The organism is Actinokineospora sp. UV203 (assembly GCF_056323665.1).
Genome location: NZ_CM150484.1, coordinates 5,255,079 through 5,310,491, shown reverse-complemented (window position 1 = coordinate 5,310,491; position 55,413 = coordinate 5,255,079). Strand labels below are relative to the sequence as shown.

Annotated in this window: 57 protein-coding genes (2 of these 57 running past the window's edge); 17 read left to right on the top strand and 40 right to left on the bottom strand. The window is 70.2% G+C overall.

The window, feature by feature from the left end:
• On the top strand, nt 1-95 hold the 3' portion of the coding sequence (locus ACUZ2Y_RS25540) for an NAD(P)/FAD-dependent oxidoreductase (RefSeq protein ID WP_476323445.1). Its footprint begins 1,234 nt before the window's first position; 95 of the gene's 1,329 nt are visible here — the last part of the coding sequence; its start codon lies off the left edge, out of view; its stop codon occupies nt 93-95.
• Between the two features lie 166 nt (nt 96-261).
• Here the strand turns inward: ACUZ2Y_RS25540 and ACUZ2Y_RS25535 are convergent, their stop codons facing one another.
• Both ACUZ2Y_RS25535 and ACUZ2Y_RS25530 read right to left on the bottom strand, forming a co-directional pair.
• Nucleotides 262-804: an EF-hand domain-containing protein gene (locus tag ACUZ2Y_RS25535; protein ID WP_476323442.1), complete on the bottom strand. Its 543-nt coding sequence runs from the start codon at nt 802-804 to the stop codon at nt 262-264.
• A gap of 230 nt (nt 805-1,034) precedes the next feature.
• The gene (locus tag ACUZ2Y_RS25530) at nt 1,035-1,829 is read right to left on the bottom strand and encodes a DUF3050 domain-containing protein (RefSeq protein ID WP_476323439.1); all 795 of its coding nucleotides are present in this window, start codon (nt 1,827-1,829) and stop codon (nt 1,035-1,037) included.
• A 167-nt stretch (nt 1,830-1,996) separates the two neighbouring features.
• Between ACUZ2Y_RS25530 and ACUZ2Y_RS25525 the strand changes: the two genes are divergently transcribed.
• On the top strand, nt 1,997-2,326 hold the full coding sequence (locus tag ACUZ2Y_RS25525) for a hypothetical protein (RefSeq protein ID WP_476323436.1): 330 nt from the start codon (nt 1,997-1,999) through the stop codon (nt 2,324-2,326).
• A gap of 27 nt (nt 2,327-2,353) precedes the next feature.
• The gene (locus ACUZ2Y_RS25520) at nt 2,354-3,610 is read left to right on the top strand and encodes a nucleotide sugar dehydrogenase (protein WP_476323433.1); all 1,257 of its coding nucleotides are present in this window, start codon (nt 2,354-2,356) and stop codon (nt 3,608-3,610) included.
• A gap of 1 nt (nt 3,611) precedes the next feature.
• Here ACUZ2Y_RS25520 and ACUZ2Y_RS25515 read toward each other — a convergent pair whose 3' ends face one another.
• Nucleotides 3,612-5,063, bottom strand: a complete 1,452-nt coding sequence (locus ACUZ2Y_RS25515) for a DNA-3-methyladenine glycosylase 2 family protein (RefSeq protein WP_476323430.1) — start codon at nt 5,061-5,063, stop codon at nt 3,612-3,614.
• 121 nt (nt 5,064-5,184) lie between these two features.
• Here ACUZ2Y_RS25515 and ACUZ2Y_RS25510 point away from each other — a divergent pair, with 121 nt between their 5' ends.
• Nucleotides 5,185-6,015: an isocitrate lyase/PEP mutase family protein gene (locus ACUZ2Y_RS25510; RefSeq protein WP_476323427.1), complete on the top strand. Its 831-nt coding sequence runs from the start codon at nt 5,185-5,187 to the stop codon at nt 6,013-6,015.
• Here the strand turns inward: ACUZ2Y_RS25510 and ACUZ2Y_RS25505 are convergent.
• Complete coding sequence (locus ACUZ2Y_RS25505; protein WP_476323424.1) at nt 5,996-6,718, bottom strand: TetR/AcrR family transcriptional regulator; 723 nt, start codon at nt 6,716-6,718, stop codon at nt 5,996-5,998. The two genes, ACUZ2Y_RS25510 and ACUZ2Y_RS25505, sit on opposite strands and share 20 nt — an antisense overlap.
• Nucleotides 6,719-6,811: 93 nt before the next feature.
• Between ACUZ2Y_RS25505 and ACUZ2Y_RS25500 the strand changes: the two genes are divergently transcribed.
• A complete protein-coding gene (locus tag ACUZ2Y_RS25500; protein WP_476323421.1) occupies nt 6,812-7,027 on the top strand; it encodes an antitoxin in 216 nt (71 codons plus the stop codon).
• Between the two features lie 46 nt (nt 7,028-7,073).
• Here ACUZ2Y_RS25500 and ACUZ2Y_RS25495 read toward each other — a convergent pair whose 3' ends face one another.
• The 3 genes from ACUZ2Y_RS25495 to ACUZ2Y_RS25485 all read right to left on the bottom strand — a co-directional run bounded on the left by ACUZ2Y_RS25495 (nt 7,074) and on the right by ACUZ2Y_RS25485 (nt 9,429).
• On the bottom strand, nt 7,074-8,714 hold the full coding sequence (locus tag ACUZ2Y_RS25495; RefSeq protein ID WP_476323418.1) for an ABC-F family ATP-binding cassette domain-containing protein: 1,641 nt from the start codon (nt 8,712-8,714) through the stop codon (nt 7,074-7,076).
• 32 nt (nt 8,715-8,746) lie between these two features.
• Nucleotides 8,747-8,977 (bottom strand): hypothetical protein, encoded by a 231-nt coding sequence (locus ACUZ2Y_RS25490; protein WP_476323415.1) that lies wholly within the window; start codon nt 8,975-8,977, stop codon nt 8,747-8,749.
• An 86-nt stretch (nt 8,978-9,063) separates the two neighbouring features.
• Complete coding sequence (locus tag ACUZ2Y_RS25485; RefSeq protein ID WP_476323413.1) at nt 9,064-9,429, bottom strand: MmcQ/YjbR family DNA-binding protein; 366 nt, start codon at nt 9,427-9,429, stop codon at nt 9,064-9,066.
• Nucleotides 9,430-9,452: 23 nt separating this feature from the next.
• Between ACUZ2Y_RS25485 and ACUZ2Y_RS25480 the strand changes: the two genes are divergently transcribed.
• Nucleotides 9,453-9,830: a DUF1707 SHOCT-like domain-containing protein gene (locus ACUZ2Y_RS25480; protein ID WP_476323410.1), complete on the top strand. Its 378-nt coding sequence runs from the start codon at nt 9,453-9,455 to the stop codon at nt 9,828-9,830.
• On the opposite strand, the gene ACUZ2Y_RS25475 is transcribed toward ACUZ2Y_RS25480, so the two are convergent.
• Entirely contained in the window at nt 9,827-12,214 is a 2,388-nt protein-coding gene (locus ACUZ2Y_RS25475; RefSeq protein ID WP_476323407.1) for a LuxR C-terminal-related transcriptional regulator, read from the bottom strand. The two genes, ACUZ2Y_RS25480 and ACUZ2Y_RS25475, sit on opposite strands and share 4 nt — an antisense overlap.
• Entirely contained in the window at nt 12,211-13,632 is a 1,422-nt protein-coding gene (locus ACUZ2Y_RS25470) for an Hsp70 family protein (protein WP_476323404.1), read from the bottom strand. The genes ACUZ2Y_RS25475 and ACUZ2Y_RS25470 overlap by 4 nt, the downstream gene beginning before the upstream one ends.
• 276 nt (nt 13,633-13,908) lie before the next feature.
• On the opposite strand from ACUZ2Y_RS25470, the gene ACUZ2Y_RS25465 reads away from it, so the two are divergent.
• From ACUZ2Y_RS25465 to ACUZ2Y_RS25455, 3 genes are all read left to right on the top strand, one after another.
• Nucleotides 13,909-15,801, top strand: coding sequence for an IniB N-terminal domain-containing protein (locus ACUZ2Y_RS25465; RefSeq protein WP_476323401.1), 1,893 nt, complete (start codon nt 13,909-13,911; stop codon nt 15,799-15,801).
• Nucleotides 15,802-15,891: 90 nt separating this feature from the next.
• Complete coding sequence (locus ACUZ2Y_RS25460) at nt 15,892-17,703, top strand: dynamin family protein (RefSeq protein ID WP_476332069.1); 1,812 nt, start codon at nt 15,892-15,894, stop codon at nt 17,701-17,703.
• Nucleotides 17,700-18,875, top strand: a complete 1,176-nt coding sequence (locus ACUZ2Y_RS25455) for a hypothetical protein (RefSeq protein WP_476323398.1) — start codon at nt 17,700-17,702, stop codon at nt 18,873-18,875. The genes ACUZ2Y_RS25460 and ACUZ2Y_RS25455 overlap by 4 nt, the downstream gene beginning before the upstream one ends.
• Here ACUZ2Y_RS25455 and ACUZ2Y_RS25450 read toward each other — a convergent pair.
• The 3 genes from ACUZ2Y_RS25450 to ACUZ2Y_RS25440 are packed head-to-tail and all read right to left on the bottom strand — an operon-like array spanning nt 18,856 to nt 21,472.
• A complete protein-coding gene (locus ACUZ2Y_RS25450; protein WP_476323395.1) occupies nt 18,856-19,716 on the bottom strand; it encodes a sucrase ferredoxin in 861 nt (286 codons plus the stop codon). The two genes, ACUZ2Y_RS25455 and ACUZ2Y_RS25450, sit on opposite strands and share 20 nt — an antisense overlap.
• Nucleotides 19,713-20,969: a cupin domain-containing protein gene (locus ACUZ2Y_RS25445; protein WP_476323392.1), complete on the bottom strand. Its 1,257-nt coding sequence runs from the start codon at nt 20,967-20,969 to the stop codon at nt 19,713-19,715. Before ACUZ2Y_RS25445 ends, ACUZ2Y_RS25450 begins: the two co-directional genes overlap by 4 nt.
• Nucleotides 20,966-21,472, bottom strand: coding sequence for a hypothetical protein (locus ACUZ2Y_RS25440; protein WP_476323389.1), 507 nt, complete (start codon nt 21,470-21,472; stop codon nt 20,966-20,968). The genes ACUZ2Y_RS25445 and ACUZ2Y_RS25440 overlap by 4 nt, the downstream gene beginning before the upstream one ends.
• 168 nt (nt 21,473-21,640) lie before the next feature.
• Between ACUZ2Y_RS25440 and ACUZ2Y_RS25435 the strand changes: the two genes are divergently transcribed.
• Nucleotides 21,641-22,795, top strand: a complete 1,155-nt coding sequence (locus ACUZ2Y_RS25435) for a serine/threonine-protein kinase (RefSeq protein WP_476323386.1) — start codon at nt 21,641-21,643, stop codon at nt 22,793-22,795.
• Here the strand turns inward: ACUZ2Y_RS25435 and ACUZ2Y_RS25430 are convergent, their stop codons facing one another.
• The 9 genes from ACUZ2Y_RS25430 to ACUZ2Y_RS25390 all read right to left on the bottom strand — a co-directional run bounded on the left by ACUZ2Y_RS25430 (nt 22,796) and on the right by ACUZ2Y_RS25390 (nt 29,158).
• Complete coding sequence (locus tag ACUZ2Y_RS25430) at nt 22,796-23,242, bottom strand: hypothetical protein (protein ID WP_476323383.1); 447 nt, start codon at nt 23,240-23,242, stop codon at nt 22,796-22,798.
• 41 nt (nt 23,243-23,283) lie between these two features.
• A complete protein-coding gene (locus ACUZ2Y_RS25425; RefSeq protein ID WP_476323380.1) occupies nt 23,284-23,721 on the bottom strand; it encodes an SRPBCC family protein in 438 nt (145 codons plus the stop codon).
• 9 nt (nt 23,722-23,730) lie between these two features.
• The gene (locus ACUZ2Y_RS25420) at nt 23,731-24,414 is read right to left on the bottom strand and encodes a histidine phosphatase family protein (protein ID WP_476323377.1); all 684 of its coding nucleotides are present in this window, start codon (nt 24,412-24,414) and stop codon (nt 23,731-23,733) included.
• A gap of 31 nt (nt 24,415-24,445) precedes the next feature.
• Entirely contained in the window at nt 24,446-24,967 is a 522-nt protein-coding gene (locus ACUZ2Y_RS25415; RefSeq protein WP_476323374.1) for a GNAT family N-acetyltransferase, read from the bottom strand.
• 9 nt (nt 24,968-24,976) lie between these two features.
• Entirely contained in the window at nt 24,977-26,062 is a 1,086-nt protein-coding gene (locus tag ACUZ2Y_RS25410; protein WP_476323371.1) for an MBL fold metallo-hydrolase, read from the bottom strand.
• 36 nt (nt 26,063-26,098) lie between these two features.
• Nucleotides 26,099-26,569: a hypothetical protein gene (locus tag ACUZ2Y_RS25405; RefSeq protein ID WP_476323368.1), complete on the bottom strand. Its 471-nt coding sequence runs from the start codon at nt 26,567-26,569 to the stop codon at nt 26,099-26,101.
• 169 nt (nt 26,570-26,738) lie between these two features.
• Nucleotides 26,739-27,215, bottom strand: coding sequence for an Lrp/AsnC family transcriptional regulator (locus ACUZ2Y_RS25400; protein ID WP_476323365.1), 477 nt, complete (start codon nt 27,213-27,215; stop codon nt 26,739-26,741).
• Between the two features lie 20 nt (nt 27,216-27,235).
• The gene (locus tag ACUZ2Y_RS25395) at nt 27,236-28,387 is read right to left on the bottom strand and encodes a trans-sulfuration enzyme family protein (protein WP_476323362.1); all 1,152 of its coding nucleotides are present in this window, start codon (nt 28,385-28,387) and stop codon (nt 27,236-27,238) included.
• A 153-nt stretch (nt 28,388-28,540) separates the two neighbouring features.
• Nucleotides 28,541-29,158, bottom strand: a complete 618-nt coding sequence (locus tag ACUZ2Y_RS25390) for a TetR/AcrR family transcriptional regulator (protein WP_476323359.1) — start codon at nt 29,156-29,158, stop codon at nt 28,541-28,543.
• A gap of 43 nt (nt 29,159-29,201) precedes the next feature.
• On the opposite strand from ACUZ2Y_RS25390, the gene ACUZ2Y_RS25385 reads away from it, so the two are divergent.
• Both ACUZ2Y_RS25385 and ACUZ2Y_RS25380 read left to right on the top strand, forming a co-directional pair.
• On the top strand, nt 29,202-29,618 hold the full coding sequence (locus ACUZ2Y_RS25385) for an HIT family protein (RefSeq protein ID WP_476323356.1): 417 nt from the start codon (nt 29,202-29,204) through the stop codon (nt 29,616-29,618).
• Nucleotides 29,619-29,721: 103 nt separating this feature from the next.
• Complete coding sequence (locus ACUZ2Y_RS25380) at nt 29,722-30,585, top strand: hypothetical protein (RefSeq protein WP_476323353.1); 864 nt, start codon at nt 29,722-29,724, stop codon at nt 30,583-30,585.
• A gap of 251 nt (nt 30,586-30,836) precedes the next feature.
• Here the strand turns inward: ACUZ2Y_RS25380 and ACUZ2Y_RS25375 are convergent, their stop codons facing one another.
• The 14 genes from ACUZ2Y_RS25375 to ACUZ2Y_RS25310 all read right to left on the bottom strand — a co-directional run bounded on the left by ACUZ2Y_RS25375 (nt 30,837) and on the right by ACUZ2Y_RS25310 (nt 45,287).
• Nucleotides 30,837-31,676: a glutaminase gene (locus ACUZ2Y_RS25375; RefSeq protein WP_476323350.1), complete on the bottom strand. Its 840-nt coding sequence runs from the start codon at nt 31,674-31,676 to the stop codon at nt 30,837-30,839.
• Nucleotides 31,677-31,791: 115 nt separating this feature from the next.
• Complete coding sequence (locus tag ACUZ2Y_RS25370; RefSeq protein ID WP_476323347.1) at nt 31,792-32,769, bottom strand: LysR family transcriptional regulator; 978 nt, start codon at nt 32,767-32,769, stop codon at nt 31,792-31,794.
• Between the two features lie 367 nt (nt 32,770-33,136).
• Nucleotides 33,137-34,381: an MCE family protein gene (locus ACUZ2Y_RS25365; RefSeq protein WP_476323344.1), complete on the bottom strand. Its 1,245-nt coding sequence runs from the start codon at nt 34,379-34,381 to the stop codon at nt 33,137-33,139.
• On the bottom strand, nt 34,381-35,535 hold the full coding sequence (locus ACUZ2Y_RS25360) for an MCE family protein (RefSeq protein ID WP_476323341.1): 1,155 nt from the start codon (nt 35,533-35,535) through the stop codon (nt 34,381-34,383). The genes ACUZ2Y_RS25365 and ACUZ2Y_RS25360 overlap by 1 nt, the downstream gene beginning before the upstream one ends.
• Nucleotides 35,532-36,731 carry an MCE family protein gene (locus tag ACUZ2Y_RS25355; RefSeq protein WP_476323338.1) on the bottom strand — a complete coding sequence of 400 codons (1,200 nt, stop codon included), beginning with the start codon at nt 36,729-36,731 and terminating at the stop codon, nt 35,532-35,534. The genes ACUZ2Y_RS25360 and ACUZ2Y_RS25355 overlap by 4 nt, the downstream gene beginning before the upstream one ends.
• Complete coding sequence (locus ACUZ2Y_RS25350) at nt 36,728-37,747, bottom strand: MCE family protein (protein WP_476323335.1); 1,020 nt, start codon at nt 37,745-37,747, stop codon at nt 36,728-36,730. The genes ACUZ2Y_RS25355 and ACUZ2Y_RS25350 overlap by 4 nt, the downstream gene beginning before the upstream one ends.
• Nucleotides 37,744-38,787, bottom strand: a complete 1,044-nt coding sequence (locus ACUZ2Y_RS25345; RefSeq protein ID WP_476323332.1) for an MCE family protein — start codon at nt 38,785-38,787, stop codon at nt 37,744-37,746. The genes ACUZ2Y_RS25350 and ACUZ2Y_RS25345 overlap by 4 nt, the downstream gene beginning before the upstream one ends.
• Nucleotides 38,784-40,106 (bottom strand): MCE family protein, encoded by a 1,323-nt coding sequence (locus ACUZ2Y_RS25340; protein ID WP_476323329.1) that lies wholly within the window; start codon nt 40,104-40,106, stop codon nt 38,784-38,786. Before ACUZ2Y_RS25340 ends, ACUZ2Y_RS25345 begins: the two co-directional genes overlap by 4 nt.
• Entirely contained in the window at nt 40,103-40,969 is an 867-nt protein-coding gene (locus ACUZ2Y_RS25335) for an MlaE family ABC transporter permease (protein ID WP_476323326.1), read from the bottom strand. Before ACUZ2Y_RS25335 ends, ACUZ2Y_RS25340 begins: the two co-directional genes overlap by 4 nt.
• Complete coding sequence (locus tag ACUZ2Y_RS25330; RefSeq protein WP_476332067.1) at nt 40,966-41,751, bottom strand: MlaE family ABC transporter permease; 786 nt, start codon at nt 41,749-41,751, stop codon at nt 40,966-40,968. The genes ACUZ2Y_RS25335 and ACUZ2Y_RS25330 overlap by 4 nt, the downstream gene beginning before the upstream one ends.
• A gap of 97 nt (nt 41,752-41,848) precedes the next feature.
• A complete protein-coding gene (locus ACUZ2Y_RS25325) occupies nt 41,849-42,610 on the bottom strand; it encodes a glucose 1-dehydrogenase (RefSeq protein WP_476323323.1) in 762 nt (253 codons plus the stop codon).
• An 11-nt stretch (nt 42,611-42,621) separates the two neighbouring features.
• The gene (locus ACUZ2Y_RS25320; protein ID WP_476323320.1) at nt 42,622-44,127 is read right to left on the bottom strand and encodes an aldehyde dehydrogenase family protein; all 1,506 of its coding nucleotides are present in this window, start codon (nt 44,125-44,127) and stop codon (nt 42,622-42,624) included.
• Complete coding sequence (locus ACUZ2Y_RS25315; protein ID WP_476332066.1) at nt 44,124-45,014, bottom strand: 3-oxoacyl-ACP reductase; 891 nt, start codon at nt 45,012-45,014, stop codon at nt 44,124-44,126. Before ACUZ2Y_RS25315 ends, ACUZ2Y_RS25320 begins: the two co-directional genes overlap by 4 nt.
• An 81-nt stretch (nt 45,015-45,095) precedes the next feature.
• The gene (locus tag ACUZ2Y_RS25310) at nt 45,096-45,287 is read right to left on the bottom strand and encodes a ferredoxin (RefSeq protein ID WP_476323317.1); all 192 of its coding nucleotides are present in this window, start codon (nt 45,285-45,287) and stop codon (nt 45,096-45,098) included.
• Nucleotides 45,288-45,372: 85 nt separating this feature from the next.
• Here ACUZ2Y_RS25310 and ACUZ2Y_RS25305 point away from each other — a divergent pair, with 85 nt between their 5' ends.
• The gene (locus ACUZ2Y_RS25305; protein WP_476323314.1) at nt 45,373-46,554 is read left to right on the top strand and encodes an acyl-CoA dehydrogenase family protein; all 1,182 of its coding nucleotides are present in this window, start codon (nt 45,373-45,375) and stop codon (nt 46,552-46,554) included.
• 15 nt (nt 46,555-46,569) lie between these two features.
• The gene (locus tag ACUZ2Y_RS25300) at nt 46,570-47,526 is read left to right on the top strand and encodes an acyl-CoA dehydrogenase family protein (RefSeq protein WP_476323311.1); all 957 of its coding nucleotides are present in this window, start codon (nt 46,570-46,572) and stop codon (nt 47,524-47,526) included.
• Between the two features lie 55 nt (nt 47,527-47,581).
• Here ACUZ2Y_RS25300 and ACUZ2Y_RS25295 read toward each other — a convergent pair whose 3' ends face one another.
• Nucleotides 47,582-48,106 (bottom strand): hypothetical protein, encoded by a 525-nt coding sequence (locus tag ACUZ2Y_RS25295; protein WP_476323308.1) that lies wholly within the window; start codon nt 48,104-48,106, stop codon nt 47,582-47,584.
• Nucleotides 48,107-48,195: 89 nt separating this feature from the next.
• On the opposite strand from ACUZ2Y_RS25295, the gene ACUZ2Y_RS25290 reads away from it, so the two are divergent.
• A complete protein-coding gene (locus ACUZ2Y_RS25290) occupies nt 48,196-48,633 on the top strand; it encodes an SRPBCC family protein (protein ID WP_476323305.1) in 438 nt (145 codons plus the stop codon).
• 111 nt (nt 48,634-48,744) lie between these two features.
• Nucleotides 48,745-48,945 (top strand): DUF5302 domain-containing protein, encoded by a 201-nt coding sequence (locus tag ACUZ2Y_RS25285; protein ID WP_091381859.1) that lies wholly within the window; start codon nt 48,745-48,747, stop codon nt 48,943-48,945.
• 213 nt (nt 48,946-49,158) lie between these two features.
• Here ACUZ2Y_RS25285 and ACUZ2Y_RS25280 read toward each other — a convergent pair whose 3' ends face one another.
• Nucleotides 49,159-50,268, bottom strand: coding sequence for an NAD(P)H-dependent flavin oxidoreductase (locus ACUZ2Y_RS25280; RefSeq protein ID WP_476323302.1), 1,110 nt, complete (start codon nt 50,266-50,268; stop codon nt 49,159-49,161).
• Nucleotides 50,269-50,279: 11 nt separating this feature from the next.
• Nucleotides 50,280-51,896: an acyl-CoA synthetase gene (locus ACUZ2Y_RS25275; protein ID WP_476323299.1), complete on the bottom strand. Its 1,617-nt coding sequence runs from the start codon at nt 51,894-51,896 to the stop codon at nt 50,280-50,282.
• 59 nt (nt 51,897-51,955) lie between these two features.
• Here ACUZ2Y_RS25275 and ACUZ2Y_RS25270 point away from each other — a divergent pair, with 59 nt between their 5' ends.
• Nucleotides 51,956-52,750, top strand: a complete 795-nt coding sequence (locus ACUZ2Y_RS25270) for a crotonase/enoyl-CoA hydratase family protein (RefSeq protein WP_476323296.1) — start codon at nt 51,956-51,958, stop codon at nt 52,748-52,750.
• A gap of 637 nt (nt 52,751-53,387) precedes the next feature.
• On the opposite strand, the gene ACUZ2Y_RS25265 is transcribed toward ACUZ2Y_RS25270, so the two are convergent.
• On the bottom strand, nt 53,388-54,977 hold the full coding sequence (locus ACUZ2Y_RS25265) for a proprotein convertase P-domain-containing protein (RefSeq protein WP_476323293.1): 1,590 nt from the start codon (nt 54,975-54,977) through the stop codon (nt 53,388-53,390).
• 101 nt (nt 54,978-55,078) lie between these two features.
• A protein-coding gene (locus ACUZ2Y_RS25260) for an acyl-CoA synthetase (protein ID WP_476323290.1) crosses the window boundary here: on the bottom strand, nt 55,079-55,413 show its end. Its footprint extends 1,216 nt past the window's final position; the window shows 335 of its 1,551 coding nt (coding positions 1,217-1,551); its start codon lies beyond the right edge, outside the window; its stop codon occupies nt 55,079-55,081.

The following is a 55,413-nucleotide window of genomic DNA, read 5'->3' as shown; positions in this document are numbered from 1 at the left end:
ACCTCCTACACCCCACCCTCCTAACCCGCGCCTTCCTAGCCCCAACCCCGCGAGTCGCCCCGTCCAGCAAACGAGTCGCCCCTTCCGGCAAGTGAGTTCAACATTCAGGCAGCGGTGGTACCGCACCTTGGCACCGTCGACTCTGGACTCGCCTGCCTGAATGTTGAACTCACTTGCCGGAAGGGGCGACTCGTTTGCTGGACGGGGCGACTCGCGAAAGCCCCCGGGGAGGTTGTCCCCGGGGGCTTTGAGCGGTCTGTGTCAGCGGCCCAGCAGCGGGACGTCGTTCACGCCCTGGTGATAGTCGCGGACAGCGGTGACCAGTTCCTCGACGTTCAACTGACCGTTGCCATTGACGTCGATCTGCCGGAACGCCGAGTCGGCCTGGCGCTCGTCGACGCCGACCGCCTTCATCCAGCGCTTGAACTCGGCCGGGTTGACCTCGTTGTCGCCGTCGGTGTCGCACATCTTGACGATGGCCTCGATGGTCGGGCGCAGGTTCTTGTCGAAGCCGGCGTCGCCGCCCTCGACCAGTTCCTGATGCGACACATCGGCGAACTGCTGCAAGGTCACCTTGCCCTGGCTGCCGACCTTGGCCTTGGCGGCGAGCTTCTCCCACATGCCGAGGTAGGCGGTGAGCAAAGCGCGTCCCTTGGGTGAGGTCTCCTGCTCACCGAAGGCCTTGAGGATTCGACGCGCTTCGGTCTCATAGTCCGACCTGTCGATCGAGCCGTCTCCGTTGCTGTCCCACAGCTCGAAACGACGCTTCAGGCGGGTGTCCTGGACGCTAGCGGTCACGACCATGCTCCTTTGAATTCTTGACGGATTCCGCGGTGGGAGCCCCGGCGTTGTTCGCGCCCATTCGGCGGCTCCGTGATTCGACATTAGCAAGCCCGCCGACTCGGCGCCGGTTCACGCCGACCCTTTTCGGGTGTACTTATTCGTCAACCATTCGAGATCACCGTGACGGGCAGCGGAGGGGTATGCTTTCCCACCGCTTCGAATGTTCATATCAATACTTGTTCACGCAATTGTCAGGCGCTCGCCAGCTGCTGGTCGAGCGCGGCCGAGATGCCGTCCCACAGCCGAACCCGGGCGCGCAGCACCCCGACGAGCGTGCGCGCGCACTCGCTCCACTTCGCGCTGTCCGGGCCGCACAGGTCGGCGACCATCTGCATCGCCATCGGGGTGTGCTGCTCGCCGTCGACCTCGATGTGGCGCACCAGGTACTCGCCGAACAGCTCCAGCCGACCACCCCCGGCGGCGACCACCTGGTCGAACATCTCGGGGATCAAGTCCTCCCGGCCGAAGGCGAACGCCGCCGCCTGGCAGTGCACCGGCGCCTCGGAGATCAGCTCCCAGGTCGACCGGACGAAGTCGGCCGCGGGCACCGGGACATTGGCTTTGACCAGCGCCGTCGCGACGTCGACACCGGCCCGCAGCTGGTCGAGGAAGGAGTCGATCGGCTCGGTGTCGGCGCCCGCCTGCGCCATGGCGTGCCGGTAGAGCTCGAAGTGGCTGACGTAGCCCTCGCCGAACTCGTCACTCTCCTCGACCAGCACGATGTCGTTGATGAGCCGCCTGCTGATCGGCTGCGTCGTCGGCACCCACGGCACCTCGACGCACGTGAGTTCACGCTGCAGGCTCTTGAGCAGCGACATGAAGTCCCACACCGCGAACACGTGGTGAGCCATGAACACCGCCGCGTCCCCCGTCGTGGACATCCGACGGTAAATCGGGTGACGGGTCACTTCGCTGCGTATCGGCTCGATCGTCGTGCGAATACGATCGATGCCCGGATGCGACAGTGCCCAGTCGTAACGACTCATCTGCGGTCCACCTTTTCCAACAGGAAGATGATGACGCGGACGTTAAGGAGAATGGGGCGACACGCGCCACCTATCAATAGGGTGAAAATACGTACCCGAATCGGCGACTGCGGTGGCGGCGGAATAGGTCGAGCATGGAGTCATCGGACTCGAACCAAGGAGGAACCATGCGGCTCGTCCAGTCGACCTTGATCGCTTTGGCGGTCGGAGCGCCGCTCGCGTCGCTCACCCCGGTCGCCACTGCGTCGACGGCGGAGTCCGCGACCCAACCCGGCCAAGTCGTCGCGTTCACCCACGAGTTCACCGAACTCAGGGTCTGGGACGACCCCAAGGGCTGCCAACCGCTGCCCGCGGGCACCCACCTGATCTTCAACCAGACCGACAAGGCGATCACGATCTACGCCGACCCGCTGTGCGTCGTCCCGATCGAGCCGTTCGCCCGGGTGAAACCCGGCTACGGGACGCACGTCAGCGCAGTCGGCAGCTTCAAGGCCTGAGTGCGATCCACCGGAGAAAGGATTTCCTTGTTCTCAGTGGATCTCGTGGTCGTGGGTCTGGGCTACGTAGGGCTGCCGCTCGCCCGTCGGGCCTGTGCGGCGGGGCTTCGCGTCACCGGCGTGGACACCGACACCGGCGTCGTCGACGGGCTGATGGCGGGCCGGTCACACGTGCAGGACGCGGCCGCCGCCGACATCGCCACCATGCTGCGCCAGGGTTTCACCGCGACAACCGACTTCACCACAGTGTCCACAGCCGACACCGTGGTGATCTGCGTGCCGACCGGTCTCGTCGACGGCGAGCCGGACCTGCGCGCGGTCATGGCCGCGGGCCACGAGGTCGCGGCCCGGCTGCGGCCGGGCACGCTCGTGGTGTTGGAGTCCACCAGCTACCCGGGCACCACCGAGGAGGTGCTGCTGCCCATTCTCGAGTGCACCGGCCTGGTCGCGGGCGTCGACTTCAACCTGGCCTACTCCCCGGAGCGCATCGACCCCGGCAACGGCGAACACGCGCTGGAGAACACCCCGAAAGTGGTGAGCGGCCTGACCCCGCTGTGCGCCAAGCGGTGCGAGGCGTTCTACGAGGAACTGGTCGACTCGGTCGTGGTCGCGGCGGGCCTGCGCGAGGCGGAGACGGCGAAGCTGCTGGAGAACAGCTACCGCCTGGTCAACATCGCTCTGGTCAACGAACTCGCCGTCCTGTGCGCCCGGCTCGACGTCGACGTGTGGGACGTCCTGCGCTGCGCGGCCACGAAACCGTTCGGGTACCAGGCTTTCTCACCCGGCCCCGGCGTCGGCGGGCACTGCATCCCCGTCGACCCGCGCTACCTGGCCAACCGGGCGCGCGCCGAGGGGCTGCCGTGCTCGATGATCACCGCCGCGCAAGAGGTGAACGCCGGCATGCCCGGCTACGTGGTCCGCCGGGCGCGGGACATCCTGGCCCGCGACGGCGGCACGGTGTATGGATCTCGGGTGCTTCTCCTTGGGGTCACGTACAAACCGGATGTCGGCGACATCCGGCAGACCCCCGCGACCGGCGTGGTGCGTCAACTGCGCACCCTCGGTGTCCGGGTCGGCTTCCACGACCCGTATGTGTCGGGATTCCTGGTGGACGGCGAACCGGTGTGCGTCGAGTCCGATGTGGACGCGGCGGTGCGGGCGGCGGATCTGGTGGTGCTGCTGCAGGATCACCGGTCACTGGACCTGGCGAGGATCGGCCGCCAGGCGCGGGCCGTCCTCGACACCCGCGGCCGCATGCACGGAGAACACGTGGAACGTCTCTAGCTCAGCGCGCGAGGCGGTCACTGATTCCCCAGAGATGTTGCATCGCGTAGGCCCGCCAGGGTCGCCACGACTCCGCCCGGACCGCCAAGCTGTTGGTGTTGCTGGTCAACCCGAGTTCCCGGGCCGCCGCGCGCAACCCAGGATCGCTGGGGATGAACGCGTCCGGGTCGCCCAGGGCACGCATGGCGATGGTCTCGACCGTCCACGGCCCGAAGCCGGGCAGCGCCGCGAGCCGGGCCCGGGCCCGGTCGCGGTCGGCGCCGACACCGACGTCGATCGTGCCCGACGCCAGTGCGGTCACCAGCCCGATCAGGGTGTCGCGGCGGGTCCGGGGCAGGGCGATGACGTCCGGGTCGAGGGCGGCGATGGTCTGTGGTGACGGGAATAGGTGGGTCAATCCGCCGATCGGGTCACGCACCGACTCGCCGTGTGCGGCGATCAGCCGGGTCGCGTGGGCGCGGGCGGCGGCGGTCGTGAGCTGTTGGCCCAGCACGGCCCGCATGGCGAATTCGGCGCCGTCGACGGTGCGGGGGACGCGGCGGCCGGGGTTCTTCCGGACCGATGGCGCCAGGATCGGGTCGGCGGCGAGGGTGTCGTCGACGGTGATCGGGTCGGCGTCGAGGTCGAGCAGCCGCCTGCACCGGCTGATCGCCCGGGACAGGTCACGCAGGTCGGTCAGGGTGAGCTGGCACATCACGTGGCCCGCGGCGGGGCGCAGGCCTGCGATGCCGTGTCCGTGCGGCAGGCGCAGGGTGCGGCGGTAGGTCCCGTCCCGCCACTCCTCCACGCCGGGTACCACGGTGGCGGCGAGCTGGGCGAAGAGCTGGTCGGCGGAGAGCGGTTCCCGGTAGGGCAACCGCACCGTCAGCACACCCGAGCCCGCCGCGGGTCTGCCCGCGCGCTGCCGCAGGGCGGTGGGCGGCAGCGCGAACACCTCCCGCACGGTGTCGTTGAACGTGCGGATGCTGCCGAACCCGGCGGCGGTGGCCACCTCGCTCATCGGGAGCTCGGTGGTCTCGATCAGCAGCCGGGCGGTCTGGGCCCGTTGAGCGCGGGCGAGCGCGAGCGGGCCCGCGCCGAACTCGGCGAGCAGTTGTCGCTCCACTTGGCGGACGCTGTAGCCCAGATGGGCGGCGAGACCGGGGACGCCGGAGCGGTCCACCACCCCGTCGGCGATGAGCCGCATGGCGCGGGCGGCGAGGTCGGCGCGGGCGTTCCACTGTGGCGAACCAGGACTCGCGTCGGGACGACACCTCTTGCACGCGCGGAATCCGGCTTGGTGGGCCGCGGCGGCGCTGGGGAAGAACGCCATGTTCTCGGCTTTGGGCGGCATCCCGGGGCAGCTGGGTCGGCAGTAGACGCGTGTGGTGCGGACCGCGGTGTAGAACCATCCGTCGAACCTGGAATCTTTGGCGTTAACGGCGCGCATACAGCGGTCGAAGTCGTCATGCACCCGCACAGGATGGAGGTCCGGCAGGTGGCGGGGCTAGCCAAAAATCGACTTGACCTGCCACTTGCCAGTACTGTCGCATTCTCGCTACTCCATGTCGGTGGCTGCTGGTTGACTTGCCCGCATGAGGACATCCCAGCAAGATCGCGCGGCGCGGTTCCATGAGCTGCACGCATCGACACCCGTCCTGGCCTTGGCGAACGCCTGGGATGTGGGCAGCGCGTGTGTCTCCGTCGCGGCGGGCTGCTCCGCCGTGGCGACCACCAGCGCCGGTGTCGCGTGGAGTCTGGGTTCCCCCGACGGCGACGCGCTCGACCGTTCGCTCGCCGTCGACCTGATCGCCCGGGTGGTGGCGGCGGTCGACGTGCCGGTCACCGCCGACATCGAGTCCGGTTTCGGCACCACCGCCGCCGATGTCGCCGAGACGGTCCGCGGCGTGCTCGCGGCGGGCGCGGTCGGGGTGAACATCGAGGACTCGTTCCAGACGGACGCGGGCCCCCTTCGCGACACCGCGGCGCAGGCCGAGCGGCTCGCCGCCGCGCGCGCGGCGGCGGATGAGGCGGGTGTCGCGCTCTACATCAACGCGCGGACAGACGTGTACTTGCGCGGGGTCGGCGACGAGGACTCCCGTCTCGACGAGACAGTGCGCCGTGCCCTGGCCTATCTGGACGCAGGCGCCTCAGGCATCTTCGTGCCGGGCGTGCGGGACCTGGCCACGATCAAGGCGCTGGTGGCGGAGATCCCGGCGCCGGTCAACATCATGGTCGGGCCGGGCGCGCCGAGCATCGCCGAACTCGGCGGCGTCGGTGTGGCGCGGGCGAGCCTGGGCGCGGCCGTCGCGGAAGCGGCGTACGGGCTGGCGCGCCGGGCCACCGAGGAACTGCTCGGATCGGGGACCTACCAGTCGGTAGCGGGCGGCATGACGTGGTCGGAGCTCAACGCCCTGTTCCACTGAGGACGGCGAGCCGGGCGGCGACACCGTCGAGGATGCGGGCGATGGCGAAGGTGAAGAACTCGTCGTAGTACGCCTCGACGCCGCCCGGCCGCTGTGTCATCTCATAGACGAACCGGCCGGTCGCGGCCAGCCCCGGCATGTCCTCGCGGTCGCGGTAGGAGCTGAAGACCGCCGCGGCCTCGGCGCGCAGCCGGGGGCTGTGCTCGCGGTCGTCCTCCAGGGCCACGAACTGGCAGGCCTGGGTGAGCAGCACGTTGCACACGAGCACGCTCTCCTCGCCGAACCCGGCCGCGTCGAGCACCCGCACACCGCGGTCGATGACGCGCCGGGCCGAGGCCACGATCGGGCCGTACAGCGCCAGCCTCCTGGCCACTCCGGGAGCGGCCCGCAGCACGGGCCGCATACCTAGGAGCAGCTCCTCGAACCAGCTCCGCCACTGCTGCGGCTCGGGGAGCGCGAACTCGGCGACGACCCGCTCGATCACCCCGGCGACCACGGCCTCGCGGTCGCCGACGTGGTGGTAGACGACAGCCGGGTAGGCGCTGACCGCGCCGGCGAGCTGGCGCAGCGTCCAGTTCTCCAGGCCCTGCTCCCTGGTCAGTGCCAGCGCCTCCTCGACGATCCGCTCCGCGGTGACCGCGGGCAGCCCCGCCGCGTCCCGTGATCTGGGCCGCGGTTTGTCAACGGATGCGTAAGTCGGCATACATAGAACACTATCGGTGCTGGAACAAGCGCATGGAGCGGAACCTTCTTGGGTACTTGCAACGTTGAACGGCCGAGCCGAAAAGGAGTACCGATGCCGAAGCTACGCAAGCTCGCCGCCCTCGCCGGGGCGGCGGCGGCCGCGAGGAAGTACGCCAGCAAGCACCCGGAGAAGGTCGACCGGGCGGCGACGAAGGCAGGCCGGATCATCGACCAGCGCACCAAGGGCAAGTACCACACCCAGATCGACGGGGCGCTGCGCAAGCTGCGCGCCAAGCTGCCCGCGCACCCGACGACACCGGGGGCCTGACCGGCTGACCATGGACTCCCCCAGGTGCCGCCGAGGGAGTCCATGGTCAGTCTTTTTCTGAGACGGACCCGTCGCTCACCACGAACCGCCGGTTCACCGCGATCGCGTCGAGCATGCGGCGGTCGTGGGTGACCAGCAGCAATGTGCCGGGGTAGTCCGCCATGGCCGACTCGAGCTGCTCGATCGCGGGCAGGTCCAGGTGGTTCGTCGGCTCGTCGAGCACCAGCAGGTTGACCCCGCGGGCCTGCAACAGCGCCAGCGCGGCACGGGTGCGTTCACCCGGTGAGAGGGTCGCGGCCCGGCGCAGGACGTGGTGCGCCTTGAGGCCGAACTTCGCCAGCAGGGTCCGCACGTCCGCGGTCGGCCAGTCCGGGATCTCCCGGCTGAACGCGTCGAAGAGCTGCTCGTCGCCGAGGAACAGGCCGCGGGCCTGGTCGACCTCGCCCACGGAGACTCCCGGCCCGAGGTAGGTCTCACCCGAGGTGAGTTCGGTCCGGCCGAGCAGGGCCGCCAGCAGGGTCGACTTCCCGGCGCCGTTGGCCCCGGTGATCGCGACCCGGTCGGCCCAGCCGATTTCGAGCGACACCGGTCCGAGCGTGAAGTCGCCGCGCTGGACGACGGCGTCGCGAAGGGCGGCCACGACCGCGCCGGTGCGGGGCGCGGCGGCGATCTCCATCCGCAGCTCCCACTCCTTGCGCGGCTCCTCGACCACGTCCAGCCGCTCGATCATGCGCTGGGTCTGGCGCGCCTTGGCGGCCTGCTTCTCCGAGGACTCCGAGCGCAGCTTGCGGCCGATCTTGTCGTTGTCGCTCGCCTTTCGGCGGGCGTTGCGGGTGCCCTTGTCCATCCAGCCGCGCTGCATGCGGGCCCGGTCTTCCAGCGAGGACTTGGTGGAGGCGAAATCCTCGTACTCCTCGCGGGCGTGCCTGCGCGCGACCTCGCGCTCATCGAGGTAGGCCGCGTAGCCGCCGCCGTACTCGCGGATCTGCTGCTGGGCCAAGTCGAGTTCGAGGACGCCGGTGACCGTGCGGGTGAGGAACTCGCGGTCGTGGCTGACCACGACGGTGCCCGCGCGCAGCCCGGAGACGAAGTCCTCCAGCCGGGCCAGGCCGTCGAGGTCGAGGTCGTTGGTGGGCTCGTCGAGCAGGAAGATGTCGTAGCGGCTCAACAGCAGCGAGGCCATCCCGGCCCGCGCGGCCTGCCCCCCGGAGAGCGACACCATCTCCTGGTCGAGGCGCACCCCGAGCCCGAGGTCGGCCACCGCGGCCTCGGCCCGCTCGTCGAGATCGGCCCCGCCGAGCGCCAGCCAGCGCTCCAAGGCGTGGGAGTACTCGTCCTCCGCGCCCGCTGTGCCCGCGCCGAGCGCCTCGGCCGCGGCGTCCATCGCTTCCTGCGCGTCGGCGACACCGGTGCGCCGGGCGAGGAACGCGCGCACCGACTCGCCGGGACGGCGGTCGGGCTCCTGCGGCAGGTAGCCCACGATGGCGCTCGACGGGCTGAGCCGGACCTCGCCCTGCTCGGCGGGCAGCAGCCCGGCCAGCGTGCGCAGCAGCGTGGACTTGCCCGCGCCGTTGACGCCGACCAGGCCGATCACGTCACCGGGGGCGACGACCAGGTCGAGCCCGGAGAACAGGGCACGGTCACCGTGCCCGGCAGCCAGGGCCTTGGCCACCAGGGTCGCGCTCATCGACACACACTCCGTTTCGTGGCCCGCCGGTTCTAGCGCGGCACGACGTCAATGATGTCCGACTCGTTAATCCATTCGGGGACGGCCCTCTCATCACCCGGCCGAGCCATGATCGGGAACCGGTACAGGTCGAGGTGCGGGTGCTGCTGCGCGGGCCCGGCGACGACCCCGATCCCGATGAACCGCGCCTTTCCCGCGTCGAAGTCCCACTGCGAGAAGGTGACGGTCCGACCGCGTTCGGGCCAGTCCTGCCTGACGTCCATGTTCCCCCGAACGTTGTCGGATCAGCGCGCTTCATGATCACACAAGAATCACTCGAATGTCGTAACACTCTTGGGTACAACGGCGGTCACTCGTCACGTCCTGGATGTGGGTTGACCGCCAGATAGGCCGCGGCCACGCCTTTGGGCACGACCATGCACCAGGCGTCGATGACGAGTTCGCGCATGCGGTCGGGGGTCAGCTTCGAGAGGTGGGCGCGGACCCAGTTGAAGCGCTCGTCCGACGGGATCGGCATGAAGTACACGTCCGGCTCGGCTTCGATGAGCGCGGCCCGTTCGGCTTTCGGGTAGGCGAAGCCGAGTTCGGTCTCGTCGCGGGAGAGGGCAAGGTAAACCAGGCCGCGGACGCGGAACTTCACCCGGTCGTGGACCAGCGCCTCCTCGGTGCGCGGCAGCGACAGTGCCAGTGCCCGGATCTCCCCGACAGTCACCATTTTGTCACCGTAGAGTGAGGGTCATGGCTCGTGAGGGGAACATCCGCGTCGGCACCGCTGAGCGTGAGCGGGCGATCGACGAGCTCGGCGAGCACTTCTCCGAAGGGCGCATCGACGTCGCGGAGTACGAGCTGCGGTGTGGGGCGGCCACGGCGGCGCGCACCCAGGCTGAGCTCGCAGCGCTCTTTGACGACCTTCCCGTGCGGGAGTCCGCCAAGCCGCTGGTGCCCGCGCCGAAAGACCCGCTGGTCGACCGGTCCGGTCCCAAGGACCGGACGATCATCACCGTCTTCGCCATACTCGCCGCCCTGGGCACGGTCGTCGTGGTGGCCATCACCCAGTTCTGGCTGGCGCTGATCCCCGCGCTGATCATCGGCATCGTCATCTTCATGATGTCCTAGGCCCGATTGCCCAGCAGCGCGCGCAGCTGGGCGAGCAGGTCGCTGCGGCTGGTCGCGCCGAGCCGAGAGCGCATCCGGGCCATGTGGTGTTCGACGGTCTTGCCCGAGATGAACAGCCGGTCACCCACCTGCTTGTAGGTCAACCCGTCCAGCACCAGCCCGGCCACCTGCAGTTCCCGCTCGCTGAGCCGGGCCGCGCCGGACCGGTCCTCGATGACCGGGGCCGCCGCGCCCGGGCCCTGCAGGACGCGGGCGCAGTCGAGCAGGCCGACCATCGCCTTGCGGTCCGCGGTGCGGATCGCGGCCTGGCCCGCCAGTCGGGCGGCGTCCCAGCCGAGGCCCGCGGCGTGCAGGCCGCGGGCGGCGGACTCGACGTGCTCGGCGTCGACGGTGCCCTGCAGGACCAGACGCCAGCTCTGCGCGGCGTGCGACATCGTGGTGTGGAACGGGCTCGCGGCCGCGGTCTCGGCCAGCGCCGTCGCGTGCTCCTCGGCGGCGTCGGGCCGCTCGGCGATGATCTCCGCGTGCAGGCACGACCAGTGCAGCATGGCCGACCACAGCGGCGGGTTCCCCAAGCGGCGCAACAGGTCCCAGGCCTCGTCGAGCTGCGGGACGAGCCGGTCGCGGTCGCCGAGGCGGGCCGCGGCGATGGCGAACTCGCCCAGCGGCAGCAAGGTGAACAAGTCGACGGGGGTGCGCACGAGCGTCGCACAGGCGCGGTCCCACGACCGGCGCAGCGCGCCGAGATCGCTGCCCCGGCGGGCGATGCCGAGTTCCATGCCCAGCGCGAACTGCGCGTCACGCGGGGTCAGGTCGGTGAGGCCGGCCACGACCGCGGCCGCCGCGGGCCCGTCGCCGCGGGTCATCGCGATCCACGCGCGCAGCAGCTGATGCCGGTTGACCAACACCTTTGCGCCGGTCTCGGCGGCGATGGCGCGGTCGAGCAGCGGTTCGGCGAGCCCCGCGGCGCCGCTGTGCGAAGCCATGATCGCGGCCACCGCGGCCGGGCTGTCGGGCAGCAGCGTCGTGCCGCCCACCGGTTCCAGCATCTCCGCCGCACGGGCCACAGTGGACAGTGCGGTGGGCCACGACTCGTCGAGCGAGGACAGGATTCCCTGGGCCAGGGCGGTGATCGCGCCGGCCAGCAGGGTCGGCCGCTCGCCGCTGTCGGCCTGTTTGAGCGCGGTCCGCGCGTCGTCGACCCGCCCGGTTCCCGCCAGGCCGATGGCCGCGAGCGCCGAACCCGACCACTGGTACAGCTCCGCGCTGCGCGCGAGTTGGCCGCGGTGGGCGAGCGCGGCGGCGGCGATCCGTGCGGCTTCGAGGTTCCCGGTCGCGGAGACCACGGCGTCGGCGCGGCGCAGCGCCGAGTCGATGTCACCGGACATGGCCTCGGCCTCGGCGTGGCGGACCTCGTCGACCGGGTGGCCTGCCTCCGCGGCGGCGGCGTAGAGGCGCACGGCGACATCCGGGTCGGCCTGTGCGGCGGCGGCCTCGAAGACCGCGGCCACCGACGGTCCGCCCGCGCCCGCGCCGAGCAGCGCGAGCGCCGCGTCGCCGAGCGGGCCGCCGCGGGCGAGCCGCAGGTCGGCGAGCCCGCCGAAGACCGCGTCCCGCTGATCGGCCGGGACGAGTTCGCGCAAGACCTTGGCGCCCAACGGAAGCAGCTCGCCGGTGAGATCCAGTAGACCGGTGCCGCGCACCTCGTCGAGGACGTCGGCCACCTCAGCGGGAGTGCGGGCCAGCAGGCCGGCGAGCAGGTCGACCTCCCCCATCCCGACCTCGGCGGCGACCAGCACCCGCAGCGCGTCCGGGCTGAGCCGGTCGAGTTCGAACCGGAACTCCTCGACGGCGGCCCGGGGCACGGTCCCGGCGCCGACGTGCGGGGCCAGCCGGTGGACCAGGCCGGGCACGCCGCCGGTCTGCGCGGCCACAAGGTCGATCACCGCGGGCGACGGCGCCGCGCCCGTGATCGCGCGCAGGCACTCGGCCACCCGGTCGCGGTCGAACGGGCGCAGCACGATCTGGCCGCGCAGTCGGCCGAGCAGCGCGGTCAGCCCGTCGGGTCGGGGGCGCGGCCGGGCGGCGACGACCAGCCCGGTCGCGCTGTCCGCCGCATGCGCGGCCAGTTCAGTGAAATCCTGCTCCCCCAACAGATGCGCGTCATCGACGAGGAGCAGCGACGCGCCGTCGACGCCACGCCGCCAGCCCTTGGCGCCCTCGGCGGTGGCGAGCAGGTCGAGCAGGGCGGTCTTGCCGTAGCCGCCGGGGGCGATCACCGCGAGCCGGACGGGCGCGAGCCCGCCGGAGACGATCGCCGCGCACAGCCGCCGGGTCGGGTCGTCGAGGACGAGTTCACTCGGGAGCGGGTAGCCGGGGATCAACGGTCGTCCTCACCGCGCCGGGACCGCTTGGGGATGGCGAACCGCCGTGCGGGCGGCTCCAGCGGGATGATTTCGACCGGGGGCCGTGGTGGCGGCGGCTCGTCACGTCCGCGCTTGCGTAGTACGGGCTCGGTAAGGCGCACCCCCGCACGCTCCTTCACGTCTGCGGGATCCACCGACTGCGCCCTGGCCGGTGGAAACCCTGGATCGCTGGCTTGTCCTGTCACCGGCCGGAAGCTCGGATGGCTCCCGTCGACGGCGAGGGGTGACGAATCACCTGGGGGCACTATCCCACCCGCCGGGCCGGTCGGGCGAAACCCGGGGTGGCTCGCGTCAGCGGTGAGATGACCGCCGCCGCCCGCGAACCGCGCGGGACCCAGCCGCGGGCGGGCGGCCAGCGCGGCGCCCCGGCTCGCGGCGGTCGCCGGATCCTCCTCGACCGCGACCGGGCAGTCCAGCCGCGCGGTGGCCAGCGACGCGAGCAGCGGGACCCGGGCGGTGCCGCCCGCCAGGACCACGCCGGTGAGCTGGTCGGCGGGGACGCCCGCGGTGATCAGGCTGAGGTCGTCGACCACCGAGGTGAGCGCGGGCCGGGCGAGTTCGTCAAAGAACGCCCTGGTCACCGTCAGGTCCCCGGGGGCGTACGGCAGCGGCACCCGGACCTCGGCGGCGACCGAGAGCCGTTCCTTCGCCGCGACACAGGCGAGCCGGAACTCGATCATCGCGGCCGGGTCGGCGGCGTGCTCCGGACTCGCCGCGAGCACGTGACTGGCCAGCAGGTCGTCGAGGTGGTCTCCGGCGTCGGGCTCGACCATCGGCACGTGGGTGACCAGGTCGAACGCGGCTTGGCCGCGGTAGAGGACGGCGTGCTCGCAGTGCCTGCCGCCGATGAGGGTCAGCGCGAGCGCCGTGCCCGCGGGGACCGGCTCGCGCAGGTGGGCGGCCTCGGCGGCGGCGACCACCGTGGGCAGCAGCAACGCCCCCGGCAGACCGGCGGCGGTCAGCGCCTCCCGCAGAAGTCCACGACGGTATGACCCCCAATCGGGTGGGTGCGTGACCGCGACCCGCTCCGGCTGGGCGCCCTCGGCCTGGGCGACGACGTCGGCGATCCAGGCGACCACGGCCGCGGCGAGCGTCTCCGCCGGGTAGAGCTCGCCGCCGAGCAGGACCGGCACGCCGTCGCCGACCCTGGCCATGAAGTCGCGGGCGACACGGTCCGGCTCGATCGCCGCCCGATGCTCCGCGGCCTGTCCGACCAGCACTTCACCTGCGGTGGAGATGGCGATCAGGGATCGAGTCCAGCGGTTGCCGCCGTCGATCGGGACCACTTCGGGAGGCCCGAACGCGCCGCCCACGCGCCGACAGACCGCCGCCGTGCCGCGGGTGCGACCGACGTCGATGCCGAGCACATAGGGCATTGGCATTCCTCCGGATGGCGGCGACTCAGGCCTCAGTTCGTACCAGGCGCGCGATCCCGCACGGCAACCCAGGGTGTTCGTTTCGTGACCCCCTAATCCCCTAACGGAGATCCCCGTATCACCCGTTCGAGTGAGCCCCCGAGACTCGGAGTGATCCCCGATGTAGTGGCAGTCCTTGATCCATAAGTTGATCGTCGACAGCCCAGGTCGATGCCCCCGGCCTCGGGCGACAAGCCTCCCCCGCACGTCAGCAAGTCCCCCGAAATGGAGAAGTCGTTGAGCGTCACCCCTGAGCCCGCCACCGCCCCCGCCGAGGCGTCCGCCTCCGGCAGCGCGACCGCCACGGCCACCACGCAGGTCGAGCCGCAGGAGCAGACCCTGCACGAGTTCGTGCTGACCCTCCTCACCGACGAGTCCGCGCGCACCGACTTCGCGCAGGACCCGGCCGCCGCCCTCGCGGGTGCCGGCCTCGGCGACATCACCGCCCAGGACGTCCAGGACGTCATCCCGCTGGTTGTCGACACCCCGGGCCTCGGTGGCCTGGACCTGCCGACCTGCGACAGCGCGATCGAGCAGCTCACCGCCGTCGCCGACGTCGCGGGCAGCATGTCCGAGACCGGCGGCCACTGCGAGCCCGAGGGCTCCCTGACCAGCGGCCTGACCGGGCTCGCCGACCTCGGCGGCCTCACCGGCGCCGGTGACGTCGCGGGCTCGCTCGACGGCCTCACCGGCGTCGTCTCCGCAGGCTCGGCGCAGTTCGCGGGCGAAGGCGTGGTCGACGCCACCCTCGACGGCGTGACCGGCAGCCTGGGTCTCGACACCGACTTCTTCAGCAGCTCCAATGTCGTCACCGCGACGACCGATGGCGTCGAGTCCGCGTTCGGCGGCACCTCGGCCCTGGGCGCCGTGACCGGCAGCTCGGCCCTCGGCCTCGACGGCGGCGCGGGCAACCTGGGCATCGAGAGCGACCAGTTCGCGCTGGGCGGCCTCGTCGAGGCCTCGACCCAGGGCGTGGAGACCGCCGCGGCGTTCGACTCGGCCGTGGCCGCCGTCTCCGGCGGGTCGTCGGTCGGTGTCGACGGTGCCAGCGGCGCCTTCGGTGTCGAGACCGAGCAGCTCGCGGTCTCGGGTGGCGCCACCGGCTCCACCGACGGCGTCGAGACCGTGTTCGGCGGCGACGTCGCGGGCCTCGGCAACCTCGGTGGCGGCCTGACCGCGGGCACCGACGGTGTCGGCGTCGCGTTCGGCAGCGAGTCGGCCCTCGGCGCCAACGGTGGCGCCCTGACCCTGGGCACCGACGGTGCCGCGGGTGGCGTCGACCTCGGTGTCGTCTCCGCCGACCTGGCGCTGAGCGCCTCGGGCGAGCTCGCCGCGAGCGGTTCGCTCGCCGGCCAGGAGCTGTCCCTGCCGGAGCTGTCGGCTCCGTCGCTGGGCGGCATCCCGTCGCTCGACGGCCTGCCGGTCGACATCCCCTCGCTGGACGGCCTGCCGGTCGAGATCCCGTCCCTCGACGCCCTCCCGGGCCTGCCGGGTCTCCCGGCCCTCGAGGTCCCGTCGCTCGACGGCCTGCCCGTCGAGGTCCCGTCGCTCGACGCCCTCCCGGCCCTCCCGGCCCTTGAGGTCCCGTCGCTGGGCGACCTGCCCTCGGCCGGTCTGCCCGAGTTGGGCACCGACCCGTCGGACCTGCTCGACTCCGACCTGCTGCGCGCAGACGACACCGCGGGCACCACCGTCGCGAACTACGTCTCCGCAGGCGGCAGCCTGCTCGCGGGCACGGTCGCGTCCGGCACGGCCAACCTGGGTGGCTTCCTGACCACCACGGGCGCCGAGGCGGCCGACCAGATCGAGTCCGGCTCGGCGACCGTCGCCGACCAGATCGCCAACCTGCCCGCGGCGCCGGTCGCCATCCCGACGGACCTGCCGACCGACCTCCCGGTCGACCTGCCGACGGACCTGCCGACCGAGCTCCCCGTCGACCTGCCGACCGACCTGCCGACCGACCTGCCGGGTCTGCCGGACCTGCCGGTCGCCAACCCGCTGCCCGACCTCGGCGCGGCGCTGCCGGACGTGGGCGGCCTCGTCAACGACAGCCCGCTGGGCGCCGTGACCGGCAACGCCGGCCTGCCTGACGTGGGCGGACTGGTCGACGACTTCAACCTCGGTCTCTAAGCGCCGAGTGCGGTGAAGGCGGGGTCCTGGTCACAACCGGACCCCGCCTTCTTCACCTTGATGGCCGAACACGGCACACTCGACCGGGTGATGGCACCGCCCTGGCTCGGAACCCTGGACGACACCATCCGTGCCTGCGCGGCGCACGATCGCTCGGATCTCGCCGAGAGACTCCTGCTGCGCCGGGCCCGGCTGCTGGAACCCGGTAGACGCGTGGTCATGTTCGGCCGCGCGGGCCAGGGCAAAAGCCAGCTGGTCAACGCCCTGATCAACGCCCCGGTGTGCGCGGTCGGCGACGACGTCACGACCGTGGTCCCCGCCGTGGTGCGCCATGCCGAGACCCCGACCGCCTCGGTCGTGACCGGAGCGGTCCGGCCCGCGCTCGGCGGCTCCATCGAACGCTCCGGCGCCCCCGTCGAATCGGTGAGCGCCCGGGCCAACAAGCTCGCGAAGGTCCGTGACGACGTCCTTCGCTCCGAGATCGGCTTGCCCCGCACGCTGCTCAGCGCGGGCCTGGTCCTGGTCGACTCCCCCGCGGTCGGCGACGCGCGGTGCCCCCGGACCGTGCGGGCGATGGGCGCGCTGGCCGAAGCCGACGCCGCAGTGCTGGTCACCGACGCCACCGGCGAGCTGACCGCGCTGGAACTGGACGTGCTGAGCCAGATCGTGCGGCTGTGCCCGACCGTCGTGGTCGTTCTCACCAAGATCGACATCGTGCCGGACTGGCGGGACGTCGCCGAGGCCGACCGGCGCGCGCTGGAAGAGGCCGGTCTGCCCTCGACGGTGATCCCCGTGTCCTCGGCGCTGCGGCTGGCCGCGGTGCGGGCCGACGACCGCAAGCTCAACACCGAGTCCGGCTTCGGCGACCTGATCACCCACTTTCAGAAGTCGATCCTCGCCGACCCGGGCGCCGTGGTCGCCAAGGCGGCCGCCGCGACGAGCAGGCTGGCGCTCGACCAGCTCATCGCGCCGCTGCGCGAGGAGTACGAGGCCGCCACCCCGACCACCGACGCCGCCGCGCTCGCCGACTGGCACGCCGCGGGCCGCCGGGTGGAGGAGCTGCAGCGTGAGGCGAGCCGCTGGCAGACCCAGCTCAGCGACGACGTCGCCGACCTGATGTCGGACGTGGAGTACGACCTGCGCGACCGCACCCGGAAGATCCTGCGCGAGGTCGACGACTACTTCGAGGTCGCCGACCCGGTGAAGGTGTGGGACGAGTTCGAGGAGTGGATGACCGAGAACCTCACCGCACTCGCCGAGGTCAACTCGGACTGGCTGCTGGAGCGGTTCGAGTGGATCGCCAACCGGATCGCCCGCGAGGTCATCCCCGACGCCGACCGGCTGCCCGCGTCGGTGCTGCGTGAGCTTTCCGGCGAGCGCACCGACGGGCTCCGCAAGCCGCACATCGAGAAGTTCACGCCCGTGCAGAAGCTGTTCGTCGGCCTGCGCGGGTCCTACAGCGGCCTGCTCATGTCCGGTCTCGCCACCACGCTCGCCGGTATGCCGCTGATCAACCCGATCTCGATCGGCGCGGGCGCGGCGTTCGGCGCGCGCAGCGTGTTCGAGGAGCGCGGCGCGCGGCTCAAGCGCAGGCAGTCGATCGCGAAGACCACCGCGCAGCGCCATGTCGACGACTTCTTCCTGTCCTACGGCAAGGAGACGAAGGACGCGATGCGGGTGATCCACCGGGCGCTGCGGGATCGGTTCGCCGAGGTCGCCCAGCGGCTGCGGGAGGAGGCCACCGCGTCCGCCCGCGAGATCAAACGCGACTTGGAGGCGACGGCGGCCCTGCGCAGCGGCCGCGCCGCCGAGGTCCGCCGGGGTCTGGAGACCCTGACCGCGCTGCGCGGGCGGGTCGACGCCGGGCAGGCGCTGCCCGCACCGCGCGGACTCACCGCATGACCCTGGACGAGGCGGCTTGGGGCCTGCTCGACCGCGCACTCGCTGTGTATCGGGACAGCCCACGCGCCGACGGTTTCCTGCGGGCGCACCAGGCGCGGCTGCGCGGACCGCTGCGGCTGGCGATTGTCGGGCCCACCGACTCCGGCCGCACCACGATGCTCAGCGCGATCGTCGGCGACGTCATCGGCACCGACCGGCTCGTCGTCGACTGGCCCGGCGAGGTCGAGCTCATCGACCCGAGCGCCGACCACCACGTCGACGCCGACGCGACCGTGTATCTGTTGCCACAGCCCGGATCCGACCTGGCCAAACTGCGTCCCGACCATCCGATCGCCCGGGCGACCCCGATCTCGACCATCGTGGTCCTCTCCCGGGCCGACGAACTCGGCGCGGGCCGGATCGACGCGCTGGTCTCCGCGCGGCAGGTCGCCCGCCGCAACGCCAAGTCGCCGGAGCTGACCGGGCTGTGCCAGGACGTCGTCGCCGTCGCGGGTCTGCTCGCGGTGGGCGGGTCGACACTGTCGGTCGACGAGTTCGCGGTCCTGGATCACATCGGCCAACTGCCCCGCCCGGAGGCGGACGCGGCCCTGCTGTCGGTGGACCGGTTCATCGCGATGGACCCGATGATCCACACCGCCCTGCTGCGGCGGCTGGGACTGTTCGGCGTCCGCATCGGAGTCAGCCTGGTGCGCCGAGGAATCCGCGACCGCGACGGCGTGGCGACCGGCCTGATCCGGGCCAGCGGGATCACCGACCTGCGCGAGTCGATCGGCGCCTGCTTCGTCGACCGGGCCCCCGCCCTACGCGCCCGCTCGGCGATGATGGCGCTGGACATGGTGCTCCGCATGGAACCCCGCCCCGACGCGGCGACGATCGCGGCGGATTTGGAGCGGGTCCTGGCGGGCGCGCACGACTTCCGCGAACTGCGCCTGCTCGCGGCCCTGCGCACCGGCCGGGTGTCCTTCGGCGAAGCGGCGGACGAAGCCACCGCGCTCCTGGGCGGACGCGGATCCGACCCGTCAAGCAGGCTGTCGATGTCCGGCGACGCCTATGACGCCCTACTGCGCTGGCGCGGCCACGCCGAGGACCCACGGCTGGCGGACCGGGAACGGCGGGCGGCGGCGGTGATCGCCCGCAGCTGCGAGGCCCTCGTCAGCGCATACGCACACTGACCAACTCGAAATGCCGGATCGCCGCGGGAACCCTGGCCCGGCAGGTCAACGGAGTGTCGCTGCGCTCGAACACCGCGCGCACCCGAACCAGCCAGCCGCCCGCCAATTCGACATCCCACTCCTCGTGCGCCACCCGCTCGACCGACACCGGGGCATACGCGTCGACGTCGCGCACACCGGTCCGCTCCCGCACGAACTGCTGCGCCGCCTGCGCCGCGGGCGGGAAGGTCGACCGGCCGCGCAACCGTGGCAGGTCAAGCTTTCCCGCCTCGAACTCGTCGGCGATTCCCGCCGCGGCGCGGGCTTCCACCTGCCCGAAGTAGAACCCGTGCGGCAACACCAACAGGTTCGCGGCGTACCGGTCGCCACCCACGTGTGAGCACTCCCAGACCCGACTCGGCCGCTCGACCGCCAGCGCCGCCGCGACCGGCCTTCCCCGCACCGCGCAGCAGGTGTCGTGCCTGCCGTGGGTGCATACGAGGTAGACCGGCTCCACCGAAGGTTCCCCGCGCGGGTCGGTGAGACCGAGGTCCATCAGCTCATCGTGATCGCTGAACTCGCTCCACCACAACGCTTCCCGCCGCGCGTCGACCAGTGCCCACTGCCGCGGGCCCGGACTCGATCTGCCCGGGCGTCGGATCAACAGCACCCGGGCTCCGATCTCGGCGGCCTGCTCCGTCACGGCCCTGGCGACCTTCGGCGTCAGCGCCGACTCCCACAGCGCGTCCGGACCCCACGGCCCGGGTTGTTCGATCAGCACCCAGTGGTGGACCGGCGGCGCGCTCGCGCCGATCAGGTCGCCGCGGCGCAGGCAGCCGTCCGAGCACCGCTCCCGCGTCACCCCGGACCACCCATGGCGACCAGCATTCCCTCCCGGAGCAACTTGCGCACCAGGACGATCTGGTCGGCCACGGGCAATCCGGGGATTTCCCCCACCACACAAGGCTCTCCGCCAAGCAGCACGGCCAGCGCGGGGGCCGTGGAGACCGGCAGTGAAAGCTGATCACCGGGTAGGTCGAGCCGCACCCGGTCGCCCTCGGTCTCGATCCGGAACCGTAGGCCCGGACGAACGCGAACCCGCATGCCCTCGGCGACCGACTGCGCGGCGGCGACTTGGGCCAGCGGGCTGATCGGGGCGGGCCGGTTGCCCTGCCACACCCGGCCGCGCACGCGCCGGGCCACGTCGGCCGGGTCCGCCTTGGCGAGCACGTCGGCCAAGGCGGCGACGGTCTCGGCGAGGTGGGGGGCGAGGTGGGCGGGGTCCGCCGCGTCGATGCCGAGTGGCAGGGACGACCGCAGTTCGACGTCGTCGCCCGCGAGCGCGAGCAGGGCCTCGACCAGCGCGTACCTGGTCAGGACGTGGACGCCGACGGTCAGGTGCGCGGAGACACCGCCGAGCGCGGTCGCCGAGTGCAGGTAGCCGCGCGGGAGGTACAAGGCGTCGCCCGGGGAAAGCACCGTGTCGATCAGCGGCGGCTGCTCGGCCCGCGCCGCCACCGCGTCGGCGCGGCGGTCCCATGGCTGGTCGCGCAGTGGGTCGCGGTGGACGGGTTCGTGGATGTGCCAGCGCTTGGTGCCGTCGAGTTGCAGGACGAACACGTCGTGGACGTCGTAGTGGGCGGCGAAGCCGCGCGACGACGCGGGCGTGATGTAGGCGTTGACCTGCACGGGATGGCCGAGGTCGACGCCGAGCTGCCCGGCGAAGTCGATCAGCGGCGGCCAGAGCCGGTGCAGACCTTGCAGGACCAGGGTGTGGCCGTCGGCGAAGAGCCGGGTCACCTGGTCGTCGGCGACCTGGTCGGCGATCTCCGCGCCGACCCCGCCGCCGCGGGTGAACTGGTTCGACCCGACGACGGCGCCGTTCTTCGCGACCCGCAGGAAAGGGGCGCGCAGGCCGCGCCGGGACAGCAGTTCGTCGACATCGGCGAGGGTCAGCAGGTCGTCGAAGCCCTTCGGCAGTTCGGCCGCGGGACTGAGCAGTGGGGACCGGCCCCAGTGGACCGAGGCGAAGTGCTCGGGATCGGCCGCCACGCAGCGGCGTAGGGCCGGGCGGTCAGCTGACCGCCCGGCCCGGCCGCCGGCGACAGTGGTCACCTGGAGCCGAAACCGCCGGAGTCTTCCTCACCGCGGCGGCGGCCGGACTCGTCGTCGAGTCCGCTGCCTGCCCGGCCGCCCGATTCGCTGTCGCCGTAGGAGCCGCCACCGGAGCCACCGGTCGGCGCACCACCGGCACCACCGTCAGCGCCACCATCCGCGCCGCCGTCGGAACCGCCGAAGCCACCGCCGCCGGCACCGCCATCCGCGCCGCCCGCGCCGCCATCGGCACCGCCATCAGCACCGCCGTCCGAGCCGCCGCCGCCGAACCCGCCGCCGGCGCCACCGTCCGCGCCGCCGTCGGCGCCACCGTCGTGTCCGCCGGGCCTGCCTTCAGCTCCGCCGTCGGCCACACCGTGGCTGCCCCCACCGCCGCTCGCGCCACCGTCCGCGCCGCCATCGGCGCCACCGTCATGACCGCCGGGCGAGCCCTGCGCGCCCCCGTCCGCTACCCCGTGGTTGCCCGCCTCGCCGCTGCGGATGTCGTTGTCGTCCAGGGACATGGTGTCCTCCGTGTTCTCGGCGTTGAGCTCCTACGCGGAACTGGTACCCCCATTCGGGCGTTTCCATGCCATTTTTCACCAGGCTCACCCGTTCCGGACCAGCGTTTATGCGGCGCCCACTGCGGGTAATTCTCCAGTCGGCTGGGACGATCGAGCGGAGGGTGGGCCATGCGACCGGGCGACTTGCTCGACGGGCGCTACCGACTCGGCCGACTGGTCGGCACCGGCGGCATGGCCGACGTGCATGAGGCCACCGATGTCCGCCTCGGCCGCGAGGTCGCCGTGAAGCTGTTCCGGCGCCGCGCCGAGGGCGAAACCGCCGCACGACTGGATTCCGAGGCCCGACTGCTCGGCGGCCTGTCACACCCTGGCCTGCTGCGCGTCTTCGATGTCGCCCCCGACAGCGACCGCCCGTATCTGGTCATGCAGCTGGTGCGTGGTCGCACGCTGCGCCGGGAGATCGACGGCGGTCCGCTCGACCCGCAACGGGCGGCCTGGCTGGGTGCGCGGCTCGCCGACACCCTCGCCTACGTGCATTCCCAGGGCATCATGCACCGCGACGTGAAGCCGTCCAACGTGCTGCTCTGCGAGACGGTGGGCTGCTACCTCGCGGATTTCGGCATCGCCCGCGCCGAGGGTGACGAGCGGGTCACGCTGACCGGGCACTGCGTCGGGACCGCCGCCTACCTTGCGCCCGAACAAGTCCAGGGCGAGCCGTGCGGCCCGCCCGCCGACATCTACTCACTCGGCCTGATGCTGATCGAGTGCCTCACCGGCAGGCCGGAGTACGACGGCACCGACGTCGAGGCGGCCGTCGCCCGGCTGCGCCGCGACCCCAGGATTCCCGACGGGCTGCCCGACCCGTGGTCGGAGACGCTGGCGGCCATGACCGCCAGAAACCCGGCCGACCGGCCGGACGCCGCGGACTGCGCCCAGCGGCTCGCCGCGGCGGCGCTGACGGGCGGGCGCCCGTTGCCCCCGGTGCGCCCGTCCACCCCGCCGGTGTCGCGTCAGGCGACCGCCGAACTCCCACCGCTCGCCAAGCCCCGGACGCGCGCGACGGCGGTGCGCCTGGCCGCCGCGAGCGCCGCGATCCTGCTCGGCGGGACCGCGGTCGCGATGTCCACACAGGACCCGGGGCGGACCGCCGTCAGTCCGCCGCCCGCGACCTCGCAGGTGCCGAACCCGACGCCGACGCCTGTGCCGGTGGTCGCGGTCCCGCCGCCCCCGACGACGACGGCTGAGCCTGCGCCGGCGGCGGAACCGCCCGAAGAACCGTCAAAATCGGGAAAGGGCAAGAAGAAAGGCAAACCCGACCGCTGATCACTCGACCGAACGGCGGTAGCGGACCTCGCGGCGCGGTCCCGGTGCGGCGAACCGGCGGATGAGGTAGGTGAGCGCGGCGCCGATCAACAGCCACACGATCGCGGCCATGCCGTAGTTGAGCAGCACGCCGATCTTCTCCGACGCCGGGGTGAAGAGGCCATCGAAACCAAGCGACACGGCTCCGGAGAACTTGTCCACAAAGGACGCGAAGCCGTTCGACGGGTTGGCGTCGGCCAGGGTCAGGATGATCTTGGCCACCAGCACCACGGCGAACAGTCCACAAAGGAACGTGATGAGACTGCACACCATGCCGACGGCACGGTTGCGGCTCGCGTCGGTGTCGGCGACGCGCTCATGGACGACTTCTTCCTCGGCAGGCATCCCCGGCACGACGGGCTCGCGCCGGGGGTCGGAATAGCGAGGGTCATTTTCGGGATACGTCATAGATCCATGGTCGCACCGGCGACGACCCCCCGCTGGACGAATCAGCCTGCGAAGCGCCGCTGGAGCCGGTCGAGCGTGACCCGGATGCCCTTGAGGTTCTTGCCGGGGAACTTCACCAGCTCCAGCAGGAAGCCCAGGCGCGTGGTGGACCAGTCGAAGGTCTCGGTGACCTCGGTGCGGCCGTCGCCGAGGTCGCGCAGCTGCCAGCGCCACCGGTGGCCGTAGAAGTGCCGCCACGCGATCAGCCGGTCCTCTTCGAACTCGACGACCGTGTTGAGGATCTTGTACGGCAGCCCCATCTTCATGTCCATGCCGAACTTCTCGCCCAGCTTGAGCCTGCGCGGCCCGGTGCTGCGCGCGGCCAGCACGGTGCCGGACCCGTCGATCAGGGGGTGCTTCGCGGGATCCACCAGCAGCTCGAAGATCTCGGCCGCGGGCGCGTCGACGATGCGGGTGTCGGAAACCTGACGTGGTGCCATCCCAGCACTTTAGGTCAGTCCGACGGTCCTTCCGTGGTCCAAGTGAGCTGTGTCATTGAATCGGCGGACGTGCCAGACCGGGCCGTCGACCACGAGCTGGGAGATCGACCCGTTGTCCGACCCGAGGAACGCGAACGGCGCGGACCCGCTGGCCAGGGCGATTGCCTGCCCGATGACGCCGCCATGGGTGAACACCGCGACCCGCTGGTCGGGGTGGCGCGCGGCCAGCCGCTCGACCGCCCCGCGGACCCGCTTCGCGAACGCCTCGTTCGACTCGCCGCCGGGAATCGCGTCCCACCGCTGCTCCTCGCGCATCCGCAGCGCGATCGGGTCGTTCTGGGCCACCTTCTGCCGGAAGAGGCCGCCCTCCCACTCGCCGAGGAACACCTCGCGCAGGTCGGCCTCCACCTGCGGCGCCAGGTCCAGCGCGCGGGCCAGCGGCGCGGCGGTCATGGCGGTGCGCTGGAGAGTGGTCACGTAGATGGCGTCGATCCCCAGGCTCGACAGCCGGGCCGCGACCCGCTCGGCCTGGTGCTCGCCCTCGGGGGCGAGCGGTGGGTCGCCCTGGCCGCCGACAAGATCGAACTTGCGCTCCGGATCGGCGGCGGCGGACTCGCCGTGCCGGATCAGGAGGAACTCGGTGGAGCCCGCGGGGGCGACGAAGCGGAGCTGGCGGTACGAGGCGGTGGACACAGGGACAGCAGACCGTGTCCTCGGGTTGCCGTCAACCAAGCGGCTTCACCAGGAGCTCGAAGGCGAGGTCGTCGCGCAGCGGGACGCCGAACCGCTCGTCGCCGTAGGGGAACGGGGTCATCTCGCCGGTCCGCGTGTACCCGCGCCGCACATACCAGGCGATCAGGTCCTCGCGGGCGTTGATGACCTTCATCCGCATCTCGCCCAGGCCCCACTCGACCCGGGCGAAGCGCTCGGCCTCGGCCAGGGTGTCGCGGCCGATGCCGCCGCCCTGCAGGCCCGGGACCACGGCGAACATGCCGAAGTACCCGGCGCCGTCCTCCTCGGCGACGTGACAGCAGGCCACCAGGTCGTCGTCGCACCATGCCATGAGCAGCGCGCTCTTGGGCGCGGTGATCACCTCGGCGACGCCGCCGGGGTCGGTGCGCTGGCCTTCGAGCAGGTCCGCCTCGGTCGTCCAGCCGGTCCGACTCGAATCGCCCCGATAGGCGGACTCGATCAGCGGGACGAGGACGGGCACGTCAGCGAGGGTCGCTTCGCGGAAAATCAGCACGTCCCGAGCCTATGCGAGGATCTGCCACCACGGGTCGACGGTCGGCGGGGCGTCGACGTCGACCCGTTCGCCCGGGCGCGGGATGGCCAGGGCGACGTCACGGGCCTTCGCCTCGGCCCACACCCGGTCCGCGGGCTCGGTCCAGGCGTGCAGCGCGAGCTTGAACGTCGCCCAGTGCACGGGGATCATCAGCCCGCCCTGGAGGTCGACATGGGCGGCGACGCCGTGTTCCGGGGTCATGTGGATGTCGGGCCAACCGTCGGCGTAGGCGCCGACCTGGATGAGTGTGGCGTCGAACGGGCCGTGCGCCGCACCGATCTCGCGGTAGCCGTCGAAGTAGCCGGAATCGCCGGTGTAGAAGACTTTGCGGGTCGGTCCTGCGACGACCCAGGACGTCCACAGCGTCTCGTCGCGGGTGAAGCCGCGGCCGGAGAAGTGCTGCGCGGCGGTCGCGATGAGCCGGACGCCCGCGACCTCGGCGCTCTCCTCCCAGTCGAGCTCGATGATCCGGTCGGCGGGCACCTTCCACCGCTCCAGGTGCGCGCCGACGCCGAGCGGCACCACGAACGGCGCGGTCTGGGTGCGGACGAGTTCCCGCACGGTCGGCAGGTCGAGGTGGTCGTAGTGGTCGTGCGAGATCACGATGGCGTCGACGTCGGGCACGTCGGAGAGCGGCTGCGGCATCGGGTGCAGCCTGCGCGGGCCGACCAGCTGCGACGGCGAGACGCGCTCACTCCACACCGGGTCGAACAGCACGCGGGCACCGTCGATCTCGACGAGCGTGGTCGCGTGGCCGTACCAGGTGAGGTACAGCCCGTCGTCGGTCGGCGGCTCGGGCGTGACCAGGGGGATCTCGCCCACCGGGGTCCGCTGCTGCTTGCCGAACAGCAGCTCGCGGACGAGGCCGCCGCCTGCTTCCTGGTCGAACTGGATCGTGCGCGCGCGGTTGTGGAACCGGCCGTCGCGGAACTGGGGCGATCGGCTCACGCGGTCGGCGCGCTCGCCTCGGGCCTTGGCACCCATGGCGACGGGCACGTCGCGCACGGCCCAAGCCGCGGCGGCCAGCCCGCTCAGGCCGAGAAGAAGGCGTCTCATGCCCCCGATGGTGCCACCACGCGGCTGTGAGCACCCTCAGCCGATGCGGCAGCCGTAGGTCGCGGTGCGCAGCCGCATCGCCCGCCGGGCCACGAGACCCGGCCGCGGCGACCGGACCGACACCTTGCGCAGGTAGGACTCGTCGACCTGCAGGCTGGCGGGCGCCGGGTATTCGTCGTCCGGGGCCTGCGGGTGGTCCGGGGGCAGCAGGTCGAGGATCGCGCGCAGCGCCCAGCGGGCATGGCCGTGGTAGGACCAGACGACCGACTCGGCGGTGAACACGTCCCAGTCGTGGACCTGCCGGGATCTGGCGGCCGTCACGTCGTGCGCGTCCTTGATCACCACGTAGTCGATGTGGTTCTCCCAGGCGTAGGTGGCCACGATGGCTTCCGGGCTGTCGCTGCCGCCGCAGAGGTACACGGTGAACCCATCGGCCACGACAGCGCGCAGAAGGTCATCGACCTCGCCCAGGTCGCCGGGCGGTAACTCTTCGCAAGATTGGCTCATCGTCATCACCCGACTGGCCGAGTGTCACCGCCGCTAAGAGCCGCGATCTGGTGACACGGTGTATTCGACCTCGCCTGTTTACCGCACCTGACCAGCGGTTGGCTACCCAATCGCGCCATCGACACCAATGCGTCATTCACAGTTGGCATATCACCCATGTGAGTGACAGCTATGACCCGATCGGCCCTTGCACCGGTTGGCCTATCGCTTCGAACACCAGCATCGTGTTCACCGAGACCACCTCGGGCCTGCTGAGCAGCCGATTGATCAGCAGCTGCTGCAGGTGGGCGGTGTCGGGCACGGCGACCTGGATCAGGTAGTCGTCGGGCCCGGCGACGTGCAGGAGCGAGACGGTCTCGGGCTGCTCCAGGACGAACGCCTTGAACGCGGCCACGATCTGCTGCCGATGCGGCCGGACCCGCACCGACAGCAGCGCGCTGACCGGCCTCCCCAGCGCGGCCAGGTTCACCGTGGCGTGGAACCCGGTGAACACCCCACGTCTGCGCAGCGACCGCACCCGCTCCAGCGCGGTCGACGGGGCGACCCCGACGATGGCGGCGAGTTCCTTGTTCTGCAGCCGGGCGTCCTTCTGCAGCTCGCGCAGAATCGCGACATCCACCGCGTCCAGGTCACTCGGTTGGCCCATTGGCCGAATGTACCGGCCGGTCAGCGGTGCGCCTCCTTGATCGCGTACGCGAGGTCGTCGCGCAGGTCCTCCAGGTGCTCCAGGCCGACCGACATCCGCACCACGGCCGCGTCCGGCTTGGCGTGGCACTCCACCGGCCGGTGCGTCAGCGACGCCGGGTGCTGGATCAGCGAGTCGACGCCGCCGAGCGACACGGCGTGGGTGATCAGCCGCACCGCCTCGACCAGGCGTGCCGCGCTGTCGTAGCCGCCGGTGACGGAGAACGCGACCATCGCGCCCGGTCCCGCCATCTGCCTGCCCACCAGCGGGCCGGACGGGAAGTACACGCGTTCGACATGCTGCTGCTCGCCCAGCCACCCGGCGAGTTCCACTGCGGTCGCCTGCTGCGCGTTCACCCGCACCGGCAGCGTCTGCAGCCCCCGGTGCAGCAGGTACGCGGCCAGCGGGTGCATCAGCCCGCCGGTGACGGCGCGGACCCGGCGCAGCTTCGCCGCCCAGTCCGCCGATGTCGCCACGACACCGCCGATGACATCGCCGTGCCCGCCCAGGTACTTGGTCGCCGAGTGCAGCACGAGCGCCGCGCCGTGCTCGACCGGCCGCTGCAGCACCGGCGTGGCGAAGGTGTTGTCGACGATGACCGGAACGTCTCCGGCGGCCTCGCGGACGGCGGTCAGGTCGAGCAGTTCCAGCGTCGGGTTGGCCGGGGTCTCCACCAGGACCAGCCCGGTGTCGGGCCGCAGCGCCGCGGCGATCCCGTCCGGCTCGACCCAGGTGACCTCGGTGCCGAGCAGCCCGGTCGCGAGCAGGTGGTCGGACCCGCCGTAGATCGGCCGCACCGCCACGACGTGCGGCTTGCCCTCTCCGACTGTCGCGATGAGACAGGCGGTCAGCGCGGCCATGCCCGAGCCGAACGCCACCCCCTGCTCGGCCGTCTCCAGGGAGGCGAGGGCGTCCTCGAACCGCGCGACCGTCGGGTTCCACAGGCGCTGGTAGACCAGACCGCCCTCGGCCGGAGGAAGACCGCCGGTGGCGAGGGCCTCGTAGGCCGCGCCACCGGACGCCACGCTGGGCACCGGGTTGGTGGTCGAAAGGTCGATGGGCGGCACGTGCACACCAAGACCGGCGAGATCCTCGCGGCCGGCGTGCACGGCGAGCGTGGCGAGACGGCTCATCGGCACTCCAATTTTCGGGGGTGCGCACAGGATGACCATCCCGAGAGGACTATCGCGGGGTCACGAAACCGGGCGGCCGTTTTGGTCTCGGACGGCGACCGGGATTCGACGGCGAGATCTCCGGGCCGGCCGCCGCCGAACAAAATTCGGCGCTCAATTCGGTGCGTGGGCGCCGATGAGATCGCGGACGATGCGGCGGCCCTGCCGCAGGGTCTCCGGGTGTCCCGCGCCGCGCAGCCGGAACGCCAGCCGGGCCATGACTTCGCCGACCGTCACCGCCTGCAGCATCGACACGCGCAACGCCGCGGTGGAGGCGAAGCCGAAGCGGGCGACGAGGACGGTGGCGAGGGCATCGGCCAGGGGGACGTCGAGTTCGCCGGACTCCTGCAGGTCGCCGAGCGCGAGCCCGGCTCCCCCGATCGCGCGGAACCCCTCGTCGGCGCGGCACATGTCGATGTAGATGTCATAGGCGTGCTCGACCGCGGCGGCCCAGTGCGCGTGCTGGTCGGACTCGGCCCGCACGCGGTGCAGGTAGCGCAGGATGTTGCGTTCGACGACGGCCTTGATGACCGCGGGCTTGTCCGGGAAGTACCGGTACACCGAGCCGATCGACACCTTCGCCGACCGCGCGATGTCCGCCGTCGTGGCCGCGGAGTAGCCCTTGTCCAGTACCACCCGGGACGCGGCGTCGAGGATGCGTTCGATCTGCCTGCCCGCGCGGTACTGGGTCGGGGCTCGGCGGACCTGATAGGGCGTGTCGGGCGCGGTCACGCGAATATTGTGCCCAGCAAACCCCCGAAAACCCGGAGGTCAGGTGTCGAAGCCGTGCACGTTCTGTCGGATTGTCGCCGGTGAACTGCCCGCCACGGTGGTCCACGAAGACGACGACACCATCGCGTTCCTGGACCACCGTCCACTTTTCCACGGTCACACCCTCCTCGTGCCCAAGGTCCACATGGGCATCCTCAGCGACCTGCCGGGCGACCAGGTTCCGGCTTTCTTCACGCTCGCGCAGCGGCTGGAGCGGGCGGTCGAGGACGGGCTGGGGGCCGACGGGTCGATGATCCTGATCAACAACGTCATCAGCCAGTCGGTGCCGCACCTGCACCTGCATGTCATCCCGCGCCGGGTCAAGGACGGGCTGCGGTTCTGGCTGGGGCCCCGCCACCCGTACGACGACGAGCATCGGGCCGAGGACTTCGCCGAGCGGATTCGCGCCGCGTTGCGGTGACGCAGGATTGATTCAGCCGCTTGGCCCAGAGACGTTCGTATGTTCGAGCGAATCCCGTGCGATGGCCTGTCGCGTGGGCGCCCGCACACGGTACGTAGTCCGTGTGGAGATTTCCGCGCGATGGCGGGCGCCCATCCTCGTGATGGGCGCCGCCCTGTTGCTGCCGCTGATGCTGACCTTCGCGTTCGACCTGCCGCGCTGGCTGACGGTGATCTTGCTGGTGCTGTCCCTCGCGGCGGGCGCGATGGGGGCCCGGCAGGTTATGTTCCACCGCGAGCAGGCCGCGATGCTGGCCGACGTCGCCCGGTCGCGGCCCAAGCCCGTCGTCGAGCCCGTGCCGGACGAGCACCACGTCCCCGCCATCCCGATCGACAGCGCGGAGCCGTATTACCGCTTCATCCTGTCCTGCAAGGTCTGCTGGACCGGCGGTGAGGGCAGCGAGCACGGCAACCCGCGCGGCCTGGCGGTGCACGCGATCCTGGAGCGGGCCCGGCAGATCACGGTCACCTGCTCCCCCGCCGACGCCGAGGCCGCGCTGCCCCGCCTCGCTGCCGAGCTGGGCGCCAAACTGCCCGACCGGTCCGGCCGGATAGTCGCCTGGGCGCACGAGGTGGGCCTGACCGTGCCGGAGACGGACGCCGCCCGGATCACCCGGCTGGCGGAGCTGCGCAAGGAGAAGCAGGTCCTGCACCAGGAGCGCGAACTGGAGCAGAGCACCCGGGCCTACCTGGCGGAGAACGTGTTCACCGATCCCGGCAGCGCCGCGGTCTGGTGGCTGGCGCGACACCCCGAGCAGGTTCGGGAAGCCGCCGCCCTGCTGCCGACGTTCGCCGAACTGACCGACGCCCTACGCGACCCGCCGACGCACTACGCCCAAGCCGAGCGGGACAACGGCGCCCGCCTGACCGGCCAGGACGACGACCGCAGGCTGCTGCCACGCACCAGCGAGTCCACTCCGGACGACTAGATCGACTGAAGGTGGAGGCCCGGCGCCGACGAGGTGCCGACAGCGCCGGGCCTCCGGCCTCGCCGTGCGAGGGCGTGCCACCCGGTGTCCCGGCCGAGTGGAACGTTGGCGGCGAGGCAGGACGGCCGACCGCAGTCGACCCTGCACGACTGCGGCACGCCATCCAGCAACATGGTGGCGGTTTCACGTCCGCAAGGCAATGGTGTGGCGGACTTTGACCGGCGAGCTGTGTTTCAGTGCGGAAATAGCGACTAGAAAACCGACCAGCCGGTCACGGTCGAAAACGCTTCGAGCGCGGCGACCCCGGCAACCGAATTGCCGCAGGCGTCGAGTCCCGGGCTCCACACGCACACCACGCACCGGTTGGGCACCACGGCGATGATGCCGCCGCCGGACCCGCTCTTGGCCGGGAGGCCGACGCGGTAGGCGAACTCGCCCGCGCCGTCGTACATGCCGCAGACCAGCATGATCGCGTTGAGCCGCCGGGTCGCCTCGCGGGCCAGCAGCCGGGTGCCGTCCGCGCCGACGCCGCCGCGGGCGAGGAACAACGCGGCGGTCGCGAGGTCCGCGCAGGACATGGCGATCGCACCCTGGCGGTTGAAGTGGTCGACGACCGTCGAGACCGGGTTGTCGAGAGCGTCGGAGCCGGCGATGATCTGGGCCAGCGCGGAGGACTCGGTGGGCTCGGGTTCTTCGGCGAGGGAACGGTTGCCGGACTGGGTGGAGAGGAAGGCGCGCAGCGCGCCCGCGGCGTCGCCGGTGCGGCTCAGCAGGCGGTCGGTGGTGACCAGGGCGCCCAACGCGTCGAACGGGTTCTGCGGGCCGGGCCTGCTGTCCACGGCGTGGGCGAGGGCGAAGCCGAAGACCTTCGCGAGGCTGCGCAGCGGGAACGGGACCTGGTAGTCGCCGACACCGCAGAGCTCACCATCCACTGTGGCCACGGCCATACCGAAACCCTGATGCTCCATTGTGGACTGACCGAGGCCGACGAGCGGCCGGACCTGGTCGCGCACCTCGTCGAGCGCGGTGCGCAGAAACGGGCGCGGCGCGGGTTCGAGCACCGCCGTCGCTTCGCCTCCGGGATAACCCACGACGCCAGAATGACCCACAACTTCCACCCGCACAACGCATTCGGCGACTTAACAGTTAACTGCGCCATTCAGCCGACGAAGTTGAGCGCCGAAAACAAATGTCGTGGGCCGGATACTACGAAATGAGGACACCGTGTTCGGCCCACCACTTGGTGTAGCTCGAGTTGCGGTCGATCAGCCCGGCGTAGGTCGCCGCGACGGCCCCGCGCATCATCTCCGGGTCGACCGGGCACGGGTCCTTCCAGGCCAGCTCGACGCGGCCGACTATGGGGTCGCCCACCAGCGGGCGGACCACCAGGCCCATGCCCTCGTTCGAGGTGGGCTGGGCCAGGCTCACGCACTGGCCGCTGGTGACGAACTCGCGGGCCGACACCGCGTCGCTCGCCTCGTGGGTGATCCGCGGGTCGAACCCCGCCTTGCGGCACGCCCAGCGGAGGGCGGCGATCCCGCCGTGGTCCTCCTGCGGGTCGACGACCCAGCTCTCCCCGGCCAGCGCCGAGAGTTCGACGGTGCCCTGTGCCGCCAGCGGGTGCCACTCGGCCAGCGCGACGAACTGCGGCTCGACCGGCACGATCACCTCCCGGCGCACACCGTCGCCGCCGCTGCCCTCGAACCCGATGCCTTCCCACAGCAGCGCCGCGTGGACCCGCCCGGCCCGCACCTTCGCGAGCAGGGCCGCCACCGACGGATCGGTGTGCACCGCCACCTTGAGCGGCGGAGCCTCGGGAGTCGCCTTGGCCTGCAAAGCGATCAGCCGCGGGACCAGCAGGGCGAGCAGCGCCCCCGGGATACCGCCGATCCGCAGCTCCACCTGCTGATTCGGCGCCGCCGCCCGCTTGGGCGCGTCGCCGCGCAGGTCGGCCATCTCGTTGACCACCGACCGCGCCTTGGCCAACACGGACCGCCCGAACGACGTGGGAACGACACCGGTCCGAACCCGCTCGAACAGCGGCGCCCCCAACGCCCGCTCGATCCGCTGCAACTGCGACGTCAGCGACGGCTGGGACAACCCCAGCGCCGCGGCCGCCTTGGTGATACTGCCTTCGTCGGCCACCACGATCACGATTCGCAGGTGGCGGAACTCCAGTTCCATGCCACCCATGTTATGGGTAGCGATTATGGTCGAGATAGCGCATCCGAATTGGCGATCACCAGCTATCCACACCCCCACCGGTTATCCACAGCGGCCCCCAAACCAAGATCATCTGTCACCCCCTCGCGATAGACTGGGCAAGGGCCGTCCCCCAGGGAAGGGCGGGGGCTGCTCGGGGGCCGGTTGGACGCCGATCTGGTCGGGAAGCGGCCGCCACCGCCGATAGGGTTTGGTGATGCGCTTCCGTGAACTGCCGGTCGGCCGGTCGCTGCCCGGTCGCCGAGGTGCCGGCGGCGGAAACTGGCCTGCTCGTCGAGCGCTGATCTATTTCTTGCGATCTTCACCGCAACGGCTTGATGCTCCCGTGTCAGCCGGACGCGAGACCGAGCAGCGACGCCAATGACGGGGGTTTGTCCATGCCCGGCAACCCGAGCGTTCCCGGTAGCGGCAATGCCGGCACCGGTTGCCCGGGCGCGGCAGCGGGGGCGGCGGGGACCTCGCGGGGCTTTCCGCCGTAAGGGGCGTTCTGCGATCCGCGAACGCCGACCGGGCTGCCTAACGGCTCGGCGCAGTAGGCCTGAGTGTTCGCGGGGATGTCGGTGACCTGGTTGGCGGGCCGCTGCTTGGTCGTCTCGTATCCCTTGGTGCACGACAGCGGGTCGGCGAAGGTCAGGACCAGGCCCAGGTGTCCGGTGCCGTCGGGGTTGGCGCTAGGGGCGGCGGCGACCATGATCGGGTAGGCGACGAGGAGTTCCTCGATGCCGTCGACGCGAGTCGAGGTGATCTGGGTGGTCGTGAGCAGGTTCGCGAGCACCATGCCGAGGCTTGGGCCGGAGTCCCGCAACACCTCGTAGACCTGCATCGATACCGCCGGCCCGGTCTTGAGCAGCGACCTCAGGTCCGGGTCGGAGGCCTTGAGTTGGGCCGCGATGGTCCGCAGATCCGCGCTGTAGGAGCGGATCAGGTCCGACTGGGCCGCTTGGGTCCGCAGGACCACCCGCCCGTCCGACAGCAGGGCGGCGGTCTGCGGGAAGTGTTCGGTCGCCGTGGCGGTCAGGGCGCCGGTGTCGTCGAGCAGGGTGCGCAGGGCGGGACCGGTGTCGCGGAAGGCCTGGTCCAGTTCGTCGACGACGGTGCGCAGCGAGTCGACGGGCACACTGCTCACCAAACGGTCCACTGTGGACAGGAGTTCGTCCGGACCGGTGGGGATCTCGGTGCGGTCGCGGGCGATCACCGAACCGTCGGCGAGGAAGGGGGCGCCGTCGCGGGCGGGGACCAAGTCGACGAACTGCTCGCCCACCGCCGACCGGTTGGCCACCACAGCCTGGGTGTCCGCCGGGATCGGCGGAGCGTCGTCGCTGATGGTCAGGTCGACGTCGACGCCGCCCGCGCCCTGGCGCAGCGCCCCGACCCGGCCCACCGGCACGCCCCGGTAGGTGACCTCGGCGTTGGTGAAGATCCCGCCGGAGTCGGCGAACTGGGCCGTCACGACATAGCCCCGCAGCCCGAAGAGCCGGTCCAACCCGGCGTAGGTGCCGCCGACGTAGGCGATTCCGAGCACGGCGATCAGCGAGAACAGGAACAGCCGGACCTTGACGGGCAACGCGAGCATCAGCCACCCCCGCCGATCAGGCCGCCGAGCAGCGGGCCGAGCCCACCGGCCGAAGCGGGCGCCTGCGGCACCGGAAGAGCGGGAAGCGCCGGAAGGGAGGGCAGCGTGGGCGGCACCGCACCCACGCCGGGAAGGGTGAGGAACGGCGAACTGGAGCTGTTGATGTTGTCCAGCAACACACTGAGGTCAAGGTCGAACACGACATCGACGTTGGTGAAGTCGCCCTTGATCGCGTTGACCGTGTAGTCGGTGAATGGATACGTCAGCAGCAGTTGCAGCGCATTGGGCAGGTTCGCCCCGGAGTCGGCGAGCTTCTGCAGGGTCGGCGCGAGGAGCTTCAGATCCTCGACGAGGTCGGCGCGGCTGCGGTTGACCGTGTCGACCGCGGTGGCGGACAGCCGATCAAGCGCCCCGAGCATCGTCACGAGCTGATCGCGCTGCTCGGTCACGACCTTCAAGCCAGGTGTCAGGTGGTCCAGGGCGGTGGTGATCTGCGAGGTCTGCGTGGACAGCGTGCCGGACAGGCGGTTGAGCGAGTCGATGGCCCGCGTGATGTCGCCCTTCTGCCCGTCCAGAGCACGGACCACCGCGTCCACATTGGACAGGAAGGATCGGATCTCGGCCTCGTTGCCCGACATGGCCGCGTTGACTTCGCGCACGATGTTCTGCAACTGGCCGACACCGCCGCCGTTGAGCAGCAAGGACAGCGCGCCGAGGACCTCTTCGATCTCCGGGTTGCGGTTGGTCCGATCGATCGGGATCACCGCGCCGTCGTCGAGCGTCCCCTGCCCATCGGCGGGCGCCCGCAGCGAGATGTACTTCTCCCCCAACAGGCTCGACTGGCGCAGGTCGGCAGCCGCGTTGGCGGGCAGCCGGATATCGCCGTTGACCAGCAGTTCCACGACCGCCGTCGTGTTGTCGCCCGCCAGCGAGACGCGGTCCACCCGGCCGACGGCGACGTCGTTGACCTTCACCGACGCCTGCGGCACCAGGTCGAGCACGTCACCGAAGTGCGCCGTGACCCGGTAGGGATGGTCGCCCAGGTCAGCGCCGCCGGGCAGCGGCACGTCATAGAGTCCGCCCGACCCACAGCCGCACACCGCGAACATGATCGCGCCGAAGACAGCAACGAAGACCAAGGACTGCCTGATCATCGGCCACCCCCGGGCGCGTTCTGGCCGGGCAGGTCGAGCATCGGCAGCGCGATGGGCGGGATCTGGCCGCTCTGCAGCGCGGCCAAGGCCTCGATCGGCGACGGCAGCTTCACCACGCCGTCGAGGACCGGCGCCAGCTTCGCGCACGCGTCGCCGAGAGCGGGCGGAAGCTGGGTCGGCGTGCCCGACTGGATGGTCCGACACAGCAAGGCCATCGGCGGGTAGGTCAACTCGTTGAGGTTGCCGCGGATGGAGAACGACGCCGATGCCGCGTCGTAGGTGTTGAGGAAGTTCGTCGCGCCCAGCGGGCCGACGTCGAGCAGTTCGGCGAGGGCACCTCTCTCGTCGACGAGGGCCTGGGTGATGCCGACCAGCCGGTCCACATTGGACTTGAGCAGGTCCTTGTTCTCCGCGATGAAGCCCCGCACCTCACCGAGCGAGCTGGCCAGCGAGGTGAGCGCGACGCCGAGGTCGTCGCTGTCGGCGGCCAGGTAGTCGGTCACCCCGGCGAGCTTCGTGTTGAAACCCCGGACCTGCGCGTCGCTCTCGGCCAGGGTGCGGGTGAACTTCTGCAGGTTGTCCACTGTGGAGAACAGATCACCGCGGGACTCGCTGAGGGTGTGCGCCGCGGCGGACAGCTGCTTGATGGTGTCGTTGAGCAGTCGGCCGTTCCCGTCAAGACTGGCGGCGGCCGAGTCGAGCACAGCGGACAGCGCGCCATCCGCGTTCGCACCGTCCGGCCCCAACGCGGTCGCGAGTTCCCGAACGCTCGCGGTCAGGTCGTCGATCTCGACCGGGGTCGCGGTGCGTGCCAACGGGATCAGCGCGCGGTCCGCGAGCCGTGGGCCGGTCTCGTAGGCCGGAGTGAGCTGCACGAAGCGGTCGCTGACCAGGCTCGGTGCGACCGACACCGCGGAGACCTCGGCGGGCAGGTCCACGCCTTCGTCCACGGTCATGGTGACCTCGACGAAGTCGCCGCGCGGGACCACCGTGTCGACCTGTCCGACGGCGACGCCCAGCACGCGCACCTCGGAGCCCGGATAGATGCCGATCGACTTGGCGAAGTGCGCGGTGAGTCTGGTGCCCGCCATCGGAATCGCGATCCACCACAGCGCGACCGCGACGATCAGGCCGAGCACCGCCAGCAGCGTCACGGTCACCGTGGCGTCGCGTTGGAACCGGGAACGCAGGATCACTTGCCGCCTCCCGGGGTCAGAGGCGTGTAGCAGCCCTCCGGGTTGATGTCGATCAGCGCGGTCTTCGTGGAAGGCGGGAACAGGCCGCAGATGTAGCCCTCGAACCAGCGGCCGTTGCCGACGGTGTTGTTGAAGACCCGCACGAACGGCGCCAGCGCGGCCACCCCCTTGCTGAGGTTGTCCTGGTTGCGGGCCAGCACTGTCGTCACCTTGTCGAGCTGGGTGAGCATCGGCTTGAGCTGCGCGGTGTTGTCGGCCACCAGCCCGTGCAGCTCGTCGGCGAGCGCCTTGGTGCCGCTCAAGAGCTTGCTCACCGCTGAGCGGCGCAGCTGGAGTTCTTCGAGCAGCAGGCCCGCGTCGGCGAACAGCTTCTGCAGCTGCTTGTCCCGGTCGGCCACGGTTTTGCTCAGCAACGCGGTGTTCGACAGCAGCCGAGACAGCTCCTCGTCGCGGGTGGACAGTGTGGCGGAGAGGCGGGACATGCCGGTGAGCGCGTCGCGCAGGTGCGCGGGACTGCCGGACATGGCCTCGGAGACCACCCAGAAGCTCTCGGCGAGCTGATCGGTGTCGATCTTCTGGACGGTCTTCGTGAGCTGGTCGAACACCGGGACGATGTCGAACGGGGTCAGCGTCCTTGTCTTCGGGATGACCTCGTTCGGGTCCTGGGCCTGACCGCCGTCGGAGGCGATGGCGAGGAACTTGTCGCCGAGCAGCGTGCGGATCTGGATCGACAGCGTGCTCCGGTCCCCGACCCGGGCGTCGCGGACGGTGAAGTCCACCCGAACCTTGTTGCCCGCCAACGCGACCGCGTCGACCGCGCCCACCTTGACCCCGGCGACGCGGACCTCGTTGCCCGGCCGCAGCCCGGCGGACTCGGTGAACTCGGCGGAGTACGTCGTGCCGCCCCCGATGATCGGCAGGTCGTCGGAGAAGAACGTCGCCAGGACCACCAAGACAATGAGAACCAGGGTGACCGCGCCGACCCCTGCCTGGTTGCGTTCACGCAGCGACTTCATGACCCACACCTCTCCGGTCGCTGCGTGCCCGGCAGCGGCAGGGCCGGGATGTCCACGACGATGCCGAGTTCCGACACGCCGATGCGACCCGAGGCGCTGCAGAGGAAGTAGTTGAACCAGCCGCCGTAGCTGGCGGAGCGGGTGATGGCGTTGACCTTGCCCGGCAGGTTCTTGAGGAAGTGGTCCACAGTGTCCTCATGCGCGGCCAGGGTGGTGGAGAGCTGCCCGAGGCCGGCGATGTCCTGCTTGAGTGACGGGCGGATGTCGGCGAGCAACCCCGAGGTGACCGTGGTCAGGTCGCCCAGCGCGGTGATCGCGTCGCCGATCGGCTCGCGCTGCTCGGCCAGGCCGGTGCTCAGCCGCTGCATCTGGTCGATGAGCCCGGACACCTCCGCGCTTCGTCCGTTCACTGTGTCCAGCACGGTGTTGAGGTTGGTGATCACCTCGCCGATCACTTTGTCCTTGTCGGCGATGGCGGTGGTGAGCGACGCGGTGTGGCTCAGGATGCTGTCGATCGTGCCGCCTTCGCCCTGCAGCACCTGGATGAGGTGCGCGGTGAGTTCGTTGACCTGCGCGGGGTCCAGCGCCTGGAACAACGGGCGGAAACCGTTGAACAGCACCGTGAGGTTCAGCGCGGGTTTCGTCCGGTCGACCGGAATCGTGTCACCTGGCTGGAAGACGTCATTCGGGTCGCGGATATCCCCCGTGCCGAGCGCGATATAGCGCTGGCCGATCAGGTTGCGGTACTTGATGGTCGCGGTGATCGAGGCGGGCAGCTTGCGCGCGGACTCGACGTCGAAGGCGACTTCGGCGAGCCGGTCGTCCACCACCCGCACGTCGGTGACCTGGCCGATGCGCACACCCGACATGCGGATGTCGTCGCCGACGACGATGCCGGTGGCGTCGGTGAACCGGGCCGCGTAGCCCATCGTGTGACCTAGGGACTTGTTGGCGATCGTGAGGCCCAGCATGACGGTCAGCGTCACGGTGACCACCGCGAACACGGCGATCTTCAGCAGCGGCGCCAGCACTGTCCTCATCGGAGTGTCACCTCCGTGCCGCGGAACGCCGGACCGAGCAGCAGACCCGCCCAGCGCGGCACGTCCTCGGGCATGACGCCGAGTCCCGGCGCGAGCAGGGCGTTGACCAGGTCGCGCTCCTGCGGGCTGTTGGCCAGCGCTGGCGCGTCCACCGCCTGCGGGACGGTCGGGCGGAACTGCTCGGGCCGGTCCGACTTGGGCGCGGGCGGCTTGGACGTGCCGTCTTTGACCGGCCCGTCCGTGGTGTACTGCGGGAACTTCTCGCCGGGCTGGGCCATCCGGTAGCAGCGCGGGCCGCGCTTGTCGTTGTAGCGCGGCGTGTCGACCCCGGGCAGGTACTTGCCCCGGTTCGACGCGATCTCGATGGTGACCCTGGAGACGTTCGGGTGGTCGGTTCCCTTGCCGAACGCGCGCTCCGACGCGGGGATGGCCTTGACCAGGTTCTCCAGCAGGCACGGGTATTCCGGCGCGTACTTCGCCAGCACGGCCAGCGTGGACTGGGCGGTGTCGGCCAGTTCGATGAGATTTCCCTTGTTCACCGCCAGGAACCGGTCGAGGTCGACCGCCGCCGTGGTGGCGGTGCTGAAGAGCAGGTCGAGGTTCACCCGCTGCTCGGCGATCGTCCTGGTGGTCGTGGTCAGGTCGCTCATCGCTTGCAGCAGGTCCGGCGCGGCGTCGGCGTAGGTGTCGGCGACAGTGGCCAGGGCGGCCAGGTCCGCCTTGAGGTCGGGCATGCTGGGCAGCAGCTTCTCCAGGTACGCGTCGAGGTCGGCGATGGTCCGGCCGAACTGCGCACCGCGGCCGTCCAACGCGGTCGACATCGCGTTGAGCGTGGTCGCGAGCTTGGCCGGTTCCACGGCTTGGAGAACGGGCATCAGGCGGTCGAGAACCTTCTCCAACTCGATCGCCGACGATGTCCGGTCCTGGGGGATCACTGAGCCACCGCGCAACGCCTGCGGCGCGGGATCAGTGGGAATCAACAGGGCCACATAGCGTTCGCCGAACAGGGTCTTCGGCAGCAGGCGCGCGGAGACGTTGGCGGGGATGAGGTCGACGGAGTCGGGGTCCAGTGCGAGGTCGAGCACCGCGCGGTCGCCGGTGGGCCGGATTCCCCGGACCTCGCCGACGATCATCCCGCGCAGCTTGACGTCGGAGCCGACGCGCAGCTGGTTGCCGACCCGGTCGGTCTCCAGGCTCACCGGCACGACCGTGGTGAAAGCCTTGTTGTAGAAGCCGATCGACAGCCACACCAGGGTCGCCACGACGACCAGGAACACCAGCCCGTAGAGCTGGTACCGGAATTTCTCGCCGCGCTTCATCCGGCGATCCGCACTGTGGTCGAAGCGCCCCAGATGGCCAGGCTGAGGAAGAAGTCCAGCAGGGTCTGCAGCACGATCGCCGTGCGCACGGCCCGGCCGACGGCCACACCGACACCCGCGGGACCGCCGCTCGCTGTGTAGCCGTAGTAGCAGTGCACCAGGATCACCACGACGCTGAACACCATCACCTTGAGGAACGACCAGAGGACGTCCTCGGGCGGCAGGAACAGGTGGAAATAGTGGTCGTAGGTTCCCGACGACTGCCCGTAGAACCACACGGTCACCTGGCGTGAAGCCAGGTAGGAGCAGAGCAGACCGACCACGTAGAGCGGAATCACCGCCGCGACGCCCGCGATCACCCTGGTGGTGACCAGGTACGGCACGCTCGGGACGGCCATGACCTCCAGGGCGTCGATCTCCTCGGAGATCCGCATCGCGCCGAGCTGCGCGGTGAAGCCGCACCCCACGGTGGCCGAGAGCGCGAGCCCGGCCGCCAGCGGCGCGACCTCGCGGGTGTCGAAGTAGGCGGCGATGAACCCGGTCAGCGCGGACGTGCCCAGCTGGTTGAGCGCCGAATAGCCCTGCAAGCCCACGATCAGTCCGGTGAACACGGTCATGCCGATCATCACGCCGAGCGTGCCGCCGATGACCGCGAGGGCCCCGCTGCCGAAGAACACCTCGGACAGCAGCCGCATGGTCTCGCGCGGATACCGGACGATCGTGCGGGGCACCGAGCGCAGCACCATCATGTAGAACGCGAGCTGCTGTCCCAGCACGGCCAGGCCGTCGAACGGCTGGTTCGCCACCGCGAGGACGCGCGTGGCGACCTGGCGGGGTGCCCGCTCCCGGATCGCCATGGTCACAAACCCTTGGGTGGGACGATTTGCAGGTACAGGCCGGTCAGCACGACGTTGATCGCGAACAGCAGCAGGAAGGTGATGACGACGGTTTGGTTCACCGCGTCGCCCACGCCTTTCGGCCCGCCGGAGGGATTGAGGCCGCGGTAGGCCGCGATGATACCCGCGACGAAGCCGTAGAGGATCGCCTTGATCGTGCTGATCCACAGGTCGGGCAGCTGGGCGAGTGCGTTGAAGCTGGACAGGTAGGCGCCAGGCGTGCCGCCCTGCATGACCACGTTGAAGAAATAGCCGCCCGCGACGCCGACCACACTGACAAGTCCGTTGAGGAGGGTGGCGACCACGATGCAGGCCAGCACCCGCGGCACGATGAGCCGCTGGATCGGCGAGACACCCAGCACTTCCATCGCGTCGATCTCCTCGCGGATGGTGCGCGACCCGATGTCGGCGCACACCGCCGACCCGCCCGCGCCCGCGACCAGCAGCGCGGTGATCAGCGGGGCGGCCTGCTGCACGATGGCCAGCGCGCTCGCCGCGCCGATGAACGACTGCGCGCCGATCTGCTGGGTCAGCGAGCCGAGCTGCAGCGCGATGACCGCGCCGAACGGGATCGCCACCAGCGCGGTCGGCAGAATCGTGACGCTGGCGAAGAACCAGCACTGCTGGATGAACTCGCGGCCCTGGAACGGCCTGCGGGGGATGAAGCGCAACACATCCCACGCCAGTGTGGTGACCCGGCCGACCTGACGGAGGCCGCGCACGACCACCGCGTCGGACTCGAATCGCAGGCTCAACGGCTGATCCACTTCGGCGGGGACTTCAGGCGTTCGTGCTGGTCACCCAACGACGGTGCGACCGAACAGATACGCGAAAAATCCACATGTACTAGAAGGACAGGGCGTGCGTAGTCGTGGCGCCACCGTCCGCGACGAACTCGGCGCCGGTGCAGTAGGAACTCTCGTCACTGGCCAGGAACAGCACGAGGTTCGCGATCTCCTCGGCCTGGCCGTTGCGCTGGAGGGCGACCCGCTTGCCGATCCGGCTGGTGTCGACCTCGATCCCGCCCAGCGCGGTCGGCAGCATCTGGGTGTCGATCACGCCGGGGTGCACGGAGTTGACCCGGATGCCGTGCTCGCCGAGTTCCATGGCGGCCACCTTCGTCATCCCACGAACGGCGAACTTGCTCGCCGTGTAGGCGATCACCATCTTCGCCGCCGCCAGACCTTCGATGGAGGACAGGTTGACGATCGAGCCTTCCTTGGCCGCGATCATCCCCGGCGCCACCGCGCGCATGCCGAGGAAGCAGCCGAACTGGTTGACCCGGATGATCCGCTCGTAGTCGGCGAGCTTGGTGTCCACGAGCGGGCTGAAGTGCAGAATGCCCGCGTTGTTCACCAGCACCGTGATCGGGCCGAACCGCCCGGTCGCGTCGGCCACCGCGTCCGCCCACTCGTCCTCTTCGGACACATCGAGATGACGGAAGTACGCGTTGTCACCGAGATCGTCGGCGAGCGTCTTGCCCTCGTCGTCGAGCACATCGGCGAGGATCACCTTGGCGCCCTCGGCGACGAACCGCCGCGCCGCCGCCGCGCCCTGCCCGCGAGCCGCACCCGTGATGAGCGCGACCTTCCCGTCCAACCGTCCCATATGGACTACTCCTACATCAGTTCGTCGGTCAGGGGCATGAGAACCGTCTTCAGCTCCGTGTACGCCTCGTACGCGGAGCGGCCGCCCTCGCGGCCGAGGCCGGACTGTTTGAAGCCGCCGAAGGGCAGGTGCGGCTCGACCTGGAACCCGTTGATGCCCACGGTTCCCGCCCGCAACGCGCGGGCCACCCGGAAGGCTCGACGGTTGTCGGTCGTGTAGATCCCAGCGCCAAGGCCGTACGCCGTGGCGTTGGCCAGCCGGATGGCTTCGTCCTCGTCGGTGAACGGCACGACCGCGAGGACCGGGCCGAAGATCTCCTCCTGCGCGAGTTCGGCGGTGTTGTCCACGTCGGCGAAGATCGTGGGCTGCACGAAGTTGCCCCCAGCCAGGTCCCCATCCACCCGGGATCCGCCCGCGACGAGCCGGGCGCCGCTGTCCTTGCCGCGCTCGATGTAGCCCAGGACGCGGTCGAGCTGCTTCGAATTGATCAGCGGCGCGGAAAGAACGGCCGGGTCGAACGGGTCGCCGTAGGTGATCATTCCGGCGAGAAGTTGGGCGGCGTTGAGGAAGTCGTCATAGACATCGCGGTGCACCAACGCCCGGGTGTGCGCGACGCAGGCCTGGCCGGACAGACCCATGGTGACGGTGCCCATCGTGGTCATCGCGGCGAGGCCGACATCCGGCGCGTCCGGGAACACCAGGGTCGGGCTCTTGCCGCCGAGTTCCAGCGAGACCCGCTTGAGCGTGCCCGCCGACGCCTCGATGATGTGCCTGCCCACCACGCGGCTGCCGGTGAAGCTGACCTTGTCCACCAACCGATGCGTGACGAGGGCTTCGCCGGTCGGGTTGCCCGGGCCGGTGACGACGTTGAGCACGCCGTCCGGCAAGCCCGCCTCGACCAGCAGCTCCACCATACGCAGCACGGTGAACGTGGCGAACTCCGACGGCTTGAGCACCACGGTGCAGCCCGCCGCCAGCGCGGGCGCGACTTTCTGGGCGTAGAGCAGGAAAGGAGCGTTCCACGGCAGGATCGCCGCGACCACGCCGATCGGCTCGCGGAAGGTCATCGCGAGGTGGTCGCCACCCTGATACGGCGGCAGGGTCTCGCCGCCCACCTTGTCGATCCAGCCCGCGTGGTGCTCGAACACGTCCGCGGCGGCCTCGACCGACGTCGCGTAGATCCCCGCGAAGGACAGCGGGACACCGTTGTCGAGCGCCTGCAACCTGCGCAACTCGTCGGCGTTGGCGCGCAGCAGATCCGCGTAGCGGTGCAGCAGCTTGATCCGCTGACCCGCCCGCGAACGCGGCCAGGGGCCCTCGTCGAAGGCGATGCGGGCGGCGTGCACCGCCTTGTCCACATCGGACTCGGTGGCGATCGGGAAGCTGCCGATCGTCTCCCCGGTCGCCGGGTGGGTGTGGGTCCACGACGCACCGTCGGCGGCGGGCCGCCACTGGCCGTCGATGAGGATGCCCTGGTCGGGCAGCCGTCCCACATGGGAGAGCAAGGAGAGGGTCACTGCGCCTCCTGGCCGAGCTTGAGGATGTCGTTGGCGGCGAAGGAAAGCCTGGGATCCCGGTCGGCGAAGTAGCCGCCGACTTCGGCGGCCAGCGCGGCGGGGGTCCAGCGGTCGGAGTCGAACCGGCGCTCGACGACCGGTGCGGCCAGCAGCGCCACCATGCCGCCGTGCACGACGAACACCTGACCGCTCACCGCCTGCGCGGCAGGCGAGGCGAGGTAGACGACCAGCGGCGCGACATGCTCGGGCGAGAGCGGGTCAAGACCGTCCGCGGGGGCCTCGCCGAACACCTGCGCGGTCATCGCCGTGCGGGCGCGCGGGCAGATCGCGTTGACCCGGACGCCGTAGCGCTCCAGGCCGCGCGCGGTGGCCAGGGTCAGCGCGACGATCCCGGCCTTGGCGGCGGCGTAGTTCGCCTGACCGGCCGACCCGACGAGGAACGCCTCCGACGCGGTGTTGACGATCCGCGCGTAGACGGGTCCGCCTTTGGCTTTGGACTCGGCACGCCAGTGCGCGGAAGCGTTGCGGGAGAGCAGGAAATGGCCGCGCAGGTGGACCTTGAGCACGAGGTCCCAGTCGTCGTCGGACATCGAGAACAGCATCTTGTCGCGCAACAGGCCGGCGTTGTTGACCACGATGTCGAGCCCGCCACGGTCGAGCGCGGCCAGGGTCAACGCGTCGGCGGTCGCCCGCTCGGAGACGTCACCCTCGACCAGCACCGCCTTGCCGCCCAGCGCTTCGATCTCGTCGACAACGCCGCCGCCTGGACCGCCCGGGATGTCGTTGACCACCACGTCGGCGCCCGCGGCCGCGAGGGCCAGCGCCTCCGCCCGGCCGAGTCCGGCGCCCGCGCCGGTGACCACGGCGACCTTGCCGTCGAGGCTCACGGCGTCCACAGGCATCTCCCTCGGCACCGGGGGTGAATGGAACGCCAGACTAGAATCTGTTCTCGTTTTAGGCAACCCCCGTCAGTCGCGCAAAGTCAGAGCCACCTTCGGGCACGACGCCACGGCCTGAACGAGCCGTGGGCGGTCCGCCTCGGCGTCTTCAGGCTGTTTGACCAGCAATTCGTCGTCATCGTCGAGCTCGAAGTAGTCCGGCGCGACGTTCACGCACAGCCCGTTGGCCTCACACTGGTCACGATCGACATCGATACGCACGACAGCCTCCAGAACGAATAGAGAACGTGTTCCATGTTAGCTGCTATCTTCGATTGGAACGCGTTCCAGCCAGAGGGGAGAACGCATGCGGATCACCTACACTCCCGAACAGGTTCGGCTGCGCGCCGAACTGCGGGCCTACTTCGCCGAGCTGATGACCCCGGAGCGGCGCCAGGCGCTGACGAACTCCGGCGGCGAGTACGGCAGCGGCGACGTCTACAAGGCGGTCGTGCGCCAGATGGGCGCGGACGGCTGGCTCGCGCTCGGCTGGCCCAGTGAGCACGGCGGCCGCGACGGCTCGATGCTCGACCAGCTCATCTTCACCGACGAAGCCGCCATCGCCGGTGCGCCCGTGCCGTTCCTGACCATCAACACCATCGGGCCGACGATCATGAAATACGGCACGCCCGAGCAGAAGGCGTTCTTCCTCCCCCGGATCGCGCGCGGGGAGCTGCACTTCTCGATCGGCTACTCCGAACCTGAAGCGGGCACCGACCTCGCCGCGCTGCGCACCCGAGCGGTGCGCGACGGGGACGAGTACGTCATCAACGGCCAGAAGATGTGGACCAGCCTTATCCAGTACGCCGATTACCTGTGGCTGGCCTGCCGCACGGACCCGGAGGCGGCCAAGCACAAGGGGTTGTCGATCCTGATCGTCCCGGTCGACACCCCGGGCTTCTCGTGGACGCCGGTGCGCACCATGGCGGGACCGGGCACCAGCGCGACGTACTACTCCGATGTGCGGGTGCCCGCGTCCTCGCTGGTCGGCACCGAGCACGAGGGCTGGAAGCTGATCACCAACCAGCTCAACCACGAGCGGGTCGCGCTCACCTCGGCCGCCCCGGTCCAGAACGCCCTGCGCGAGGTGCTCGAGTGGGCGCGGGAGACGAAGCTGCCGACCGGCGACCGGGTGATCGACCAGGAGTGGGTCCAGGTCCACCTCGCCCGGGTGCACGCGAAGGCGGAGTTCCTCAAGCTGGTCAACTGGAAGATCGCCTGGGGCGTCGGCAAAGCGATCAGCCCGGCGGACGCCTCGGCGACGAAGGTGTTCGGCACCGAGTTCGCCACCGAGGCCTACCGGCTGCTCATGGAGGTGCTCGGCCCGGCGGGGCCGGTCCGCGCGGGTTCCCCCGGCGCGGTGCTGCGCGGCCGGATCGAGCGGATGCACCGGTCGTCGCTGATCCTGACCTTCGGCGGCGGCACCAACGAGGTGCAGCGCGACATCGTGGCGACCGTCGGCCTGGGCCTGCCGCCCGCGCGCCGCTGAACTGGAAGGACTTCGATGGACTTCGCCTTCTCCGAGGCCCAGGACGACCTGTCCGGCCTCGTGCGCACCCTGGCCGCCAGTGATCGTCCACTGTGGACGTTGTTGGACGAGTCCGGGGTGCTGATGGCCGCGCTGCCGGAGTCGGTGGGCGGCGGCGGTTTCGGCCTGCTCGAACAGTGCTCGGTCGCCATCGAACTCGGCCGCGCGGCCGCCCAGGTCCCGTACGCGGCTTTCTCGGTGGCCGCGTCGGCGATCGCCGAGTTCGGCGACCAGCGCCGGGTGGACACGGCGTTGACGTGCGCGGTGACCGACGACCCGCTCGACCCGGTGACCTTCTCGAACGGGCGGCTCAACGGGACCAAGACGCTCGTGCCGACCGGGGAGACGTTCGTGGTGACCGCCGGCGCGGACGCGTTCGTGGTGCGGGCTACGGAAGCCGGGGCTCGCACCGCGATGCAGGATCTGGTCGACGGCACCGCGCTGGTGGTGACGCTGGCCGACGTGACACCGGAGCAGATTCTGCCGGACGCGGCGGACTGGGTGACCGATCGGCTGACCGTCCTGACCTGCGCGGAAGCGGTCGGAGTACTGGCCGAGGCGCTGCGACTCACGGCGGCGTACGCGGGCGAGCGAGTCCAGTTCGGGCGGCCTATCGGCACGTTCCAGGCCGTCACCCAGCGACTGGCGGACGCTTATATCGACGTGGAGGCGGTGCGGCTCACCCTGTGGCAGGCGGCTTGGCGGCTGAGCGAAGGACTGGGCGCTTCGGCGGAGGTGGCCACCGCGAAGTTCTGGACCGCCGACGCCGGCCACCGTGTCGCGCACACGGCTGTGCATGTTCATGGCGGGGTCGGGATCGATATGGATCACCGGCTGCATCGGTACTTCACGGCGGCGAAGCGGCTGGAGTTCACACTGGGCGGCGCTACCGACCACCTGCGCAAACTCGGCGCTGTCTTGGCTACGCCTTAGCTTGCGGGTGCCTGTTCGGGTGCGGGCGTGATCTGCCCGGCGGCATTCCCTTACCTCAGTGCCTGCGCAGCGGTGGGAGGGTGGCGGCGTCGCGGGGGCGGGCGGGGCGGGGGATCCGGGTCATCGCCCGCACGCGCCTGGTCCGACCGTGTTCGGCCAGCAGCATGAGCAGTTCGCCGTCGACCACCGCCGCGAGCTTGCGCTGCGCCCAGTCCGAGGCCGAGAGCACGACGTCCGGGTTCACCGGCCTGCCCTCGAACACCTCACGGACCAATCGCCACTCGGCCAAGCGGTCGCGGAGGAAACTGTTGTGCGCCAACGCGGGCGCGACTTTCTCGGCCCAGGCGCAGAAGTCGCCGGCGGCGGTCGCCATGGCCCCGATCCGGACCGCGACCGCGGACACCGCCATCGCCTTGTCCGGATCCCGAAGCACGGCTTCCAGGAACGCGCGCTCATCCTGTGGCCGGGCGTCGCGGTACCAATCGAACCGCAGGTGCTCGTCGGCGGCCAGCGCCGCCGGATCATGATCAACGCAGCCGGTCAGCGCCGCTACGCATGCGATGTGGTCGACCAGTTTCACCCGTTCCCTCCGGCGACATAGGGTAACGCTTCGCCTCCCGGAACGATCACGCAGGCCACGCCTCCGAAATCGGTTCGGACGCTTCGGGTGTGGCTACTGTCGATGCCATGCTGTTCCGAACCTCGATCATCATCGACGCCCCACCGGAACGGGTCTGGGCGGTCTACACCGACCTCGCCCGCTGGCCGGAGTGGACCGCGTCGGTCACCGCCGTCACCCTCCTCGACCCCGGGCCGCCGCACCTGGCCCAGCGGGTCCGGATCAAGCAGCCGAAGCTGCCGACCGCCGTCTGGACCGTCACCGCCCTCGACGAGGGCCGCTCGTGGACGTGGACGTCGACGGCCCCGTTGGTCAAGACGGTCGCCACCCACACGGTGCAACCGCACGAACACGGAACGCTGATGAGCGCGACCGTCGAGCAGAGCGGGCCGCTCGGCAAGCTGATCGGCAAGGTGGCCGCCGGGCTGACCGACCGCTACCTGGTGATGGAGGCAGAAGGAGTGAAGGCGGCGTCGGAAGGGCCGTGACCGGCCGTTAGAGTGGGGACATGGGTGTGGGGACCCCGCCAAATCGAGTCGACCCGACGCGGTGACCGTGCGAGGCTGACCCCACCAACACCGCGAAACGTGGAGGTCCGTATGTCCGAGCAACCGGAGCAGCCTGAATCCGAGGACGGCGCGGAGCCGAAGGACCTCAAGAGCAAGTTCCGTGAGGCGCTGGAGCGCAAGCAGGCCAAGTCGCAAAGCGGCGAAGGCCACGCCAACGCCGGCTCCAAGGTCGGCGACGCGCACGGCAAGCAGGGTGGCAAGCGCACCTTCCGCCGCAAGAGCGGCGGCTGAGCGGGTGCTGGCGGTAACGACGCGATAGACCGAGGCGGGTCCGGGGGTTCCCGGACCGCCTCGGTTCGGTCAGTGGGTGCCGCGCGCCCACAGCCGCTCAGTGGTGAAGATTCACCGACTGAGTGCAGCTTCCGGTTTTTGAGCTAACCCGAGCTGTGATGGGGAACAATCGGCCGAACGGGCGAACCCGAGGACCGTCCTGCACTGAAAGGGCTAGTTAAGTCGCAGCTCACTGAGGTGGGAGAGGGTGGCGTCCAGGTCGTCCACCAGTTCGGTCATCACGTCGGCCACCGCGCGGATCTCGTTCATCGAGCCGACGATCTGGCCGACCGGCATGGCCAGCACCGACGGGTCGCCCGCGCGCATCATCCGCTGGTGCGCCTCGCTGACCAGCAGGTTCTGCAGCGGCATCGGCAGCGGCGCCGGGGCGTCGGCCTCGGCCCACGCCTGGGTCCACTGGTTCTTGAGCAGCCGCGCGGGTTTGCCGGTGTAGACGCGCGAGCGCACGGTGTCGCTCGACGTCGCGCGGACGAGCGCCTGTTGCAGCGTGCCCGCGGAGCTGAGCTCCTGATATTCCTTGGTCGCCAGCCAGTACGAGCCCATCCACGCGCCCACCGCGCCGAGGGCCAGGGCCGCGGCGATCTGCCTGCCGGACCCGATCCCGCCCGCCGCGAGCACGGGCACGCGGTCGCCGACGGCGGCGACGATCTCCGGAATCAGCACCATGGACGCGATCTCGCCGGTGTGCCCGCCCGCCTCGTATCCCTGCGCCACCACCAAGTCCACGCCGTTGTCGACGTGCCGCACGGCGTGTTCGGCCTTGCCCGCGAGGGCCGCGACGGGCACGCCGCCGCGGTGCGCCTGCTCGATCACGTCGGGCGGGGGCGAGCCGAGCGCGTTGGCGATGAGGGCGATCGGGTGTTTCATCGCGACGTCCACATGCGACCGGGCGACCGAGTGCAGCCAGCCGAGGACGCCCGCGCCGGAAGCCTCGTCCTCGGGCAGCGGCGGCACGCCCAGCTTGCGCAGGGTGTTGTCGACGAACTCGCGGTGCGCTTGCGGGATAAGGGAATCCAGGTCGATCTGGGTGCCCTCGGTCGGCACCTTCGCGGGCATGACGATGTCGACACCGTAGGGCTTGCCGTCGCAGTTGGCGTCCATCCAGTCGAGGACGGCGTCAAGCTCCTCCGGGTCGTTGAAGCGCACGCAGCCCAGGACGCCGAGTCCGCCCGCACGGCTGATCGCGGCGGCGACGTGTTCGGACGGGGTGAACCCGACGATCGGGTGCTCGATGCCGAGGGTGTCGCAGAGGACCGTTCGCATCAGGCGCCTCCTCAGGTGCGGGCGGGCGCGGCGGCCCAGGTCGGGTCGTGCTCGGCCGCGTGCGCCTTGGCCCACCGGTAGTCCGGTTTGCCGCTGGCCAGTCGACCGACCTCATCGACGATCCACATACTCCGCGGGGCCTTGTAGCCTGCCAGCTCGTGGTGCATGTGGGCGCTGATCGCCTCGAAGTCGGGTTCGGCGCCCGGCCGGACCTGCACGACGGCGGCGACCCGCTGCCCCAGCCGGTCGTCGGAGACGCCGATGACCAGCGCGTCGAAGACGTCCGGGTACGCCTTGAGCGCGCCCTCGACCTCCTCGGGGAAGACCTTCTCGCCGCCGGTGTTGACGCACATGTTGCCGCGGCCGAGGAGGGTGACGGTGTCGTCGTCCTCGAGCCGGGCGTAGTCGCCGGGCACGACGTAGCGCTTGCCGTCGATCTCGACGAAGATCGTCGCGCTCTTCTCGGGGTCCTTGTAGTAGCCAAGCGGGACGTGTCCGCCGCGGGCGAGGCGGCCGGTCTCCCCCGGCTTGACCGGCTGGTTGTCCTCGTCGATGACCAGCACGTTCGGACCTCGGCGCACCCGGGGGCCGCCGGTGGAGGGCTCGGCGCCCTTGACGACCATGCCGATCCCGTTGAAGCCGGATTCCGAGGAGCCGATGGCGTCGGTGATCACCACGTTGGGCAGCGTCTCGATGTACTGCTGCTTGACCGATGCGGAGAACAGCGCGGCGTGGCTGGAGATCGCGAGCAGCGAGGAGGCGTCGTAGTCGCCCTCGTGGAAGGCCTCGATGACCGGGCGGGCCATGGCGTCGCCGACCAGAGTCACGACCCGGACCTGGTGGCGCGTGATCGCCTTCCACACTTCGTGCGCGTCGAAGGTCGGAAGCAGCACCACGGTGTCGCCCGCGAACATCGCCGCGAGCGCGGCCCATTGCGCGGCGCCGTGGATCAGGGGTGCGCACGCGAGCCTGGTCAGCCCGCCGGTCACCTGCCCTTGGCGGGACTGGGCGAACTCGTCGGGCAGCGGTTCACCGGAGAGGAAGTCGATGCCGCCGCCGAGGACCCGCCAGACGTCCTCCTGGCGCCACATGACGCCCTTGGGGCTGCCGGTGGTGCCGCCGGTGTAGAGGATGTACAGGTCGTCGGGGCTGCGCTCCTCGAAGTCCCGCTCGGTCTTGCGACCGTCCATAGCGGACTCCAGGGCGACACCCGCGAAGTCGAGGTCGGTGTCGTCGTCGATCACGACCACCGTCTTGAGCTTGGGCATGTCGGGCAGCACGGCCGCCACCCGCTCGGCGTAGCGGCGCTCATGGACGAGGGCGACGAGGTCGGCGTTGTCGAACAAATATCGCAACTCGTTCTCGACGTACCGGTAGTTGACGTTCACCGGCACGGCCCGGAGCTTGTAGACCGCCACCATGGTCTCGATCGCCTCGATCGAGTTGCGTGCGTAGAGCCCGACGTGCGAGCCCTTGCCGACACCTTGTTCGGCCAGGTAATGGGCCAGTTGATTGGCCCGTGCGTCGAGCTCGGCGAAGGTCCTGGAGTGCTCGCCGCAGGCAACCGCGACCCGCTCCGGGAAGAGGTCCACCGCGTGCTCGAAAAGATCCGCGATTGTGAGCGCCATGGGCTTAAAGTAGAACGTGTTATCGTTCATGACAATCCCCTGTCGCCAGGAGGTTTCGGATGGACTCAGCGCAGCCGCACTGTCTGGTCGAACAACGAGGCCCGGTTCTGGTGGTGACGATGAACCGCCCAGAGGCCAGAAACGCCTTGTCCGGGCCCATGATGGCGATCATGCGGGAGGCGTGGGACCAGGTCGACAAGGACGATTCCGTCCGGGCCTGCATCCTGACCGGCGCGGGCGGTTCTTTCTGCGCAGGCGCCGACCTCAAGGCCATGACCAGCACCCACCCCGGCGACTCATTCTCCTCGGGCGGCTGGGACCTGTCGGTCATAGAGCCGCTACTGAAGGGCCGACGACTCACCAAACCCCTGATCGCGGCGGTCGAGGGACCGGCGATCGCGGGCGGGACTGAGATCCTTCAAGCCACAGACATCCGCATCGCAGGGGAAAGCGCCCGCTTCGGGGTCTCGGAGGCCCGGTGGGGTTTGTTCCCCCTGGGCGGCTCAGCGGTGCGGCTACCTCGCCAAATCCCGTACACGGTGGCGGCGGACCTGCTCCTCACCGGCAGGCACATCACGGCGACCGAGGCGCGTGACATCGGGCTCATCGGGCACGTGGTCCCGGACGGCCAGGCGTTGGACAAGGCCCTGGAGATCGCGGGACTGATCGCGGCGAACGGGCCTTTGGCGGTTCAGGCGATCTTGCGGACGATGCGGGAGACCGAGGGAATGCCGGAGAACGAGGCGTTCAAAGTGGACGCACGGCTGGGGGTGGAGGTATTCCTCAGCCAGGACGCAAAGGAAGGGCCCGGGGCTTTCGCCGAGAAACGCGTCCCCAACTTCCAGGGTCGCTAACTCAGTCCTTTCCAAGAGGGTGACTGCCCACCAACTGTCCGACGAACAACTCACACGGCCTGCTGAGCCCACGCCTGTGGGCAGTCGCCGCACTGCCACAACCATCACCGCCGTCGCGCTCACCACCGACGCGAACTGGGCCCGAATCAGCATTGCTCATCCATGCGCCCAGTTGTTCGGCCTGCCCAGCGGCTCGACCGTCGCGTCGGCCTGATGGCGAATCCCGCCATCAGCTCATCGGTGCTCGATGGCCGCGCTCCTGTCGCCGACGAGTGTTACGCGGATGCCGGATTCCCGCGAATTGAGGTGAACCGCGAGGTTGAGGCCGCGTGGACTGCCCGGAACTTCCCTGGTCGGTGGCCCCCGGTCGTAGCCGTCTGCTCCCACCCATCGGTGCCGATGTGCAGCCAGAACGACAGCTGTGCGGTCGTGCGCCCGGCCGGACTCAGACAACGGCATTCATCGTCACTGAACGTCGTCATGCGTTGCGCAGCGCCAGAGCACCCATCGAGACGATTGGGCGTGCCGCCCGGGCGGCCGCATGTGTGGCAGCCGGTCAAGGTTGACATGGGGTTTTGCAGGTGCCGTTCAGTCACCCACCCGGGGTTACCGGGTGGGTGACTGAACGGTCAGTTGCTTAGAACTGGACGCTCCAAGCGTCGATGTAGCCGGTGTCGTACGAGGCGACGTCCTGAACCTTGAGTTTCCAAGTTCCGTTCGCGACCTCCGTCGAAGCGTTCACCGTGTAGGTGGTGATCACGTTGTCCGCAGAGTCGTTGCTGGACGAGTTCTTCAGGCGGTACAGGGAACCGTCCGGGGCCACCAGGTCGATGACCAGGTCGCCGCGCCAGGTGTGCTTGATGTCGACGTTCACCTTCAGCGTCGACGGGGCGTTGCCCGCCTGGCCGGTCACGGTGACGTCGCTGGTGACCGCGGCACCGTTGTCCGGAATGTTGACGTTGTTGGTGTTCTCGAACTTGCCACCCGTGGGCGGGGGTTCGGTGCCGCCGCCGTTGTCGATGAGGTCCTTGACCTCCGGGTAGATCAGCTCGATCCGGGTGCCCTCGTTGAGGCAGCCGCCCAGGTGGTGCAGGGCGATCACCTTGTGCGAGGACGCCGCGAGCACCGGGGAACCGGACGATCCTCCGGTGGTGTCGCAGTAGTAGCCCATGTTGATCGAGTCACTGCGGGGGTTGTCGACGTCGCAGGTGGCGCCGCCCTGAGTGTCCTCGTAGACGGACAGCTCGTTCGGGTCGCCGCTGCCGTGGCCGGTGATGTAGATGCGCTCGTTCTGCACGGGCGCGCGGACATCCAGCAGCAGGTATCCGAAGGACTCGATGCTCGCGAAGTTGTTCACCGAGAACAGCGTGTAGTCCAGGCTTGCGCTGGTCTTCAGGAATTGCGCGCCCGTCACCTTGACCGCGGGCTTCGGGTTGTTCCCACCGCAGGTCGCGCACGCGTAGTCGAACCAGATCTCCATGGACGCCATTTCGGTGGCGCTGGCGATGCAGTGGTTGTTGGTGAACAACCGGTTGGTCGCGCCGACACGCCACGCAGTGCAGTGGGAGGCGCCGTTCTTCAAGATCTTCGCGACCGAGCGGGACTTCGCGTACTCGGTGGGGTGGCTCTGCTGGTAGCAGACGGCGTCCTTGCGGGCGTCTGTGCCGCACACCGACAGGATGCCGGAGTCACGCTGCAGCTGCTCCTCATCGGTGAAGCCGCGGGTGTACTTGTCGACGACCAGCCCGGTGTCCGAAGTGGACGGCTTGCCGCCCGCCCGGTGCAGCGTCACCACAGCGGTGTCGCCGGTGATCGACAACGCCCAGAAACCGTCGCCCTGTTTGGTGTGAAGCGAGTCGGTGGCGGCGGACTCGGCCCTCGTCGGGTCGCCGCTGTAGGTGTGGACCTCGGTGCCCGCCGGGTTGGCCACGGTGACCCGGTCGCCATCGGCCAACGCGAGTGACGCGAAGTGCACCTTGATGTAGGCCGAACCCGGCCTGCTGATCACCTGCCGCGCGGAGCGCGCGGCATAACCGATGCGGATATCGGCCGCGTGTTCCTCGCCGACCTGCTGAACCTGCTGGACGCCCTCAGTCACAGCGGGTCGCACGTCGTCCGGTGCGGCCACGGCCGAACCACTGGTTCCCAGGACGGAACCGGCGGCCAGCGCCACGGCCAAGGTGAGGAACAGACGCTTGCGCCTGTCGGATTTTGGTTGGAGTGTCATCGCAGGGGAAACTCCTCTCGTGTCGCGATCGCGACACGAGAAGGATTACTGCCAGGGAACCGGGACGACACCCCCATTCCGCCGTTGCCATTCCCAGTTGCTCAGATCATGGTTTCATTACCGGTCCAGTAGGGGTCGCGAAGTCGCCGCTTGTAGAGCTTTCCGTTGGGGTCGCGCGGAAGTTCGGCGAGATAGTCGATCGTGCGCGGCAATTTGAACTTCGCAAGTCGACCCGCGGCGAAGGCGAGGATGTCCTCGGTGAGCTCGTCGGATCCGGTCACACCGTCGACCGGCTGAACCACCGCCTTGATCTCCTCACCCCAGTCCGGGTGCGGGATGCCGAAGACCGCGACGTCGGCGACCTTGGGGTGACACGAGATCTCGCCCTCGATCTCGGCCGGATACACATTGACGCCGCCGGTGATGATCATGTCGC

Coding starts and splice junctions, on each gene's coding strand:
- ACUZ2Y_RS25535 (WP_476323442.1), bottom strand. CDS start 804: ATGGTCGTGACCGCTAGCGTCCAGGACACCCGCCTGAAGCGTCGTTTC.
- ACUZ2Y_RS25530 (WP_476323439.1), bottom strand. CDS start 1,829: ATGAGTCGTTACGACTGGGCACTGTCGCATCCGGGCATCGATCGTATT.
- ACUZ2Y_RS25525 (WP_476323436.1), top strand. CDS start 1,997: ATGCGGCTCGTCCAGTCGACCTTGATCGCTTTGGCGGTCGGAGCGCCG.
- ACUZ2Y_RS25510 (WP_476323427.1), top strand. CDS start 5,185: ATGAGGACATCCCAGCAAGATCGCGCGGCGCGGTTCCATGAGCTGCAC.
- ACUZ2Y_RS25505 (WP_476323424.1), bottom strand. CDS start 6,718: ATGCCGACTTACGCATCCGTTGACAAACCGCGGCCCAGATCACGGGAC.
- ACUZ2Y_RS25500 (WP_476323421.1), top strand. CDS start 6,812: ATGCCGAAGCTACGCAAGCTCGCCGCCCTCGCCGGGGCGGCGGCGGCC.
- ACUZ2Y_RS25495 (WP_476323418.1), bottom strand. CDS start 8,714: ATGAGCGCGACCCTGGTGGCCAAGGCCCTGGCTGCCGGGCACGGTGAC.
- ACUZ2Y_RS25490 (WP_476323415.1), bottom strand. CDS start 8,977: ATGGACGTCAGGCAGGACTGGCCCGAACGCGGTCGGACCGTCACCTTC.
- ACUZ2Y_RS25485 (WP_476323413.1), bottom strand. CDS start 9,429: ATGGTGACTGTCGGGGAGATCCGGGCACTGGCACTGTCGCTGCCGCGC.
- ACUZ2Y_RS25480 (WP_476323410.1), top strand. CDS start 9,453: ATGGCTCGTGAGGGGAACATCCGCGTCGGCACCGCTGAGCGTGAGCGG.
- ACUZ2Y_RS25470 (WP_476323404.1), bottom strand. CDS start 13,632: ATGCCCTATGTGCTCGGCATCGACGTCGGTCGCACCCGCGGCACGGCG.
- ACUZ2Y_RS25460 (WP_476332069.1), top strand. CDS start 15,892: ATGGCACCGCCCTGGCTCGGAACCCTGGACGACACCATCCGTGCCTGC.
- ACUZ2Y_RS25455 (WP_476323398.1), top strand. CDS start 17,700: ATGACCCTGGACGAGGCGGCTTGGGGCCTGCTCGACCGCGCACTCGCT.
- ACUZ2Y_RS25440 (WP_476323389.1), bottom strand. CDS start 21,472: ATGTCCCTGGACGACAACGACATCCGCAGCGGCGAGGCGGGCAACCAC.
- ACUZ2Y_RS25435 (WP_476323386.1), top strand. CDS start 21,641: ATGCGACCGGGCGACTTGCTCGACGGGCGCTACCGACTCGGCCGACTG.
- ACUZ2Y_RS25430 (WP_476323383.1), bottom strand. CDS start 23,242: ATGACGTATCCCGAAAATGACCCTCGCTATTCCGACCCCCGGCGCGAG.
- ACUZ2Y_RS25425 (WP_476323380.1), bottom strand. CDS start 23,721: ATGGCACCACGTCAGGTTTCCGACACCCGCATCGTCGACGCGCCCGCG.
- ACUZ2Y_RS25410 (WP_476323371.1), bottom strand. CDS start 26,062: ATGAGACGCCTTCTTCTCGGCCTGAGCGGGCTGGCCGCCGCGGCTTGG.
- ACUZ2Y_RS25405 (WP_476323368.1), bottom strand. CDS start 26,569: ATGAGCCAATCTTGCGAAGAGTTACCGCCCGGCGACCTGGGCGAGGTC.
- ACUZ2Y_RS25400 (WP_476323365.1), bottom strand. CDS start 27,215: ATGGGCCAACCGAGTGACCTGGACGCGGTGGATGTCGCGATTCTGCGC.
- ACUZ2Y_RS25395 (WP_476323362.1), bottom strand. CDS start 28,387: ATGAGCCGTCTCGCCACGCTCGCCGTGCACGCCGGCCGCGAGGATCTC.
- ACUZ2Y_RS25370 (WP_476323347.1), bottom strand. CDS start 32,769: ATGGAACTGGAGTTCCGCCACCTGCGAATCGTGATCGTGGTGGCCGAC.
- ACUZ2Y_RS25365 (WP_476323344.1), bottom strand. CDS start 34,381: ATGCTCGCGTTGCCCGTCAAGGTCCGGCTGTTCCTGTTCTCGCTGATC.
- ACUZ2Y_RS25360 (WP_476323341.1), bottom strand. CDS start 35,535: ATGATCAGGCAGTCCTTGGTCTTCGTTGCTGTCTTCGGCGCGATCATG.
- ACUZ2Y_RS25350 (WP_476323335.1), bottom strand. CDS start 37,747: ATGAAGTCGCTGCGTGAACGCAACCAGGCAGGGGTCGGCGCGGTCACC.
- ACUZ2Y_RS25345 (WP_476323332.1), bottom strand. CDS start 38,787: ATGAGGACAGTGCTGGCGCCGCTGCTGAAGATCGCCGTGTTCGCGGTG.
- ACUZ2Y_RS25340 (WP_476323329.1), bottom strand. CDS start 40,106: ATGAAGCGCGGCGAGAAATTCCGGTACCAGCTCTACGGGCTGGTGTTC.
- ACUZ2Y_RS25325 (WP_476323323.1), bottom strand. CDS start 42,610: ATGGGACGGTTGGACGGGAAGGTCGCGCTCATCACGGGTGCGGCTCGC.
- ACUZ2Y_RS25305 (WP_476323314.1), top strand. CDS start 45,373: ATGCGGATCACCTACACTCCCGAACAGGTTCGGCTGCGCGCCGAACTG.
- ACUZ2Y_RS25300 (WP_476323311.1), top strand. CDS start 46,570: ATGGACTTCGCCTTCTCCGAGGCCCAGGACGACCTGTCCGGCCTCGTG.
- ACUZ2Y_RS25285 (WP_091381859.1), top strand. CDS start 48,745: ATGTCCGAGCAACCGGAGCAGCCTGAATCCGAGGACGGCGCGGAGCCG.
- ACUZ2Y_RS25280 (WP_476323302.1), bottom strand. CDS start 50,268: ATGCGAACGGTCCTCTGCGACACCCTCGGCATCGAGCACCCGATCGTC.
- ACUZ2Y_RS25275 (WP_476323299.1), bottom strand. CDS start 51,896: ATGGCGCTCACAATCGCGGATCTTTTCGAGCACGCGGTGGACCTCTTC.
- ACUZ2Y_RS25270 (WP_476323296.1), top strand. CDS start 51,956: ATGGACTCAGCGCAGCCGCACTGTCTGGTCGAACAACGAGGCCCGGTT.
- ACUZ2Y_RS25265 (WP_476323293.1), bottom strand. CDS start 54,977: ATGACACTCCAACCAAAATCCGACAGGCGCAAGCGTCTGTTCCTCACC.